Source organism: Streptomyces sp. NPDC021012, assembly GCF_044333355.1.
In the GTDB taxonomy this organism is placed as follows: domain Bacteria; phylum Actinomycetota; class Actinomycetes; order Streptomycetales; family Streptomycetaceae; genus Streptomyces.
Map to the genome: position 1 here is coordinate 1 of NZ_JBIRQU010000014.1, position 57,671 is coordinate 57,671.

At 72.2% G+C, this 57,671-nt stretch carries 42 protein-coding genes and 1 pseudogene (1 of these 43 running past the window's edge); 19 read left to right on the forward strand and 24 right to left on the reverse strand.

The genetic code is table 11. The features are described from left to right. The first annotated feature begins 117 nt into the window (after positions 1–117). Positions 118–927 (forward strand): inositol monophosphatase family protein, encoded by an 810-nt coding sequence (locus ACH4TP_RS33055; protein ID WP_389226479.1) that lies wholly within the window; start codon positions 118–120, stop codon positions 925–927. Between the two features lie 81 nt (positions 928–1,008). Here ACH4TP_RS33055 and ACH4TP_RS33060 read toward each other — a convergent pair whose 3' ends face one another. After that, complete coding sequence (locus tag ACH4TP_RS33060) at positions 1,009–1,182, reverse strand: hypothetical protein (protein WP_167352214.1); 174 nt, start codon at positions 1,180–1,182, stop codon at positions 1,009–1,011. Between the two features lie 375 nt (positions 1,183–1,557). Between ACH4TP_RS33060 and ACH4TP_RS33065 the strand changes: the two genes are divergently transcribed. The 4 genes from ACH4TP_RS33065 to ACH4TP_RS33080 all read left to right on the forward strand — a co-directional run bounded on the left by ACH4TP_RS33065 (position 1,558) and on the right by ACH4TP_RS33080 (position 5,208). Continuing rightward, positions 1,558–2,211 (forward strand): response regulator transcription factor, encoded by a 654-nt coding sequence (locus tag ACH4TP_RS33065; protein WP_086831096.1) that lies wholly within the window; start codon positions 1,558–1,560, stop codon positions 2,209–2,211. 4 nt (positions 2,212–2,215) lie between these two features. After that, positions 2,216–3,454 (forward strand): sensor histidine kinase, encoded by a 1,239-nt coding sequence (locus ACH4TP_RS33070; protein ID WP_389226482.1) that lies wholly within the window; start codon positions 2,216–2,218, stop codon positions 3,452–3,454. Positions 3,455–3,849: 395 nt separating this feature from the next. Beyond that, on the forward strand, positions 3,850–4,146 hold the full coding sequence (locus ACH4TP_RS33075; RefSeq protein WP_003955561.1) for a DUF4193 domain-containing protein: 297 nt from the start codon (positions 3,850–3,852) through the stop codon (positions 4,144–4,146). A gap of 12 nt (positions 4,147–4,158) precedes the next feature. Continuing rightward, the gene (locus tag ACH4TP_RS33080) at positions 4,159–5,208 is read left to right on the forward strand and encodes a hypothetical protein (protein ID WP_398440033.1); all 1,050 of its coding nucleotides are present in this window, start codon (positions 4,159–4,161) and stop codon (positions 5,206–5,208) included. A gap of 113 nt (positions 5,209–5,321) precedes the next feature. On the opposite strand, the gene ACH4TP_RS33085 is transcribed toward ACH4TP_RS33080, so the two are convergent. Continuing rightward, complete coding sequence (locus tag ACH4TP_RS33085; protein WP_389226488.1) at positions 5,322–5,813, reverse strand: DUF3093 domain-containing protein; 492 nt, start codon at positions 5,811–5,813, stop codon at positions 5,322–5,324. A 58-nt stretch (positions 5,814–5,871) separates the two neighbouring features. Between ACH4TP_RS33085 and ACH4TP_RS33090 the strand changes: the two genes are divergently transcribed. The 8 genes from ACH4TP_RS33090 to ACH4TP_RS33125 all read left to right on the forward strand — a co-directional run bounded on the left by ACH4TP_RS33090 (position 5,872) and on the right by ACH4TP_RS33125 (position 13,408). Next, positions 5,872–6,456, forward strand: a complete 585-nt coding sequence (locus tag ACH4TP_RS33090) for a PaaI family thioesterase (protein WP_389226491.1) — start codon at positions 5,872–5,874, stop codon at positions 6,454–6,456. Continuing rightward, complete coding sequence (gene dut, locus ACH4TP_RS33095) at positions 6,456–6,968, forward strand: dUTP diphosphatase (RefSeq protein ID WP_225800499.1); 513 nt, start codon at positions 6,456–6,458, stop codon at positions 6,966–6,968. Before ACH4TP_RS33090 ends, dut begins: the two co-directional genes overlap by 1 nt. Before the next feature lies 1 nt (position 6,969). Then, positions 6,970–7,728 (forward strand): DUF3710 domain-containing protein, encoded by a 759-nt coding sequence (locus ACH4TP_RS33100; RefSeq protein ID WP_389226494.1) that lies wholly within the window; start codon positions 6,970–6,972, stop codon positions 7,726–7,728. Between the two features lie 235 nt (positions 7,729–7,963). After that, on the forward strand, positions 7,964–8,692 hold the full coding sequence (locus ACH4TP_RS33105) for an ABC transporter ATP-binding protein (protein ID WP_398185960.1): 729 nt from the start codon (positions 7,964–7,966) through the stop codon (positions 8,690–8,692). A 202-nt stretch (positions 8,693–8,894) separates the two neighbouring features. Beyond that, positions 8,895–11,441, forward strand: coding sequence for an ATP-binding protein (locus ACH4TP_RS33110; RefSeq protein ID WP_398440034.1), 2,547 nt, complete (start codon positions 8,895–8,897; stop codon positions 11,439–11,441). A 60-nt stretch (positions 11,442–11,501) separates the two neighbouring features. Further along, positions 11,502–12,188 carry a response regulator gene (locus ACH4TP_RS33115; protein ID WP_398440035.1) on the forward strand — a complete coding sequence of 229 codons (687 nt, stop codon included), beginning with the start codon at positions 11,502–11,504 and terminating at the stop codon, positions 12,186–12,188. 68 nt (positions 12,189–12,256) lie between these two features. Next, complete coding sequence (locus ACH4TP_RS33120; RefSeq protein WP_389226503.1) at positions 12,257–12,655, forward strand: OB-fold nucleic acid binding domain-containing protein; 399 nt, start codon at positions 12,257–12,259, stop codon at positions 12,653–12,655. A gap of 3 nt (positions 12,656–12,658) precedes the next feature. Further along, a complete protein-coding gene (locus ACH4TP_RS33125; RefSeq protein ID WP_389226506.1) occupies positions 12,659–13,408 on the forward strand; it encodes a DUF3159 domain-containing protein in 750 nt (249 codons plus the stop codon). 69 nt (positions 13,409–13,477) lie between these two features. Here ACH4TP_RS33125 and ACH4TP_RS33130 read toward each other — a convergent pair whose 3' ends face one another. Together ACH4TP_RS33130 and ACH4TP_RS33135 are read right to left on the reverse strand one after the other, a co-directional pair. Further along, entirely contained in the window at positions 13,478–14,155 is a 678-nt protein-coding gene (locus tag ACH4TP_RS33130; RefSeq protein WP_086823739.1) for a TrkA family potassium uptake protein, read from the reverse strand. Further along, complete coding sequence (locus ACH4TP_RS33135; protein WP_389226509.1) at positions 14,155–14,823, reverse strand: potassium channel family protein; 669 nt, start codon at positions 14,821–14,823, stop codon at positions 14,155–14,157. The genes ACH4TP_RS33130 and ACH4TP_RS33135 overlap by 1 nt, the downstream gene beginning before the upstream one ends. 234 nt (positions 14,824–15,057) lie before the next feature. On the opposite strand from ACH4TP_RS33135, the gene ACH4TP_RS33140 reads away from it, so the two are divergent. Beyond that, positions 15,058–17,109 (forward strand): APC family permease, encoded by a 2,052-nt coding sequence (locus tag ACH4TP_RS33140; protein ID WP_398440036.1) that lies wholly within the window; start codon positions 15,058–15,060, stop codon positions 17,107–17,109. Positions 17,110–17,199: 90 nt separating this feature from the next. Next, positions 17,200–18,528 carry a class I SAM-dependent RNA methyltransferase gene (locus ACH4TP_RS33145; RefSeq protein WP_398185948.1) on the forward strand — a complete coding sequence of 443 codons (1,329 nt, stop codon included), beginning with the start codon at positions 17,200–17,202 and terminating at the stop codon, positions 18,526–18,528. 174 nt (positions 18,529–18,702) lie between these two features. On the opposite strand, the gene ACH4TP_RS33150 is transcribed toward ACH4TP_RS33145, so the two are convergent. Further along, positions 18,703–19,155, reverse strand: coding sequence for a hypothetical protein (locus tag ACH4TP_RS33150; RefSeq protein ID WP_389226602.1), 453 nt, complete (start codon positions 19,153–19,155; stop codon positions 18,703–18,705). A 24-nt stretch (positions 19,156–19,179) separates the two neighbouring features. Then, a complete protein-coding gene (locus ACH4TP_RS33155) occupies positions 19,180–20,823 on the reverse strand; it encodes a restriction endonuclease fold toxin-2 domain-containing protein (RefSeq protein ID WP_398440037.1) in 1,644 nt (547 codons plus the stop codon). Between the two features lie 185 nt (positions 20,824–21,008). Here ACH4TP_RS33155 and ACH4TP_RS33160 point away from each other — a divergent pair. Beyond that, positions 21,009–21,724, forward strand: a pseudogene (locus ACH4TP_RS33160) (transposase). Positions 21,725–21,760: 36 nt separating this feature from the next. Here the strand turns inward: ACH4TP_RS33160 and ACH4TP_RS33165 are convergent. The 3 genes from ACH4TP_RS33165 to ACH4TP_RS33175 all read right to left on the reverse strand — a co-directional run bounded on the left by ACH4TP_RS33165 (position 21,761) and on the right by ACH4TP_RS33175 (position 27,622). Continuing rightward, positions 21,761–22,531, reverse strand: a complete 771-nt coding sequence (locus ACH4TP_RS33165) for a hypothetical protein (protein ID WP_398440038.1) — start codon at positions 22,529–22,531, stop codon at positions 21,761–21,763. Positions 22,532–22,536: 5 nt separating this feature from the next. Further along, positions 22,537–23,025, reverse strand: a complete 489-nt coding sequence (locus ACH4TP_RS33170) for a SigE family RNA polymerase sigma factor (RefSeq protein WP_398186002.1) — start codon at positions 23,023–23,025, stop codon at positions 22,537–22,539. A gap of 169 nt (positions 23,026–23,194) precedes the next feature. Continuing rightward, complete coding sequence (locus ACH4TP_RS33175; protein WP_398440039.1) at positions 23,195–27,622, reverse strand: DNRLRE domain-containing protein; 4,428 nt, start codon at positions 27,620–27,622, stop codon at positions 23,195–23,197. Between the two features lie 1,007 nt (positions 27,623–28,629). On the opposite strand from ACH4TP_RS33175, the gene ACH4TP_RS33180 reads away from it, so the two are divergent. Then, positions 28,630–30,537 carry an ATP-binding protein gene (locus ACH4TP_RS33180; protein WP_398440040.1) on the forward strand — a complete coding sequence of 636 codons (1,908 nt, stop codon included), beginning with the start codon at positions 28,630–28,632 and terminating at the stop codon, positions 30,535–30,537. 7 nt (positions 30,538–30,544) lie between these two features. On the opposite strand, the gene ACH4TP_RS33185 is transcribed toward ACH4TP_RS33180, so the two are convergent. The 15 genes from ACH4TP_RS33185 to ACH4TP_RS33255 form a co-directional block, all read right to left on the reverse strand. Further along, positions 30,545–32,227 (reverse strand): hypothetical protein, encoded by a 1,683-nt coding sequence (locus ACH4TP_RS33185; protein WP_398440041.1) that lies wholly within the window; start codon positions 32,225–32,227, stop codon positions 30,545–30,547. Between the two features lie 165 nt (positions 32,228–32,392). Next, positions 32,393–33,520, reverse strand: coding sequence for a threonine aldolase family protein (locus tag ACH4TP_RS33190; protein ID WP_398440042.1), 1,128 nt, complete (start codon positions 33,518–33,520; stop codon positions 32,393–32,395). Next, positions 33,513–34,565 (reverse strand): 2-oxoacid:ferredoxin oxidoreductase subunit beta, encoded by a 1,053-nt coding sequence (locus tag ACH4TP_RS33195; protein ID WP_398440043.1) that lies wholly within the window; start codon positions 34,563–34,565, stop codon positions 33,513–33,515. Before ACH4TP_RS33195 ends, ACH4TP_RS33190 begins: the two co-directional genes overlap by 8 nt. Continuing rightward, positions 34,558–36,450, reverse strand: coding sequence for a 2-oxoacid:acceptor oxidoreductase subunit alpha (locus tag ACH4TP_RS33200; protein ID WP_398440044.1), 1,893 nt, complete (start codon positions 36,448–36,450; stop codon positions 34,558–34,560). Before ACH4TP_RS33200 ends, ACH4TP_RS33195 begins: the two co-directional genes overlap by 8 nt. A gap of 33 nt (positions 36,451–36,483) precedes the next feature. Further along, positions 36,484–37,233: a 4'-phosphopantetheinyl transferase family protein gene (locus tag ACH4TP_RS33205; RefSeq protein WP_398440045.1), complete on the reverse strand. Its 750-nt coding sequence runs from the start codon at positions 37,231–37,233 to the stop codon at positions 36,484–36,486. Beyond that, positions 37,226–39,949: a non-ribosomal peptide synthetase gene (locus ACH4TP_RS33210; protein ID WP_398440046.1), complete on the reverse strand. Its 2,724-nt coding sequence runs from the start codon at positions 39,947–39,949 to the stop codon at positions 37,226–37,228. Before ACH4TP_RS33210 ends, ACH4TP_RS33205 begins: the two co-directional genes overlap by 8 nt. Positions 39,950–40,016: 67 nt before the next feature. Next, positions 40,017–40,841: an SDR family oxidoreductase gene (locus tag ACH4TP_RS33215; protein WP_389226635.1), complete on the reverse strand. Its 825-nt coding sequence runs from the start codon at positions 40,839–40,841 to the stop codon at positions 40,017–40,019. Next, a complete protein-coding gene (locus ACH4TP_RS33220) occupies positions 40,832–41,599 on the reverse strand; it encodes a thioesterase II family protein (RefSeq protein WP_398185906.1) in 768 nt (255 codons plus the stop codon). Before ACH4TP_RS33220 ends, ACH4TP_RS33215 begins: the two co-directional genes overlap by 10 nt. A gap of 1 nt (position 41,600) precedes the next feature. Next, the gene (locus tag ACH4TP_RS33225; RefSeq protein WP_398185903.1) at positions 41,601–42,866 is read right to left on the reverse strand and encodes a cytochrome P450; all 1,266 of its coding nucleotides are present in this window, start codon (positions 42,864–42,866) and stop codon (positions 41,601–41,603) included. Further along, a complete protein-coding gene (locus ACH4TP_RS33230; protein ID WP_398440047.1) occupies positions 42,863–44,293 on the reverse strand; it encodes an MFS transporter in 1,431 nt (476 codons plus the stop codon). Before ACH4TP_RS33230 ends, ACH4TP_RS33225 begins: the two co-directional genes overlap by 4 nt. Then, the gene (locus ACH4TP_RS33235; RefSeq protein ID WP_398440048.1) at positions 44,290–48,366 is read right to left on the reverse strand and encodes a type I polyketide synthase; all 4,077 of its coding nucleotides are present in this window, start codon (positions 48,364–48,366) and stop codon (positions 44,290–44,292) included. Before ACH4TP_RS33235 ends, ACH4TP_RS33230 begins: the two co-directional genes overlap by 4 nt. Position 48,367: 1 nt before the next feature. Then, complete coding sequence (locus ACH4TP_RS33240) at positions 48,368–49,534, reverse strand: cytochrome P450 (RefSeq protein WP_398185894.1); 1,167 nt, start codon at positions 49,532–49,534, stop codon at positions 48,368–48,370. Beyond that, on the reverse strand, positions 49,531–52,977 hold the full coding sequence (locus ACH4TP_RS33245) for an amino acid adenylation domain-containing protein (protein WP_398440049.1): 3,447 nt from the start codon (positions 52,975–52,977) through the stop codon (positions 49,531–49,533). Before ACH4TP_RS33245 ends, ACH4TP_RS33240 begins: the two co-directional genes overlap by 4 nt. After that, the gene (locus ACH4TP_RS33250) at positions 52,974–54,671 is read right to left on the reverse strand and encodes a condensation domain-containing protein (protein ID WP_398185888.1); all 1,698 of its coding nucleotides are present in this window, start codon (positions 54,669–54,671) and stop codon (positions 52,974–52,976) included. Before ACH4TP_RS33250 ends, ACH4TP_RS33245 begins: the two co-directional genes overlap by 4 nt. Positions 54,672–54,730: 59 nt before the next feature. Then, positions 54,731–54,928: a hypothetical protein gene (locus tag ACH4TP_RS33255; protein WP_398440050.1), complete on the reverse strand. Its 198-nt coding sequence runs from the start codon at positions 54,926–54,928 to the stop codon at positions 54,731–54,733. 170 nt (positions 54,929–55,098) lie between these two features. Between ACH4TP_RS33255 and ACH4TP_RS33260 the strand changes: the two genes are divergently transcribed. Both ACH4TP_RS33260 and ACH4TP_RS33265 read left to right on the forward strand, forming a co-directional pair. Beyond that, the gene (locus tag ACH4TP_RS33260) at positions 55,099–56,070 is read left to right on the forward strand and encodes a LuxR C-terminal-related transcriptional regulator (RefSeq protein ID WP_389226662.1); all 972 of its coding nucleotides are present in this window, start codon (positions 55,099–55,101) and stop codon (positions 56,068–56,070) included. A gap of 342 nt (positions 56,071–56,412) precedes the next feature. Continuing rightward, positions 56,413–57,671, forward strand: the 5' portion of a protein-coding gene (locus tag ACH4TP_RS33265) for a cytochrome P450 (protein WP_389226665.1). The gene runs 58 nt beyond the window's last position; 1,259 of the gene's 1,317 nt are visible here — the first part of the coding sequence; it begins with the start codon at positions 56,413–56,415; its stop codon lies off the right edge, out of view.

A 57,671-nucleotide genomic window follows, 5' to 3' on the forward strand; every position in this document is an offset into this window, starting at 1 on the left:
TGCGCGCTCGGCGCCCTCGGCCCCTCCCACGACCTCTGCCCGATCGGCTGCTGCCCGGCCAGGGCGGAGCGGCCCGCCGCCGCCGGCGCCGACAGTCCGTACGCGTAAGGAGTCAGCGTGACCGACGTTCCCGACCCCCTGCTCACCGAACTGCTCGACCTCGCCCTGGAGGCCGCACGGCGGGCCGGAGCGCTGCTGCGCGACGGCCGACCCGACGACCTGGCCGTGGCGAAGACCAAGACGAGCCCCATCGACGTCGTCACCGAGATGGACATCGCCGCCGAGAAGCTGATCACCGGCTTCCTCTCCGAGCACCGCCCGCACGACGGCTTCCTCGGCGAAGAGGGCGCCTCCAGCCCCGGCACCAGCGGGATCCGCTGGGTGATCGACCCGCTCGACGGCACCGTGAACTACCTGTACGGCCTGCCCACCTGGGCGGTCTCGATCGCCGCCGAACGGGACGGCGAGGCCGTCGTCGGCGTCGTCGAGGCCCCGATGCGCGGCGAGACGTACCGGGCGGTCCTCGGCGGCGGCGCGTTCCTGGGGGAGCGGCGCCTCGCCGTCCGCCCCTCGCCCGCGCTCGACCAGGCCCTCCTCGGCACCGGCTTCGGGTACGTCCAGGCCCGCCGCGCCCACCAGGCCGACGTGGCCCAGCGGGTCATCCCGCGCGTCCGCGACATCCGCCGCGGAGGCTCGGCCGCCATCGACCTCTGCGACGTCGCCGCGGGCCGCCTCGACGCGTACTACGAGCGCGGCCTCAACCCCTGGGACCTCGCCGCGGGCGCGCTCGTCGCCCGCGAGGCGGGCGGCCTCACGGGCGGCCGCCCCGGCGAGCCGGCCTCCGGAGAACTGGTGCTCGCGGCCTCCCCGGGCCTCTTCGCCCCCCTCCAGGAGCTCCTGGAGGAGCTGGGGGCCTGGCACGACTAGCGGTCCGGGAGGCGGACGCACGAGGGCCCCGGAGCCGGGACGGCACCGGGGCCCACGCGCGCGTAGAGCGGGTGAAACGGGTCAGACGCCCGGCGCGGCCACCTCCACGCCGTGCTCGGCGGCCAGCCGGTGCAGGTCGTCCAGCTCCGCCTGCTCCATCTCCGCCAGGTAGTCGTCGCCCGTCTCACGGGCCCGCGTGAGGTCCGTCTGCGTGGTCCTGATGCGGTGCAGCAGTCCTGCGGTGAAAGCGTCCATCGTGCGCCCCCTCCTCGTGGGTCCGGTGGCACGGGGTGTGCCGAGGGTGGGTGGATCGGTGGGTGGATCACGCACTGCGAACTCTGGGGGACAGAGAGCGGTAGGTGGCGCGCCACATACAGGGCGTGATCACGGGGTGTGCAGACCTCCTCCCCAGCCCTTTCCTCAGAGAAACCTCAACTGGCCCGAGAATCCGGTGAATTCTTCGTTCCGGGGCGCGCGCCCCACCGCGCGCCCCCACCCGCGCCCGCCCCCGCACCGCCGTCTTACAGCCGGTTTACGCGCGTACGGGGCAGGATGGACACGCACAGTCAGTGCTCAGAATCCAGCCGGTCCCCACCCCGGACAGCGGCTCAACGGGAAGGATGTACCTCCGTGCGCGTACTCGTCGTCGAGGACGAGCAGCTGCTCGCCGATGCGGTGGCCACCGGACTGCGCCGGGAGGCCATGGCCGTCGACGTCGTGTACGACGGCGCCGCGGCCCTGGAGCGCGTCGAGGTCAACGACTACGACGTCGTCGTCCTCGACCGGGACCTCCCGCTCGTGCACGGCGACGACGTCTGCCGCAAGATCGTCGAGCTCGGCATGCCCACCCGCGTGCTGATGCTCACCGCCTCCGGCGACGTCAGCGACCGCGTCGAGGGCCTGGAGCTCGGGGCGGACGACTACCTCCCCAAGCCCTTCGCCTTCACCGAGCTCACCGCGCGCGTGCGTGCCCTCGGCCGCCGCACCACCGTCCCGCTCCCGCCCGTCCTGGAGCGCGCCGGGATCAAGCTCGACCCGAACCGCCGCGAGGTCTTCCGCGAGGGCAAGGAGGTCCAGCTCGCGCCGAAGGAGTTCGCCGTCCTGGAGGTCCTCATGCGCAGCGAGGGCGCCGTCGTCTCGGCCGAGCAGCTCCTGGAGAAGGCCTGGGACGAGAACACCGACCCGTTCACCAACGTCGTGCGCGTCACCGTCATGACCCTGCGCCGCAAGCTCGGCGAGCCGCCGGTCATCGTCACCGTCCCCGGCTCCGGCTACCGGATCTGACCCGATGGCCACGACCCCCGCGCCGCATCCGCAGGCGCCCCCGAAACCGACCTGGGACCCCAGGGATCCCGTCCGGCCGCTGCTGCGTCCGACCATCCGGATACGGCTCACGCTGCTGTACGGCGGCATGTTCCTGATCGCCGGCGTCCTGCTGCTGTCGATCATCTACCTCTTCACCGCCCAGGCCCTCAGCGACAGCACCTCCCAGCTGCCCTTCAAGGTCGTCAACGGCACGGTCCAGCCCACCACCTCCGGGTGCCGGCTGCCCGAGTCGCCCACCGGCGACCAGCTCAACGACGCCGTCACGCTGTGCCTGCGCCACCAGAGCGACATCGCCCTGCACGACCTCCTGCGCCGGTCCCTGTTCGCCCTGCTCGGCCTGAGCATCATCGCCTTCGCCTTCGGCTACGCCATGGCGGGACGGGTGCTCTCCCCGCTCGGCCGGATCACCCGGACCGCCCGCCAGGTGGCCGGTTCCGACCTGTCCCGGCGGATCGAGCTGGACGGCCCGGACGACGAGCTCAAGGAGCTCGCCGACACCTTCGACGAGATGCTGGACCGGCTGGAACGGGCCTTCACCGCCCAGCAGAGGTTCGTCGCGAACGCCTCGCACGAGCTGCGGACCCCGCTCGCGATCAACCGCACCCTCCTGGAGGTCCACCTCTCCGATCCCGGGGCACCGGTGGAGCTCCAACAGCTCGGCAAGACCCTGCTCGCCACCAACGAGCGCAGCGAACAGCTCGTCGAGGGCCTGCTGCTGCTCGCCCGGAGCGACAACCAGATCATCGAGCGCAAACCCGTCGACCTGGCCGAGGTCGCCGAGCGGGGCGTCGACCAGGTGCACGCCGAGGCCCTGGCCAAGGGCGTCGAGATCCGCGGCGAGCGCGCGCCCGCCGTCGTCCAGGGCAACGGCGTGCTCCTCGAACGGATCGCGCTGAACCTGCTCCAGAACGCCGTGCGGTACAACGTGCCGGAGGGAGGCTGGGTGGAGGTCACCACCGAGGTCAAGGACGGCCAGGCGGTCCTGGTCGTCTCGAACACGGGACCGGTGGTCCCCGCGTACGAGATCGACAACCTCTTCGAGCCGTTCAGAAGGCTCCGGCAGGAGCGGACCGGCAGCGACAAGGGGGTCGGTCTCGGCCTGTCGATCGTGCGGTCCGTGGCACGGGCCCACGGCGGCCGTATCATCGCGGAGCCGCGCGAGGGCGGCGGGCTCGTGATGCGCGTCACTCTGCCGATCTGACACACTGCGCGAGCCGACCGGTTCCGTTCGCTTTGCGCGGAATTCCGGGGCTCCGATCCTGGGATGCCCATGTGTGATCGATCACAGGATGGAGTGTTCGGAACCCCACTCTCCGTGACCGGGAAATCCCTCGGAAAACCAGGAAAAGTCCGGGTTTCCGGGGCCCGGAATGACGGGAAGTACACGGGGTGGCGCCCGTGAGGGCCACCTTGAGGACCGTGTACGGTCCGGTTCGCCACCCGAAGCCGATCACTCGCGAGAGTGCGCGACGGGTGTCGATTGAGTAACAGACCTTGATGTGAGGCAAAATCTCCGCCTCAGGTCGGGCACAAGTCCGACCTCTCACGCGTTACGTGCGCTGGAGACACCGCAACCACCCAGAGGGGGAGAGCGACATGGCAACGGATTACGACACCCCACGCAAGACCGACGACGACGTCGACTCGGACAGCCTTGAAGAACTGAAGGCCCGCCGGAACGACAAGTCGACCTCGACCGTCGACGTCGACGAGTTCGAGGCCGCCGAAGGCCTGGAGCTTCCCGGCGCCGACCTCTCGAACGAGGAGCTGGCCGTCCGGGTCCTGCCCAAGCAGGCCGACGAGTTCACCTGCATGAGCTGCTTCCTCGTGCACCACCGCAGCCAGCTGGCCCGGGAGAAGAACGGCCAGCCGATCTGCCGCGACTGCGACTGAGATCCCTCGGCCGTGGCAGGCGACACACCGTCCCGGAAGCGGCGTCTGCGGCTCCCCAGGAGCCCGGAGACGTACAAGGGCGGCTCAGGCCCGGCAGAGGGCGCCCAGGAGGCCCCTGAAGCCGAGCCCACCGCCTCGCCGCCCTCCCTCGGCGCACGTGACGACGAGCGAGGCCTCCCGGCCTCGCTCGAAGCGGCCTTCGAGGTCGCCGAGACGGACCCGGCGCACCTGCCGGTGCCGCAGGAGCGGAGCGACGCACCGGGCGGAGTACGGCAGCGCGGACGTTTCGGCGCCGCCCGGCGGCTCGCCGACCCCGCGCGGACCCAGCTCGACCGGATACGGATCGGCTCCGACCGGATCGACGTCGTCCGGCGCGGCGTCACGCAGGGCGTCCGGCAGGGCGTGAAGCTCGGCGGAGACGGCGCCAAGGCCGGCATCGGCTATCTGGCCGACCGGCTGATCGACCTCGCCCCGCGGATCCCCGTCCGCGACCTGGCGACCCTGCGCAGGCAGTTTCCCGGCCTCGGCCCCGAGGAGATCGCCGACAAACTCGTCGCCGGCGCGGCGAACGCGAGTTCGACCGTGGGCGCGGGCGTCGGTGCCGCCGCCATGCTGCCCGTGCCCCCGGCCCTGCCGGCGGAACTGGCGGCCGAGATCACCGGCGTCGCCGCCGTGGAGATCAAACTCATCGCCGAACTGCACGAGGTCTACGGGCTGCGGCCCCCCGGCCGGATCACCCAGCGCTCGGTGGCCTATCTGACCTCCTGGTCCGAGGAGCGGGGCATCGACCCCGCCAAGCCCACCACCGTCAACGCCGCACTCGGCGGTCAGCTCAAGCGCGAACTGCGCCAGCAGATCATGAAACGCATGGTGCGCAACCTGCCGAACCTCATGCCCTTCATGGTGGGCGCCGCCGTCGGCGCCGTCATGAACCGCCGCGACACCAAGAAACTCGCCGCGCACATCCGCAAGGACCTCCGCGGCCGCCAGATCCCCTGGGACGCCCTCCCGGAGCTGCCCCCGCTGGAGCAGCCCGAGAGCCCGAAGGGACTGGGCTTCTAGCTTCGCCAGCCCCGACGGGCCCCACAGCCCCGACGGGCCCCACAGTCCGGGCGGCCCCGACGGACCGGCCGGGCGGCCCCGACGGACCGGCCGGGGCCGGGCAGGCGCGCCGCTCAGGCGCGCTCCGCCTCCAGGGCCGCGACCAGGGCCTCCGGCTCGCGGCTGGACAGGTACACGTACGGCGTCGGGTCCGCCGGGTCCGTCACCACGACCCGTACCGCTCCCGGCACATAGCTGCGCATCAGCATGAAGGCGCGCGTGTCCGCCTTGTGGGTGCGCCACGCGCGCGCCTCCTCCGCGTCGAGCACCTCGGCCGCCCCGAGCGCCGTGACCGGGATCCGCGCGTCGCCCGCCACCAGCGAACCGGCCACCACGCGGATCCGGGCGGAGCCGTACGAGGAGACCACCACACCGGCGAGCACCGCCGCCGCGATCAGGCCGCCCAGCATCGGGACCGGACCCAGCGGGAACATGATCAGGGCGCCGGAGAGACCGAGCAGGCCCACGATCACCCACCACGAGCGGGGCGCCGTCAGCCGCTCGTCGAAGCGCGGCACGGCGGAGGACGCGGGGGAGGGGGTCGGGGACGGTACGGAAGGCTGCATGCGTCCAAGCTTGGCACGGCGCGACCCGCGCCCATCCGCGCGGGTAAGGTCTGCGGCTGTGACTGCAACATCTGCCGCCCTCACCCCGCCGGCCGACGCCATAGCGCCGGTACGCCACCCCGACGCGCCGGCCCCCGGCGAGCTGCTCGGCGCTCACTACGAGCACTGTTTCGGGTGCGGCGGCGGACAGCCCCACGGCCTCCACCTGGAAGCACGCGCGGGCGAGGGCGTGACCGTCACCGCCGAGTTCACGGTGACCCCCGACCACCAGGGCGCCCCCGGCCTCGCGCACGGCGGCGTGCTCGCCACCGCGCTCGACGAGACCATCGGCTCCCTGAACTGGCTGCTGCGGGTCATCGCCGTGACCGGCCGCCTGGAGACCGAATACGTCCGGCCCGTCCCGGTCGGCACCGTGCTCCACCTGACCGCCGAGGTCACCGCCGTGCACGGCCGCAAGATCTACTCGACCGCCGTCGGCCGGATCGGCGGGCCCGAGGGCCCCGTCGCCGTCCGTGCCGACGCCCTCTTCGTCGAGGTCAAGGTCGACCACTTCATCGACAACGGCCGCCCGGAGGAGATCCGGGCCGCCATGTCCGACCCCGACCAGGTCCGGCGCGCCCGCGCCTTCGAGGTGAACCCCTGATGCGCAACCCTGTCGACGTACTGATCCGCCGGGTCGACCCGGACGTGCCGATCCCGGCGTACGGGCACCCCGGCGACGCCGGGGCCGACCTGGTGACCACCGAGGCCGCCGTGCTGGCCCCCGGGGAGCGCGCCGTGCTGCCCACCGGGGTCTCCATCGCCCTGCCGGACGGGTACGCGGCCTTCGTGCACCCGCGCTCCGGTCTCGCCGCCCGCTGCGGAGTGGCGCTCGTGAATGCCCCGGGGACGGTGGATGCCGGGTACCGTGGAGAGATCAAGGTGATCGTGGTCAATCTCGACCCGCGCGAGGACGTGCGGTTCGAACGATTCGACCGGATTGCCCAACTCGTCGTCCAGCAGGTCGAGAAGGTGCGCTTCCACGAGGTGGCGGAGCTTCCCGGTTCGGCGCGGGCCGAGGGGGGCTTCGGGTCCACCGGCGGTCACGCCGCCGTGGACGGCACAACGGGTGGGAATCGATACGCTTCGGTCGTATCCGACCGGGAAGGACAGTGACGTGTTCGGACGTCGCAAGAAGAGCGGTGCCGCCGAGGACGCGGCGAGCGAGGCCGAGCAGGTCGTCGACGCGGTGGAGGGCGAGGACGCGGCCGCGCCGCGCCGCGTGAACCTTCCTCCGGCGCCCCGGCCCGACGGCCCCTGGGACATCTCCGAGGTCGCCAAGCCCGACGAGGGCCGCGTGGACCTCGGCGGGATCTTCGTGCCCGGAGTCGAGGGCATGGAGCTGCGCGTGGAGGTGGCGGGCGACGCGATCGTCGCGGCCACCGTCGTCCTGCGCGACAGCGCCGTACAGCTGCAGGCCTTCGCCGCCCCCAAGAACGAGGGCATCTGGGGCGAGGTCCGCGACGAGATCGCCACCGGCATCGTCCAGCAGGGCGGTGCCATCGACGAGGTCGAGGGCCCGCTCGGCTGGGAGCTGCGGGCCCAGGTCCCGGTCCAGCTGCCGGACGGCAACCGCGGTGTGCAGCTGGTCCGCTTCGTGGGCGTCGACGGACCCCGCTGGTTCCTGCGCGGAGTGATCTCCGGGCAGGGCGCGGTCCAGCCCGAGGCCGCAGGCCTCCTGGAGCAGATTGTCCGGGACACCGTGGTCGTCCGCGGCGAGGGCCCGATGGCCCCGCGCGACCCGATCGTCCTCAAGCTGCCGAACGACGCGCAGATGGTGCCGGACGGCGTGCAGCAGGAGGAGCAGGAGAGCTCCCGCTTCTCGGGCGGCATGGGCCAGCTCCAGCGCGGACCGGAGATCTCCGAGATCCGCTGAACCCCGGCCGGGCCGCTCCGGCGGCCCGGCGTGATCGAGACACGGCCGGTGGGCCGTTCCCCGTACTTCGCGTACGGGGAACGGCCCACCGGCCGTTTTCCACAGGCGGCTGCGTTCTCCGGGCCGTCCTTTTCTCCGGGCGGCCGTTTTCCACAGGCTCGGGCCCCGGCTCTGGCCCCGGGCCCCGGCCGCGCACCATACTGGCTGCGCAGATGATCGAGGAGGGGGAGCACGCGTGAGTGAGAGCAGCAGCAGGTCCGCCACGGCCGTCGTCGAGGACCCGGCCGGACCGCCGATGGTCCGGGTGGAGGACCTGCGCCGGTCGTACGGCACGGGCGAGGCGGCCGTCCACGCCCTGCGCGGCGTCTCCTTCGACATCCCGCGCGGCGAGCTCGTCGCCCTCAAGGGCCGCTCGGGATCCGGCAAGACGACCCTGCTCAACCTCGTGGGCGGCCTCGACAGCGCCGACGGGGGCCGGATCGTCATCGACGGCACCGACCTCTCCACGCTCGGTGAGAACGGGCTCCTGGAGCTGCGCCGCGACCGGATCGGCTTCATCTTCCAGTCCTTCGGGCTGCTCCCGATCCTCTCCGCCGCCGAGAACGTGGGGGTGCCGCTGCGGCTGCGCAAGACGGACCCCAAGGAGCGCGAGGAGCGGGTCGCCCTGATGCTCGGGCTCGTGGGCCTGGCCGACCACGCGAACCAGCGGCCCGGCGAGCTCTCCGGCGGTCAGCAGCAGCGCGTCGCCATCGCCCGTGCCCTCGCCAACAAGCCGGCGCTGCTGATAGCCGACGAGCCCACGGGCCAGCTGGACGCGGAGACCGGGCTCGCCGTCATGCAGCTGCTGCGCGCGGTGGTGCGCAGCGAGGGCTGCACGGCCCTCGTCGCCACCCACGACCCCCAGCTCCTCGGCCTGGCGGACCGGGTCCTGGAGCTGAGGGACGGCGAGATCATCGAGGGCTGAACCCGCGGTCGGGTCGAGGACTGAACCCGCGGTCGGATCGAGCACCGAGCCGACGGTCGGATCGAGCACTGTGCCGGTGGTCGGATCGAGCACTGTGCCGGTGGTCGGGGAGGTCGTGGGGTACATCAGGATCACGTCAATACCGGCCCCCGGCCTCTCCCTGTGTACGGAATGTCCGATTGGCTGGAGATATGGTCGTGCCATGGGACGCGGCAAGCTTCGGATCTACCTCGGCGCTGCGCCGGGCGTCGGCAAGACCTACGCGATGCTCGCCGAGGCCCACCGCCGGGTGGAGCGCGGTACGGACTGCGTGGTGGCCTTCGTGGAGACCCACGGACGGCCGCGTACGGAGGTGATGCTGCGCGGCCTGGAGAAGGTCCCGCGCCGCATCCTGGAGCACCGGGGGGCCGCCTTCCCCGAGATGGACGTCGATGCCGTCCTCGCCCGCCGTCCCGCGGTCGCCCTCGTCGACGAGCTCGCCCACACGAACGTGCCGGGTTCCCGGAACCCCAAGCGGTGGCAGGACGTCGCCGAACTCCTCGCGGCCGGCATCGACGTCGTGTCCACCCTCAACATCCAGCACCTGGAGTCCCTCGGCGACGTCGTCGAGGCGATCACCGGCATGCGGCAGCGGGAGACCGTCCCCGACGAGGTGGTGCGCCGGGCGGACCAGATAGAGCTGGTCGACATGTCCCCGGAGGCGTTGCGGCGCCGGATGGCCCACGGCAACGTCTACACCTCGGACAAGGTCGACGCGGCCCTCTCCAACTACTTCCGCCCGGGCAACCTCACGGCCCTGCGCGAGCTGGCCCTGCTGTGGACCGCCGACCGGGTCGACGAGTACCTCCGGCAGTACCGGGGCGAGCACAACATCCGCTCCACCTGGCAGGCCCGGGAGCGCATCGTCGTCGGCCTGACCGGCGGTCCCGAGGGCCGCACCCTCATACGGCGCGCCACCCGGCTCGCGGAGAAGGGCGCCGGCGGCGAGGTCCTCGCCGTCTACATCGCCCGCAGCGACGGGCTCACCGCCGCCTCCCCGAAGGAGCTGGCCGTCCAGCGCACCCTCGTCGAGGACCTCGGCGGCACGTTCCACCACGTCATCGGCGACGACATCCCCTCCGCGCTCCTGGAGTTCGCCCGCGGGGTCAACGCCACCCAGATCGTCCTCGGCTCCAGCCGCCGCCGTTCCTGGCAGTACGTCCTCGGACCCGGCGTCGGCCAGACCGTGGCCCGGGACTCCGGGCCCGACCTCGACGTCCACATCGTCACCCACGGCGAGGTCGCCAAAGGACGGGGGCTGCCGGTCTCGCGCGGCGCCCGCCTCGGCCGCTCCCGGATCATCGGCGGCTGGCTCGTCGGCGTCGCGGGCCCGGTCGCCCTGGCCCTGCTCCTCACGCACGTCGACGCCGACCTCGGCCTCGCCAACGACATGCTGCTCTTCCTCGCCCTGACGGTCGGCGCGGCGCTCCTCGGCGGCTTCCTGCCGGCGCTCGCCTCGGCGGCCGTCGGCTCCCTCCTCCTCAACTGGTTCTTCACCCCGCCCCTCCACCGGCTGACCATCGCCGACCCCCTGAACATCGTCGCCATTGCCGTCTTCTTCGGCGTCGCGATGTCGGTCGCCTCCGTGGTGGACCTGGCCGCCCGGCGCACCCACCAGGCCGCCCGGCTGCGCGCCGAGTCCGAGGTGCTCTCCTACCTCGCCGGCAGCGTGCTGCGCGGCGAGACGAGCCTGGAAGCCCTCCTCGAACGGGTCCGCGAGACCTTCTCCATGGAGTCCGTGGCCCTGCTCGAACGGACCGACGAGGTCGAGCCCTGGACCCGGGCCGCCAGCGTCGGCCCCCACCCGGCGGCCCGCCCCGAGGACGCGGACGTGGACATGCCGGTCGGCGACCACCTGGCCCTCGCCCTGTCGGGCCGGGTGCTGCCCGCCGAGGACCGGCGGGTGCTCGGCGCCTTCGCCGCCCAGGCCGCCGTCGTCCTCGACCGCCAGCGGCTCGTCGGCGAGGCGGAGGAGGCCCGGAAACTGGCCGAGGGCAACAAGATCCGCACCTCCCTGCTCGCCGCCGTCAGCCACGACCTGCGGACCCCGCTCGCGAGCATCAAGGCCTCCGTCTCCTCCCTCCGCTCCGACGACGTCGAATGGTCCGAGGAGGACCGGGCCGAGCTCCTGGAGGGCATCGAGGCCGGCGCCGACCGCCTCGACCACCTCGTGGGCAACCTCCTCGACATGTCCCGCCTCCAGACCGGCACCGTCACCCCGCTGATCCGTCCCGTCGACCTCGACGAGGTCGTCCCGATGGCCCTCGGGGGAGTGCCGGACGGCAGCGCCGAGCTCGACATCCCCGAGACGCTGCCCATGGTCGAGGTCGACAAGGGGCTCCTGGAGCGGGCCGTCGCCAACATCGTGGAGAACGCCGTGAAGTACAGCCCCGAGGGCGAGCCCGTCGCCGTCGCCGCCAGCGCCCTGGGGGACCGGGTCGAGCTGCGCGTCGTCGACCGCGGCCCCGGCGTCCCCGAGGAGGCCAGGGACGGCATCTTCGAGCCCTTCCAGCGCTTCGGCGACGCCCCGCGCGGCGCCGGCGTCGGCCTCGGCCTCGCGGTCGCCCGCGGCTTCGTCGAGGCCATGGGCGGGACCCTCGGCGCCGAGGACACCCCCGGCGGCGGCCTCACCATGGTGCTCACCCTGCGGGCCGCGCCGGGCGGGCCGCAGCCCCCGGCCGCCGAGCTCCCGGCCCACGCCGTGACCTGACCGCCGCGCCCGTACCCGTATCCGCACCACCCGACACGACGAAGAAAGCAGGCCCCCTCCATGACCCGGGTCCTCGTGGTCGACGACGAGCCTCAGATCGTCCGCGCCCTGGTGATCAACCTGAAGGCGCGGAAGTACGAGGTGGACGCCGCGCCCGACGGCGCCACCGCCCTCCGGCTCGCCGCCGAACGCCACCCCGACGTCGTCGTCCTCGACCTCGGACTGCCCGACATGGACGGCGTCGAGGTCATCAAGGGCCTGCGCGGCTGGACGCGGGTGCCGATCTTGGTCCTCTCCGCCCGGCAGACCTCCGACGAGAAGGTCGAGGCGCTCGACGCGGGCGCCGACGACTACGTCACCAAGCCCTTCGGCATGGACGAGCTGCTCGCCCGGCTGCGGGCCGCCGTGCGCCGCGCCGAGCCGGTCGGCGGCGCCGAGGACGGCGTCGTCGTGGTCGAGACCGAGGGCTTCACCGTCGACCTGGCCGCGAAGAAGGTGCACCGCGACGGGCGCGACGTCCGGCTCACCCCCACCGAGTGGCACCTCCTGGAGGTCCTCGTCCGCAACAGCGGCCGGCTCGTCAGCCAGAAGCAGCTGCTCCAGGAGGTCTGGGGACCCTCGTACGGCACGGAGACCAACTACCTCCGGGTGTACATGGCGCAGCTCCGCCGCAAGCTGGAGACCGACCCCTCCCACCCCCGCCATTTCGTCACCGAACCGGGCATGGGCTACCGCTTCGAACGCTGAAGCGGGAGCCGTACGGAAGGGTGGTCCGGGCCCCTTCGGGTGACAGCGCCGGCCGGTACGCTTTCTGTATGAGTGCTGCACCGCGTACAGAGAAGCCGGCCGGAAGGTTCCGCCGGATGCTCGACCGACTCTCGTCCTCACCGGAGGACCTGGAGTCGGAGGAGCTCCAGGAGGACGCCGAGGCCTCGGGGTGCACGCGTATCTCCGACTGCTCCGACCGCGAGATAGTCAAGGTGACTGGTACCTTGCGCACGGTCACGCTGCGTCCCCGGGCCGGTGTGCCCGCGCTGGAGGCCGAACTCTTCGACGGCACGGCACCGCTCGACGTCGTGTGGCTCGGCCGGCGCTCCATCGTGGGCATCGAACCGGGCCGCAAGCTGATCGCCTCCGGCCGCATCTCCATGAGCCACGGCCGGCGGGTCCTCTTCAACCCCAAATACGAGCTCCGACCGCTCGGACAGGAGTAGCCGGTGACGTCCCTCGACAAGCCGACCGCGGACCGCTCGACCCCCGACCAGGACGCCCAGGCGGACAAGGCGGTGACCGAGGCCGCGCTCTTCGAGGCCTTCGGCGGCCTGCGGGGCATGATCGAGACGGTCCTGCCCGGCCTGCTGTTCGTCACGATCTTCACGATCAACAAGGACCTGCACGTCTCCGCGATCGCCGCGCTCGCGGTCTCGCTGGTCCTGGTGGCCGTCCGGCTGATCCGCCGGGACACCGTCAAGCACGCCTTCAGCGGCGTCTTCGGCGTCGGCTTCGGCGTGGTCTTCGCGATGATGACGGGCAACGCCAAGGACTTCTACCTGCCGGGCATGCTGTACACCCTGGGCCTCGCCCTGGCGTACATCATCACCGCGCTCGCCGGAGTGCCCCTGATCGGCCTGATCCTCGGCCCGGTCTTCAAGGAGAACCTCTCCTGGCGCACCCGCAACCCCGGCCGCAAGAAGGCGTACACGAAGGCCAGCTGGGCCTGGGGCCTGATCCTGCTCGCGAAGGTCGCGATCCTCTTCCCGCTGTACTGGTGGGCCGACCCGACCAAGTTCGGCTGGGTCTCGGTCGCCCTGAAGATCCCGCCGTTCCTGCTCGCGGTCTACCTCACCTGGGTGTTCCTCGCGAAGGCCCCGGCGCCGATCGACGTCTTCGCCGAGATGGAGGCCGAGGAGCTCGCCGAGAAGGAGCGCAAGGCGGCCGCGGCGGCGCAGCGCCACCCGGAGGCCTGAGAAGCGGTACGCGGAAGGGCCCGGACCTGTTCGTCAGGTCCGGGCCCTTCCGCGTACGTACTCCGGAGGTCAGGACTCGGGGGTCTCCCGGCGGACCTGGAGGAGGTCCTCCAGCTGCTCCTCGCGGGCCTGCGCGGCCACGAACAGCAGCTCGTCGCCGGCCTCCAGGGTCTCCTCGGGGCCCGGCGTCAGCACCCGCGAACCGCGGATGATCGTCACCAGCGAGGTGTCCTGCGGCCAGGCCACGTCCCCGACGGCGGTGCCGGCGACCGCCGACTCCGGCGGGAGCGTCAGCTCGACCAGGTTCGCGTCGCCGTGGCTGAAGCGCAGCAGCCGGACCAGGTCGCCGACGCTCACCGCCTCCTCGACCAGGGCCGACATCAGGCGCGGCGTCGAGACGGCCACGTCCACGCCCCAGGCCTCGTTGAACAGCCACTCGTTCTTCGGGTTGTTCACCCGGGCGACCACGCGCGGCACGCCGTACTCGGTCTTGGCGAGCAGCGAGACGACCAGGTTCACCTTGTCGTCACCGGTCGCCGCGATCACGACGTTGCAGCGCTGGAGCGCCGCCTCGTCCAGCGAGGTGATCTCGCAGGCGTCGGCGAGCAGCCACTCCGCCTGCGGCACCCGCTCCACCGAGATGGCGGTCGGCGCCTTGTCGACCAGCAGGACCTCGTGGCCGTTCTCCAGGAGCTCGCCCGCGATGGACCGGCCCACCGCACCCGCGCCCGCAATAGCGACACGCATCAGTGACCGCCCTCCTCGGGACCCTCGGCGAAGGCCGCCTCGACCTTCGCGATCTCGTCCGTACGCATCATCACGTGCACCAGGTCACCTTCCTGGAGCACCGTCTGCGAGGTCGGCAGAATCGCTTCGCCCAGCCGGGTGAGGAAGGCGACACGGACACCGGTCTCCTCCTGGAGACGGCTCACCTTGTGACCGATCCACGCCGCGGAGGTGTGCACCTCGGCGAGCTGGACGCCACCGCTCGGGTCGCGCCACAGCGGCTCGGCGCCCGAGGGCAGCAGCCGGCGGAGCATCTGGTCGGCGGTCCAGCGGACCGTCGCGACCGTCGGGATCCCGAGGCGCTGGTAGACCTCGGCGCGCCGCGGGTCGTAGATCCGCGCCGCCACGTTCTCGATGCCGAACATCTCGCGCGCGACCCGCGCCGCGATGATGTTGGAGTTGTCGCCGCTGCTCACCGCGGCGAAGGCACCGGCCTCCTCGATCCCGGCCTCACGCAGCGTGTCCTGGTCGAAACCCACACCCGTGACCCGGCGGCCGCCGAAACCGGAGCCCAGACGACGGAAAGCCGTCGGGTCCTGGTCCACGACCGCGACGGTGTGCCCCTGCTGTTCGAGGGTCTGCGCGAGAGCGGCTCCCACTCGCCCGCAGCCCATGATGACGATGTGCACGTCCCCTTACCCCGCACTCCTGATCGTCTTGCTGACCTGCGAATACACGCTGCTCACAACTTTCCTCGCCCGATCGGCCCGGGCCGTGGCGGGCGACACCCCGACGGGTCGCCCGGTCCGAGCTTAAGCGGCAACGCTGGCGGGGACCGCACCGGAGGTGGTAGTCAGGGAGATTCGGTGCGGATCGGGGGTGCCGGTGCGCGTGGCTCTTTTCGAACGCTTACGATCCTCTCCGTGTCCAAACTGACCGACGTGCCCAAACGGATCCTGATCGGGCGGGCCCTGCGCAGCGACAAGCTGGGAGAGACCCTCCTCCCGAAGCGGATCGCCCTCCCCGTCTTCGCCTCCGACCCGCTGTCCTCGGTGGCGTACGCACCCGGCGAGGTGCTGCTCGTCCTCTCCGTCGCCGGACTGTCGGCCTACCACTTCAGCCCGTGGATCGCTCTCGCGGTCGTCGTCCTGATGTTCACGGTGGTCGCCTCGTACCGGCAGAACGTGCACGCGTACCCGAGCGGCGGCGGCGACTACGAGGTCGCCACCACCAACCTCGGGCCGAAGGCCGGACTCACCGTCGCGAGCGCCCTGCTCGTCGACTACGTCCTGACCGTCGCCGTGTCGATCGCCTCGGGCATCGAGAACCTCGGCTCGGCCGTCCCGTTCGTCGTCGAGCACAAGGTGCCCTCGGCAATCGCGGTCATCATCCTCCTCACCCTCATGAACCTCCGGGGCGTGAAGGAGTCGGGCAGCCTCTTCGCCATCCCGACGTACGTCTTCGTCGCGGGCGTCTTCATCATGATCGCCTGGGGTGCCTGGCGCGGCCTCGTCCTCGGCGACACCATGCAGGCCCCCACCGCCGACTTCGAGATCAAGGCCGAGCACCAGGGCCTCGCCGGGTTCGCCCTGGTCTTCCTGCTGCTGCGCGCCTTCTCCTCCGGCTGTGCCGCCCTCACCGGCGTCGAGGCCATCTCCAACGGCGTCCCCGCCTTCCGCAAGCCGAAGTCGAAGAACGCCGCCACCACGCTCGCCCTCATGGGCGGCCTGGCCGTCACCATGTTCTGCGGCATCATCTTCCTGGCCACGGCCACCGACGTCCGGATGGCCGAGAAGCCCGCCGAACAGCTGCTGCACAACGGCGTCCCGGTCGGCGAGGGCTACGTCCAGGACCCGGTGATCTCCCAGGTCGCGGCCGCGGTCTTCGGCGACGGAACGTTCTTCTTCGTCGTCCTCGCCGCCGCCACCGCGCTCGTCCTCTTCCTGGCCGCCAACACCGCGTACAACGGCTTCCCGCTCCTCGGCTCGATCCTCGCCCAGGACCGCTACCTGCCGCGCCAGCTGCACACCCGCGGCGACCGCCTCGCGTTCTCCAACGGCATCGTGCTCCTCGCCGGCGCCGCCGCCCTCCTCGTCTGGATCTACGGCGCCGACTCCACCCGGCTGATCCAGCTCTACATCGTCGGCGTCTTCGTCTCCTTCACGCTCAGCCAGATCGGCATGGTCCGGCACTGGAACCGGCACCTGAAGGAGGAGCGCGACCAGGCCAAGCGCCGCCACATGTTCCGCTCCCGCGCGATCAACGCCTTCGGCGCCTTCTTCACCGGCCTCGTCCTCGTCGTCGTCCTCGCCACCAAGTTCACCCACGGCGCCTGGGTCGCCCTGCTCGGCATGGTGATCTTCTACGTGACGATGACCGCGATCCGCCGCCACTACGACTCCGTGGCCGCCGAGATCGCCGCGGCCGAGGAACGCCCCGACGAGTACGTCCGGCCCTCCCGGGTCCGCTCGCTCGTCCTCGTCTCCAAGCTCCACAAGCCCACCCTGCGGGCCCTCGCGTACGCCAAGCTCATGCACCCCGGCGACCTCGAAGCGCTCACCGTCAACGTCGACCCGGTCGAGACGAAGGCGCTCAAGGAGGAGTGGGAGCGGCGCGGCATCAACGTCCCGCTCAAGATCCTCGACTCGCCGTACCGCGAGATCACCCGCCCGGTCATCGAGTACGTCAAGAACCTGCGGCAGGAGAGCCCGCGCGACGCCGTCTCGGTCTACATCCCCGAGTACGTCGTCGGCCACTGGTACGAGCACCTGCTCCACAACCAGAGCGCCCTGCGCCTCAAGGGCCGGCTCCTCTTCACCCCCGGCGTCATGGTCACCTCGGTCCCGTACCAGCTCCAGTCCTCCGAGGCCGCGAAGAAGCGGGCCAGGAAGCGCCAGGAGTGGAACGCTCCGGGCTCCGTCCGCCGCGGCCCGGTGGAGAAGCGCCAGAAGGAACCAGCCGCGAAGAACAACTAGACTGGTGGGCTGCCGTCCGAACGGCAGCCCACTTCCGCTTGTACCAGCCCTTGTACTTCCCTTTGCACTTCCCTTTGGAGACTCCCCACCATGCAGAACACCCCTGTTACGTCGCTGGTCGGGGCGGAGTACGAGGTAGAGGTCGGCCCGGTCGCCCACGGCGGGCACTGCATCGCCCGTACGGAGGCCGGCCGGGTCCTCTTCGTCCGCCACGCGCTGCCCGGCGAGCGGGTCCGGGTGCGGGTCACCGAGGGCGAGGAGACCTCCCGCTTCCTGCGCGCCGACGCGATCGAGATCCTGGACGCCTCCAAGGACCGCGTGGAAGCCCCCTGCCCCTTCGCCGGCCCCGGCAAGTGCGGCGGCTGCGACTGGCAGCACGCCAAGCCCGGCGCCCAGCGCCGCCTCAAGGGCGAGGTCATCGCCGAGCAGCTCCTGCGCCTGGCCGGGCTCACCCCGGAGGAGGCGGGCTGGGACGGCACGGTCATGCCGGCCGAGGGCGACAAGCTGCCTGCGGGCGAGGTCCCGCAGTGGCGCACCCGCGTCCAGTACGCCGTCGACGCCGAGGGCCACGCGGGCCTGCGCAAGCACCGCTCGCACGAGGTCGAGGTCATCGACCACTGCATGATCGCGGCCGAGGGCGTCTCGGAACTGGGCATCGAGAAGCGCGACTGGAAGGGCATGGCCGCCATCGAGGCCATCGCCGCCTCCGGCTCGAACGACCGCCAGGTCATCCTCACCCCCCGCCCCGGCGCCCGCCTCCCCCTGGTAGAGCTGGACAAGCCCGTCTCCGTCATGCGCGTCGACGAGAAGGACGGCGGGGTCCACCGCGTCCACGGCCGCGCCTTCGTCCGCGAGCGCGCCGACGACCGCACCTACCGCGTCGGCAGCGGCGGCTTCTGGCAGGTCCACCCGAAGGCCGCGCAGACCCTCATGCTCGCCGTCATGCAGGGCCTCACCCCCCGCAAGGGCGAGACCGCCCTCGACCTCTACTGCGGCGTCGGCCTCTTCGCGGGCGCCCTCGCCGACCGCGTCGGCGACCAGGGCGCGGTCCTCGGCATCGAGTCCGGCAAGCGCGCCGTCGAGGACGCCCGCCACAACCTGGCCGGCTTCCCCCGCGTCCGCATCGAACAGGGCAAGGTCGAATCCGTCCTCCCCCGCACCGGCATCACCGAGGTCGACCTCATCGTCCTCGACCCGCCCCGCGCCGGCGCCGGCAAGCAGACCGTCCACCACCTCGCCGGCCTCGGCGCCCGCCGCATCGCCTACGTCGCCTGCGACCCGGCAGCCCTCGCCCGCGACCTCGCCTACTTCGCCGAACGCGGCTACCGCGTCCGCACGCTGCGGGCGTTCGACCTGTTCCCGATGACGCACCACGTGGAGTGCGTGGCGATTCTGGAGCCGGTGAAGAAGGACGCCTGACCTGGGGTTTTGCGGGTGCGCGGTAGGTGCCGTGTGGGCGTTACGGGCGATGTCTTGACGCTGAGATGACGCTCGTGACGCCCATTTGACGCTCGTTCTGATGGGGCGTCGGAAACGAGGGGTCGGCCAGGCCCGACGAACACCGTGCACTGCCCTACCCTCCGGTGGAGTGAGTCAGGCCCCTTCCACGACCGAGAGGTGGTGGCGGAGTTCGTCGGCCACCCGCGCCATGTCGCCGTCGGCGGGGAGGCGCCAGTCCGTCTCGATGCCCCGTTCCACGGCCGTCTCGCTGCTGAAGCGGACGAGGTCGGGGGCGGGCAGATAGGTGTCGCGCAGCCAGAGCAGGAAGGGGGCTGCCTCGCCTGCTGTGGTGTCGGCCAGCATGACGCAGTCCCGCCCGTGGACGGTGGCGGTGCCGTCGTACTCGGTGCCTTCGCCGGTGCCCGCCCAGAAGGAGAGGTACGGCTCGCCCTGGTGCGTGCGGTCCTGGCGGACCTTGTAGCGGACCTCGGGGAACGATTCCCGCAGGGCTTCGCCGAGGCCGGCCAGTTCGAGACCCCAGGCGTGCGGTTCCCGCTCCGGGGCGTAGAACAAGAAGGTGGTCCGGTCGTCGTCATCGTGCGTCATGGGATGCATCCTTCCTGGGGTGGGTCACTTCACGTACCGGGCGGTTCCGGGAAGCTGCTGGAGGGCCATGAGTGTCTGCCAGTACGCCGCGGCTTCCTTGTCGTTGGTGACGATCTCCAGACCCCGGATCTGCTGGTGCTCGTTCATCGCCTGCCGGTACTTCTCCAGCTCGCTCTCGTCCCTGCCGATCAGGATGTCCTTCCGGTTCCACTTCTTCGTGCCGTCCGGTTTGTACTCGTCCTCGATCTCGAAGGTGGACGGGCGGCGCCAGGTGTTCTTCCTGCAGTCGTCGTCGGCATCCTGCACGTACTTGGCGTCGACCATCATTCCGTCCGCCGGACGCATGCCGTCCGCGCCGATGGCGGGCTTCTCGTAGTCCTTGGGCAAGGGGATGACGCGCTCGGGGTAGCCGGCGATCCGCAATTGGTAGACGTTCTCAGGGGTCGTGGGATCCGACTTGCCACCGAAGTGGGCCGGCTTCAGGGTGTTCACCCAGGCGACGAACTCCTTGCGTTCCTCCGGAGTCAGCAGCCGGGGTGGCGGGACGGCGGCCGGGGGGATCGGGTCGCGCCACGGGATACCGGGATCGGGGTCCCTGTAGACCGCGGGGACGATTCCTGGTATTCCTCCGCTGTACGACGCGAGGACCAGCGGTACCGGGGCAGGTACCGGAACCGGCACCGGGATGAGCGGAGGCAGGAACGGCAGCCCAGGCGCACTCGGCCCCCCTCCGCCCGCGGGAAGCCTGACGCGCTTCTCGGCCGAGTCCAGGGCATGTCCCGCCTCTCCCAGTCGGCGGATCCACGGGTCGTCCAGAACGGCGTCGAGGAGGCCCCCGTCGAAGCCGTTGCCTCCGAACAGAGGGCTGTCCCACGGCAAGTCCACCGCGAAGAGATCCAGCTTGTGCTGCTGGATCGCCTTCTCGGCCGCCTCGACGTGCTCGGCGTAGCGGTCGCACGCCTTGGCGATCTCGTTGCAGGCGGCCACGAGATTGGCGACGAGCGGTTCGTCCTCCTGGACCTGGGAGGGCGGGCAAGTGAGCCCGACGGACGTCTTGAAGTAGGCCCGGAAGGCATCGGCGGCCTCCCCGGAGTGCGCCTTGTCGGCCGTCATGGCAGATGCCTGGGCGTCCTCCAGGAAGCGCAGCATCAGCTTGCCGCCGCGCCGCCAGCAATCGGCGACCGCACGGATCTTCTCCGGCGATCCGCGGAAGCGGTCGGTGCCGCCCGGTGCGTACTGCTCGTACCAGGCTGTCTCCCCGACCACTTCCGGAAGCTCGCGGCCCAGACCGAGGTAGTTCTCCGGGCAACCCTCCCCGGGGTCACCCATGCCGGAGACCAGGTCGGGCTGCTTGCCGAGCAGCGAGGCGACGATCGCGCTCTCCTGCGCCATGAACTCCCGCGCATTGCGCATGAGCCCCCGACTGGCCTCTCCGAGTACGTAGGAGCTGGCCCCGATCTTGTCCAGCGCGACCCCGGCAGCGGCTCGGTAAACCTTCGCGAACGCGCGTCCGGCCTCATCGTCCCCGGCCATCCCGCGCTGCCCGTCCAGTTCGTGATACAGCGCGATGGCAGTGTCCCGAACCCCGCGCATCGTGTCGGTCAGGCCCATCGCGCCCTTGATCATTCCTTCGGCGATGAACCTGAGGTGTGGTGCCAGACCGCTCATTGCGTCCCCCTCCCGAACCCCGCATTGCGGGCGCGAACAGTGGACCGTGCGACGACAGTTCTATCGCACATCAACGACAACGAACTCCGACGAGCGAGGCACCGCACCGATTCTCGGCCTCGGAGGGGACCGAACACGACCGTCCAGTCAAACGGGCCGTAGAACCGTGCCGCTGGGCGAGGCTCATTGAGCGTGAGCTCCCGTCCGACGCCCGATGGGCCCTGATCGAGCCGACCCTGACGGCATGGCGGAAAGCCCGGCTCGATCGCCGCCCCACCGGACAGCCGGCGAAAGTCGAACTCCGCGACGTGTTCAACGCGATCCTCTACGTGAACCGCACCGGAATCCCCTGGAAATACGTCCCGCACGACTTCCCGAGCCACGGCACCGTCTACGCCTACTACGCGGTCTGGCGCGACGAGGGAATCACGTGCCCCTGACCAGCCGGGGAACGGACGCCGCGAAGAAGACCGTAGGCCGCAAGCGGGGCATCCTCACCGACACCATCGGCCTGATCCTCGCAGTGGCCGTCGCCGCCGCGAGCCTCTCCGAGAACGCCCTGGGGATACGCCTCCTCGACCAGGTCAAGAAGACCTGCCGGAGCATCTCGAAGAGCTGGGTCGGCACCGGCTTCGAGAAGGCCGCCGTCGAGCGCGGCGCGCAACTCGGAATCGACGTCGAAGTCGGCCACAGAAACCCCGGAGTTCGCGGCTTTCACGTCGTGAAAAGGCGATTGGTAGTGGAGCGGGGTATCGGATGGATCATGATGCGCCGCCGACTCGCCCACGACGACGAGACCCTCACCGCCAGCTCCGAAGCCATGATCTGCGTCGCCTCGATCGACAACCTCGCCAAAAGCGTAACGGACGAGATCACACCATCCTGGCGAGGAACCCACTAGGGCATAGGCGGCAATGTGCCTACTTCAAGCGCCCTCTCAGTTGTCTGCCCCAGCCACGTGTCGGGCGATGCGTTCCACCTCCTCCAGGGAGATCGATCGGATACCAGTGACGGCTGCGCGCCGATAGGAATTACTGGCAGGGATCTCGGCCAGTCCGCCGGAGTACGGCGCGGAGGCGAGGCCTCCCGGACCCCAGCAGCCCGCCGCACTGCTGATGAGCCGGTCACCGACCACGGGGGCGATCCGCGTGAAGGGGCCGGGAAGCTCCTCCCGGGCGAGCGGGGTGGGGTTCAGGAAGGCCATGAGGGATCCGTCGGTCGCCCAGAGCGATCCCGAGGGCTGCCCTGCGATGGGGCCGGCGCTGGTCGTGTCGGTGGGAATCCAGACGAGAGCCCCTTCAGCGACAGAGGGGCCGAAGAAGGTGCGGACACCGGAGAGGCGCATCTCGTACATCCTCTCGCCGGTGCGCGCCATGGTGTGGTTCCGTCCCGTGAGGGTGCCCTTGGCCACGACGAACGAGCCGCCGGTCTCCCGGGCGTAGGAGAAGGTCTCTTCCCACGGCTTGTCCGCGCACGCGTTCACTCCGAGGGCGACGGCCGGCGGTTCCTGTGCGTCGTGGAAGCCGGGAACGCCCCGGGTGAGAGAGAGGCCCGCCGCGACGACCGCCAGTGCGCCGACGGCGACTGCGGCCCTCCGGCGGAGCTGTCGGGTCCGCTTCCGCCGCACGGCCGCCAGTACCCGCTCCGGTTCGGGGGCGGAGGCGGCCGCCAGGGACGCGAGGATGTCCTTCTCGTCGAGTGGATGCACGCTCGTCAGCTCCTGTCGGTTGTGGGCGCGAGCCGCATGGCGGCGCGGGCCTGGGAGAGGTGCGACCGGACCGTGGCCGGCGTACAGCCGATGAGATCGGCGATCTGCCGGTCGTCCATGTCGTACAGGTAGTGCAGGCAGACTGCCGCTCTTTGGCGCGGGGGCAGCGCTGCGAGGAGCCGCGCCACCTGGTCCCGGCGGACCAGGTCGTCACCGCCGTCCGGCACGGGACGGTCGAGGACGGCCGCTTCCCGGACGGGTTCGGTGCGGCGCCGCGCTGCCTTCCGGCGGTCCGACAGATAGGTGTTGACCACGATCTTGCGGACGTAGGCCAGCGGGTGCTCGGCCCGTGAGATCCGCCGCCAGCGCGACACCACCACGACCAGCGCGTCCGAGAGTATGTCCTCGGCCAGATGCGGGTCTCCGGTCATTGCCCCGGTGAAGCGGCCGAGCTCCGGCAGGTGCGCGCTGAGGAACTCCTCAAGCGTCTCGATGGGATGCCTCCTTGTTCGCGCCGCCCACGACGGCGTTTCATTCTCTAGACGTCATGCGAGGGGCACTTTGTGCAGTGCGAAAGAGCGTGGTCCCCGGCCGCCTGTTCAGGCGGCCGGGGACCACGCTTCGGACGTCCGGTCGGTCAGCGGTCACATGGACGTGGGCCGGTCACCACGTGACCAGCGAGGCGCCGGAGATCGACCTCACGACGGTGCGCATCGAGCTGAAGAGCACGCCCTTGCCGCAGGCTCCCATGGTCAGGGCCGAAGGACCGCAACTGCGGACGGGCTTGTCACCGCCCTGGATCATGCCCGCCGCGTACACCTTGCCGTCGCCGGCCAGTGTGAGCACAGGGCCGCCACTGTCTCCCTGCATCGTGGCGATCTGGTTCGACGACATCTGGGTTCCGTGGATGGTGTCGAAGGCCCCCATCCCTGTCTTGTCGTCGAACCGGACCCTCATCTTGTCGACTTTGATGTTGCAGTGGACACCGGTGTTGCCGCCGCTGGTGCACACCTTGTCGCCGATGCCCAGGTCGTCGTAACCGACGACGCGCTTGTTGTACCCTGCCCGGTTGTTCCAGGCTCCGTCGAACATCAGAGCCGATCCCTTGGCGGACAGGACGCGTGATCCACCACCGGCGTTGCGTACACCCCTGCCGTATGTGGCCCTTCCGTCAAACGCTTGGTAGTCCTGAGCCGTGCAGTGGCGCGCGGTGGTGACGTAGGCCTTTCCGGAGATCTTGATGGAGAAGCCCGTCGAGCAGATGGAGCCTTGCCTGGGGCTGAACATCAGCCCGCCCGCGTTGAACGGAGAGAAGTCGTTGGAGCGGGTGGCGGCGGTGGTCTCCGCCTGGGTATCCGTAATGATCTTGACCGGCACGCCGTTGATCTCGCCCGGAGAGATCGGCGCCGTGCCGGTACTGGTTCCGGGCTCGCTCACGGCGAGGTTGGCCGCCGTGTTGGTGTAGGTGCCGTGCACTTCGATGCCGTCGAAGTCGGCCGTGACTCCGGCGATGTAGGCGATCTGGAAGCCCGCCCACGTGCCCGCCTCGGCCTGTGCGAGCGTGGCGTCCGTCGCACCGTCCAACTGGGCCGTGTCGTGGTTCCGCTGTTCGACGGTCAGGGTGATGCCGCGGGCGGCCGCCTCCTGTGCGATCTGCGTCCGCTGCGCGGAGTCGCCGTGCCAGAGCAGGACGACCGACAGGGCATCGGCGTCGTGGACCGTTCCCACGAACCCGTTCGCCTCGACGTCCGGCAGTTCGTTGATCCACGCCCTGAAGTCGTCCAGGGTGCGCTGACGGTCGAGGCGGCCGGCTCCTTCGTCCCGGATGAAGTCGTCCAGCGGCGCGTCGGCTTCCGGCGGTACGACGGCCGTCCGGTCGAGCGTGACGGTCGTGGGCCGGGATCCGGGCAGCGCACCGGTACCCGCGAACTCGGCGGCGATCTCGAGCGGGCCGTCCTGCACGCCGGCCGCGATGTTCCACGTCAGCTTGTCGGACACCCCCTCGAACATGCTCTGCGGCCATGTCACCGCCGCGCCGTCGCTGCCGACGACGTCGGAGGCGGGGACGGTGGTCCAGGTGCCCGTACTGCCGGTGCGATAGCGGAAGGTGACCGCGGTGGCATCGGACGGAGCCACCGCGGCGAGCTCGACGGCGCCACGGACGACCTGGGCATCGCTGAGCGAGATGATCTCCGCGGTACCCACGAAGAAACGCCAGGACCGTTCGGCGGAGACGTTGCCGGCGCCGTCGACGGACGAGACGTACAGGGTGTGCGCGCCTTCGCCCACCGGGGTGTAGGCGAGGGTGATCGGGCTGCCGTCCGTGCCGAGCGTCCCCTCCTCGTCGCCCTCGTTCCCGATCTCGTCGTCGATGCGGTACCGCACCAGCGAGACGTCGGAGCCGCCCGGAGCGAGGGTGAAGGTTCCCGCGATGTCCGGGCCGGCCGCCCACGCGTCCCGGGGGAAGTCGGCCGAGGACACCTCGGGGGCCGTGGGCGCGGTGGTGTCGACGGTGAAGCGGAAGTGCGTGGTGGCGCCCCAGTTCCCGGCGGTGTCCACCGCGCGCAGGTGGAGGTACCACGTGCCGTCGCCCTTGGTGACGCCGTAGCTCGTGCCGGTGGTGTCGACGGTGGTGTCGGGCGTCGTGTCGGCGGCGCCGTCCACGGTCAGGCTGTACCCGGCCGTGTCCGCCGCCGGAGCGGTCCAGTTCGCGGTGAAGGATCCGTTCGCGTAGGCGTGGCCCTGGTCGGCGTGGCTGGACGAGGTGATCGTCGGGGTCGGCGACAGGCTCGTGTCGACCGCGAACTTGAAGTGGGCCGCCGATGTTCCCCAGTTGCCTGCCTTGTCACGCGTACGGACGTGCAGGTACCAGGTCCCGTTGCCGGCGACGGTGGCACCGTACGTCGTCGTGGTGACGTACGTGCTCGTGGTGGCCGGTACGGTGGCCGCCGCCTGGTCCACCACAACGGCGTATCCGGCCGCGCCGGAGGCGTCGGACGGAGCGGTCCAGGTGAACGACGCGGTCTTCGACGGGTAGACGGACGTCTCCAGCGGGTGCGTGCCGGAAGCGACCGCCAGGGGGACGCCCGGAGCGGTGGTGTCCACGTGGACCGCGAAGTGCGTCGCCGCCGACCACAGGCCGGCATTGTCCCTGGCCCGTGCGTGGACGTACCAGGTGCCGTCGGCGAGGCCCGCCGTGGAGACGGCGGTGCCCTTCTGGGTGACCGTGGTCGCCGGCGAGGTCGTCGCGGAGCGGTCGATGAGCACCGCGTAGCCCTCGATGCCGCTGGTGTCGCCGGCGGTGACGGATCCGGTGAAGTCCTTGGAGGCGTACCAGGTGGACTGTGACGGGTGGCTGCCGCTCGTCACCGTCGGCGCCGCGGGGGCCGCGGTGTCGACGACGACCGTGCGGAAGGCGCTCCACGGGCTGTTGTCCGTGCCGTCGCCCGAACGGGTCCGCCACTTGTACGTGCCGGCGGGCAGCGCGGTCGGCGGGGACCAGCTTCCGGCCGTGCCGTTGGGAATCCAGCCGGTGTTGCCGGACTGGAGTGGCGCCGTCCCGTTCTCGGCCCAGATCTGGACGTCACCGACGACCTTGCCCGAGGCGTCTCCGCCGTCGGCATCGGTGATCTGCACCGAAAGGGCCGGGGTGGTGTCGCTCGTCGCGGCGCCGGCCGCCGGTGAGAGCAGGGTGGGTACGGGCGGCGGCGTGTTGTAGATGACCGTCAGATGCGGCTCGGTGGCCGAGTCCGCGTCGGCGGTGTAGTTGGCCGAACGGAAACGCCGCCACGTCAGCGAATCGTTTTCGTCGCTCCCGCGCACCTGGAAGCCGTAGTTCGCGGCACCGTCGGCCCACGCCTGCACGATCGCGTCCGTGTCGAACTCCATGGTGCCGGCCGGGCAGGAGGAGTCGTGGCCCAGAGCGGCCTTGTTCGTGATCGCCCCGGTGGTGGTGGTGGCCGGCTGGGCACCCCAGGTGACGGCGGACGGGTCCCAGTCGGCCGTGATCCGCCGGACCTGCACTCCCGAACCGCCGGTGGAGCAGGTGGAGGAGTAGTACGAGTAGAGGGTGAGGTTCGTGTCCATGATGTGCTTGCCCGCGAACCGGGACACGTCGAACTTCAGGTACGAGCGGGCGACGGTGGTGCCGGCGTCGTACGTTCCGGCTTTGAGCTCGGTGGAACCGCGCTGGGAGTCCGGGTAGTTGGTCGCCACCCAGGTGTCGGTCGAGGCGGCCAGGGTGGAGATGGGGTCCAGAGTCAGCGGGTAGGTCACATCCGGCGAGGCGAGGAACTCGGGGTCGGGTGCGAGCACCAGAACCGTACTGCCGTCCGCGGCCGCCTCCAGGCGGGTCTCGATCTCGGCCCGGTGCGCGGGGTCGCCGGAAGCGGGGTCGATGCTCGAATCCCACATCATCGGCGCGGAAGCTTCCGCGATCACATCACCGGAGGCGCTTTCCAGGAGCAGATGCCGATTCTCCGCCTGCGACAGCTTCAGCCCTGTCAAGGACAGCGGAAAGCGGTACTCCAGCTTCCTGTCGGGACGCTCGGTGAGCACGACCGACTGCTCGAAGCCCTGCGGCAGCGCCTGTACTGTCATCAACTGGCCGGGACCGAGCGCGTAGGTCGCCGTGTCCCCGTTGATCTCAGGGGCAGGAAGGGCTTGCCCCCACTTCAGCCCGAACAGGTGCTTCCCGTCCTTCACCGAGGCAAGCACGCCGGCCCCGCCGTCGGATATCTGAACCTGTGCCGGCGTCGCCACCGGCGTGAGGTTCGCGCCGGTGTCCACCAGATCGGTGTTGACGTCCTCCCACTGCCCATCGGCGTTCTTGATCCGCACCGGACCGGTGTACGCCTCGACGGTGGTGCTCCCGTCGGGATTCACGAAGACCGACGTGTCCTCGGACCGCTCCTCGAGGACCTCGATGCGGCGCTGCTGCAATCGGGCCAGCAGTCGGGCGGCGTTCTCGTCCGCTGCCTCCGCAGGCCCCGTCGGATCCAACTCCGGCACGGTGGCCTCGGCGCTGGAACCGGCCAGACCCACGGCGTCCGCGTCGGCGGCCCAACCCGGCGCCATCAACGCCTGTGCCACCAGGCTCGCCGTAAGCGCGAGGACGATGCGACCTGTGTACCGATCATTCTGTCGCCACCTGCCCGCCCCCTGCGCACCGGGTAGTGCTCTGCTTCTCTTCGGTTGCACAATCCCCCCACTAAACTCTTACAGCTGTCGAAATCAGATGGATACTGACACGTGGTCAAGCCCATACGAGGCACGCGACAAGCCACCACGGACGGGGCGCTCGGGCCAGGTCTCGATCAGAGCGGCAGTCGTCACGATCTGCGGTAGTCAGACAGACCGGCGCGCTCTGCACACGTCGGAGGCGCGCTGGGTTCGTCGAGTCACGCATGGGGCTCCAGCAACTCCTGTGATACGTGATCGAGACGCTTCGTGCCCGTACGCAGTACGTCAAGTCCCACTCTTCGACAGCCTCGACGTATCACCCAGAGCTCCTTCGGCCTGCCTGCCGCGTTCCTCAGCCTCGCGGTGTAAACGGAGGGGAGCCTGCAGAGGACCAGGGACGGATCTTGTCCGATGACGCATTACGTGGAGTGCGTCGCCATCCTGGAGCCGGTGAAGTAGCGGGTCACATCGGACGGCACAGGGCCTGTGTGTCGTGACGATGGTTGGTCGAGGGGGCGTGGCTTGGTGCTGCGCCCCTTTGTCGTACCGGTTTGTTCGCGGTTGATCGGTGCCACATGTATCCGGTGGCGTGGGGGAGTTACTGGGGTGTGGGCGTTTCCGGGATCTGGAGGCGTGGCGATACAGTCCGGCAGGAGTTGGGCTGGGGAGCAGGGGGAGGGGCCGACGTGTTGGAGGTTGTGGCGCTCGGGGCGCTGACCACGTTTTTGCTGGGGGTGGGGAACGGGGCCGCGGGGGAGATCGGGAAGAACCTGACGTTGTCGGTGGGGGCGCTGGTGAGGCGGACGTTGGGGCGGGAGACGCCGTTGCCGGAGGGGGCGGAGGAGCGGCGGGCGTTGGCGGGGCGTGTGCATGCGCGGCTGGGGGGTGATCCGCGGAGGGCCGGGGAGTGGGCGCTGATGCTGGAGGGGGTGGCGGGCGGGGCTGTCGAAGCGTCCCGGGGCACGATGCCCCCGGCGCCGTGGGCGTTCACCAATCAGGAGAAGGTGCTCAAGCAGCTGGTGCGGGAGGCCGACCGTCCCTGGGAGGGGCGGCCGCGGGTGGTCCTGTTGTCGGGGCCCGCGGGCAGTGGGTCCACGTCGGTGGCGCTGCGGTTGGCGGCGGAGACGCGTGACCGGTTCCCCGACGGGCAGTACTACGTCGATCTGCGTGCCGGGTCCGGGGAGAGCGGGCCGGATTCGGCAGGTGTCCTGCTGCGGCTGCTGCGCGAGATGGACGTGGATCCCGAGCTGGTTCCGGCCACCGAGGAGGGCCGCGAGCGGCTGTACCGGCAGCTCACCGCGGAGCGGAGGGCGCTCGTGGTGATCGACCACACGACCTCTCTGGCGCAGGTCCGCGCTCTCGTACCGTCGACGCCCGACGTCCTGCTGGTGGTGGTCGTGTCCGGACCGCCGCTGCTGCTGGAGGCCGAGCGCGTCGCCGTACCGCCGCTGTCCGACCGGCATGCGAAGCAGCTCGTGCGGAAGGTGGCCGGTCCGGAGTACGCCGCCCGGGTCAAGGCACAGTTGCCCGGCGTGCTCGAACGCTGCCGGGGCAACGCCTTCGCCCTCCACGCGGAGGCACGGCTGCTGCTCCGGGATGAGGGCGAGTCCCCGTCCGAGGACCGGAGCGGGGCATGGCCGGAACATCCCGTGCGGACCGCCGGGCACCTCGCGTCGCTCCGGCTCGGCCCGGAGGCGCTGCGCCTGTGCCGGCTCACCGCGCTCGGCGGTTGGCCCTCCGTCAGTGCCACGATCGCGGCGGCCGCCGCCGACGTCCAGGAGGCGACGGCCGCCCGGCTGCTCGACGAGGCGGTGGACGTCGGACTGCTGGACGCGCTGCCCGACCTGCGGTACCGCTTCCGGCCCGAGATCAGGAGGCAGCTGGCCGAGACCGCCACCGCCGAGTACGGGGTCGGGAAGTGCGCGGATGCCGTGGACCGGGTCCTCGACGCGCTGCTCGCCCGGGTGCTGCCCGCGTCCCGCGCGGCCCTGCCGGAGAGCTGGCGGACCGAGGTCCCGGAGGAGTACCGGGCTGCTTCCGGATCCGTCCCCGACGGCATCGCGGTCCTGGCCGCGGAGGTCGCCAACGTGGCCCGGGCGGTCCTCGTGGCCGAGGAGCACGGGCGGACCGACACCGCCCTGTGGCTGGCCCGCTCCCTGTGGCCGCTGCAGTTGAAGGCGGGGCACTGGGACGAGGTGCTCCCCGCCCTCCGGGACGCGGCGCGGTGCGCCGAGGAGAGCCGCGCGGAAGAGCGGATGGCGGCGGCGCTCCACTTCCAGCTGGCCCACTGCCTGGGGGAGACGGGACGGTGGGAGCGGGCGAACCGGGCCGCCCGGGCGGCCGTCACGTACGAACGGGCCGCCGGCCATCTGCGGGGCGAGGCGTCGGCCGTGGAGCTGCTGGGCCTGCTGAGCCTCAACCGCTGGGAGTACGAGGAGGCGTACGAGAGGTTCGCCGAGGCCGAGTCCGTCTACCGGAGGATCGGACCCGGCGAGGAAGGCGTGGCCGATCTCCCGCGGGCCCTCGCCCTGATCAAGCGCCATCAAGGACGGGCCCTGCGCGGCATGGACCGGCTGGACGAGTCCCGCCGCTGCCTGAACCGCGCCGTGGACTTCTTCGCGGGACGCACCGGAGCACCACCGGAGGCGTACAACCAGGCCCGTGCCCTCACGGATCTGGCGGAGACCCTCCACGAGGCCGGCGACGACACGGCGGCCCTGGCCGGGATCGCCCAGGCCGAGGCACTGCTGCCTTCCTCCGCCGCCCCGCACCGTGCCTACCTCGCCGGTCTGCGGCGGCGGTGCGAGGCAGGAACCGCCCGGTAGCGGCGGCTCAGCCACCCGCCTCCACGCGGAACGGGTGGACGCCGCCGGCGCCGTGCAGCCGGAGTACGAGTCCGCGCTCCGGGACCGCGCCGCCGTACGCCAGCCAGACGTGGAAGGCGGAGGCGTACGCGGCCGGGTCCGCGTCCGCCTCGGCGCCGGTGTCGGTGTCGGTGTCGGCGGACAGGTGGAACGTGCCGTGCCGCCCCCGGCTGCGTACGAGGCAGGTGTCCGGTCCCGTCACGTACACGGCCGTCGAGCAGTGGGGGTGCAGGCGCAGCACCTCGGCGGTCCACGCGCCGGGGCCGCCCAGCCGGGGATCGTCCGCCGACCCGTCGCGCAGGATCACGTCCGCCACGTCGAGGTCGCCCGGATGCCGGGTCTCCTCGTGCACGGCGAGGTGCGCGTCACCGGCCGCCCCGGCGGGATGCCCGGTGGACCGTTCGACGACGATGTCCCTCTCCTCCACACGGGTCCGTACGTGCAGCGGGGACGTCACCCTCCCCGGGTGGTACGGAGGGAGCGGGAGCGGCTCCAGGGACGCGGGCCCGGATGGTTCGGGAAGGTCCATCAGCGCGTAGAAGTGGCGGCGCAGCAGCTCGGCCGATCGCCCCGGCTCCGAGGTGACGAACCCGGCGAGGGAGGGGTCCGGACGAGGGGCGCTGATCCCGCGCTCCACCTGGGGAAGCAGCGGAGCGCGGGGATCGAGCCGGGGCGCACGACGGACGAACTCCGCGAGCGGTGCCTCGGGATCGAGCACGCCCGCCCCGTCGGCGGCCAGGAGCACGGGCGTGCCCAGGGCGGCGGCGTAGTAGGAGACCGCGCCGAAGTCCCCGAGGACGAGGTCGGCGGCGAGCAGGGCCTGCCGCCACTCGTGGACCGGGTCGATCAGCGTCAGCCCGTCGCGCCGGGCCCGGTCCAGCCACGCCCGGATCTGGCCCGGGCCGTGCCCGTACCAGATGTTGGGGTGGAGGATGGCGGCCAGACGGTAGTCATCGGTCGGCAGTTCCGCGGCGAGCCTCGGCAGCAGGGCGGGCAGCACGTCCTGCCCGCCCCCGCTGCCGAAGAACCCCTCGGGGTTCCAGGTCGAGTTCAGGACGACGAGCCGCTGCCCCCGGCGTACCCCCAACGCGCGGCGGAACCTGTCCCGGTACGGACGCGCCGCGAGCATGCGGTCGAAGCAGGGGTCCCCGGCGAGTACGGCCGAGGGGACCGCCTCCGCGCAGACCCGCGCCAGGCGTTCCAGCTGCTCGGGGTGGGAGAGGACGAGCCCGTCGACGAACGGCTCTCCACCGGACAGGAGCCATTCAGGCGACAGTCCGAACGTCGGCCCGGCTTCCGGCTTCCGGCTTCCGGCTTCCGGCTTCCGGCTTCCGGCTTCCGGCTTCCGGCTTCCGGCTTCCGGCTTCCGGAGTCTTTTAGTGTATCCAACCCCGTGGGAAAGTACGGTCAAACTGCCCTGAATCAGGTCGAGTTCGCCACCGAAACTCGCCGAGACGGCCAGATCCACCGGAGTCGAAAGCGCCTGCCTCCAGGGCAGTTCGGGCAGCTGCAGCTCGTGGAAGAGCTCGCGGATGCCGGCCTGGAACGCGGAGGAGCCCGTCGAGGTGACCAGCAACTGGACTCGGAGGTCGTCGTGGAACAGCGGCACCAGGTCCAGCAGACGGCCGGCCGAGGTGACGTTGTGGACCACCAGCAGGACTCGCCGCTGAGTCGTTCGGCTCGTCCACTGGTCGGACCCCTCCCCGACCGGTACGCGAATCGCCGGGGGTTCTGGCCCCACTCGTGACCTCCTGGACGAGCCCGATGCCGTTGCGTGAACACCCTATGTCGAAGAGCGGGACGGGTGACGCGGATGTCAGTCCCGCACGCAGTGGTGGAGCGATCGGTCGCGAGGGCGCGGAAGGCGTTTGGTCGTCGGTTCGGTGACGCAGAACCGGCGGATCGAGGCCAGGAGTCGGTCGATGTCGGCGGTGGAGTGGGAGAACGAGGTCACGAAGCGTACGACGCCCGGCTCCCAGCGGTCGTGGTAGAAGGTGTACCCCTCCGAGAGGAGTTCCTTGATGACCGGCGGGGCGAGCGTGCAGAAGACCAGGTTCATTCCCGGCTCGCCGCCGAGTTCGACGCCCGGCGTCCTCCTCAGGCCGTCCCAGAGCCGGGATGCCAGGGTGTTCGCCTGGCGGGCGTTGCGCAGCCACAGGTCGTCGGACAGGTAGGCGGCGAGCTGGGCGGCGTGGAAGCGGGCCTTCGCGGGGAGTTGGCCGGCGCGCTTGACGCGGGCGGCGAGCTCGGCGGAGGCGGGGGCGTGGAAGGAGACGATCGCGTCGGCGGTCATCGTGCCGTTCTTCGTGGTGCCGAACGACAGCACGTCGATTCCGGCCTTCCAGCTCATCTCGGCCGGACTGGCCCCGAGACGGCTCAGGGCGTTGGCGAACCGGGCCCCGTCCATGTGCACGCCGAGACCGGCGGACTTGGCATGCAGGCTCAGCGTGCGGATCTCCTCCAGCGTGTAGACGCCGCCGGACTCCGTGCCCTGACTGATGCTCAGCACCGAGGGCCTCACGCTGTGCACGTCACCGGCGCGGCGCCGCAGCTCGTGTTGCAGGGCATCGGGGTCTATCTTGCCGCCGGCGCCGGGAACGGTGACGACCTTGGAACCGCCCGTGAAGAACTCGGCGGCCCCGCATTCGTCGTTGTCGATGTGGCCGTCGGGGTGGCACAGAACGCTTCCCCACGGCCGCGAAAGAGACGACAGCGCGAGGCCGTTGGCAGCCGTACCGGAAGAGACCAGGAAGACGTCGACATCCCGCTCGAACACCTCCGCGAGCCGGTGACGGACGGCCTCGCTCCAGGGGTCCGCACCGTACGGAGCGGAGTGCCCCGCCGAGGCCGCCGCCACCGCTTCCAGTACTTCCGGGGACGCGCCGAACGTGTTGTCACTCAGGAAGTTCCGGCCAACCAGGTCGGTGGCATCCATGTCACTCATCCCGCGTCCAGGTGTCGTTGCCCATGAGGAGTTCACTCAGATCGCCCTTGCCGTAGCGCTCTACCGCCGTCTCCAGTTGTTCGGCCATGAGGGTGTCGTAGACGGGCCGGTCGATGGAGCGGAAGACGCCGATGGGCGTCTGGTGCAGGGTGTCCGGGTCGGCCAGCCGGGACAGCGCGAACGCCGTGGTGGGGGTGGTGGCGTGGGCGTCGTGGACGAGGACCTGTGCCTCGTTGTCCGGGGTGACTTCGACGACCTTCAGGTCGCCGGTGGCGGGGTCGCGGACGACGCCCTTGCCGTGGTCGGTGCCGAAGCGGATGGGCTGTCCGTGTTCGAGGCGGATGACGGCTTCGGTGGCCTGGTCCTTGTCCTTGAGGGCTTCGAAGGCGCCGTCGTTGAAGATGTTGCAGTTCTGGTAGATCTCCACGAGCGCGGTGCCGTTGTGCTGGGAGGCCTGGCGCAGCACCTCGGTGAGGTGTTTGCGGTCGGAGTCGACGGTGCGGGCCACGAACGACGCCTCGGCTCCCAGGGCGAGGGAGACGGGGTTGAAGGGGGCGTCGAGGGAGCCCATCGGCGTCGACTTGGTGATCTTGCCGAGCTCGCTGGTCGGGGAGTACTGGCCCTTGGTGAGGCCGTAGATCCGGTTGTTGAAGAGCAGGATCTTGAGGTTGACGTTGCGGCGCAGGGCGTGGATGAGGTGGTTGCCGCCGATGGACAGGGCGTCGCCGTCGCCGGTGACGACCCAGACGGACAGGTCGCGGCGGGAGGTCGCGAGGCCGGTGGCGATGGCGGGGGCGCGGCCGTGGATGGAGTGCATCCCGTAGGTGTTCATGTAGTACGGGAAGCGGGAGGAACAGCCGATGCCGGAGACGAAGACGATGTTCTCCTTCGCCAGGCCGAGTTCGGGCATGAAGCCCTGCACGGCGGCGAGGACGGCGTAGTCACCGCAGCCGGGGCACCAGCGGACCTCCTGGTCGGACTTGAAGTCCTTCATCGACTGGGCGGCCTCGGCCTTGGGCACCAGGTGCAGCAGCGATTCACTCATTGATGGCCTCCTGGAGGGCGGCCGCGAGCTGTTCGGCCTTGAACGGCATGCCGTTGACCTGGGTGTGGCTGCGGGCGTCGACGAGGTACTTCGCGCGGATGAGGGTGGCGAGCTGGCCGAGGTTCATCTCCGGGATGACGACCTTGTCGTAGCGCTTGAGGATCTCGCCGAGGTTGGTGGGGAAGGGGTTGAGGTGGCGCAGGTGGGTCTGGGCGATGTGGCCGCCCTCGCGCCGGATACGGCGCACGGCCGCGGTGATCGGGCCGTAGGTGGAGCCCCAGCCCAGCACCAGGGTGCTCGCGCCGTCCGGGTCGTCGACCTCCACATCCGGGACCTGGATGCCGTCGATCTTGGCCTGGCGGGTGCGGACCATGAACTCGTGGTTGGCCGGGTCGTAGCTGATGTTGCCGGTGCCGTCCTGTTTCTCGATGCCGCCGATGCGGTGTTCCAGGCCGGGGGTGCCGGGCACCGCCCACGGGCGGGCCAGGGTCTCGGGGTCGCGCTGGTAGGGCCAGAACACCTCGGTGCCGTCCGCGAGGGTGTGGTTCGGGCCGGTCGCGAACGGCGTGGTGAGGTCCGGCAGGTCCTCGACCTCGGGGATCCGCCAGGGCTCGGAGCCGTTGGCCAGGTAGCCGTCGGACAGCAGGAACACCGGGGTGCGGTACGTCAGCGCGATCCGGGCGGCCTCCAGCGCGGCGTCGAAGCAGTCCGCCGGCGTCTTGGGGGCCACGACCGGCACCGGCGCCTCGCCGTTGCGGCCGTACATCGCCTGCAGCAGGTCGGCCTGCTCGGTCTTCGTCGGCAGGCCGGTGGAGGGGCCGCCGCGCTGGATGTCGACGATCAGCAGCGGCAGCTCCAGCGAGACGGCGAGCCCGATGGTCTCGCTCTTGAGCGCGACACCGGGGCCGCTCGTGGTGGTGACGGCGAGGGAGCCGCCGAAGGCGGCCCCCAGGGCGGCGCCGATGCCGGCGATCTCGTCCTCGGCCTGGAAGGTGCGCACGCCGAAGTTCTTGTGCCTGGACAGCTCGTGCAGGATGTCCGAGGCCGGCGTGATCGGGTACGAGCCCAGGTACAGCGGCAGGTCGGCCTGCCGGGAGGCGGCGATCAGGCCGTAGGACAGGGCGAGGTTGCCGGAGATGTTGCGGTAGGTGCCGGTGGGGAAGGCGCGGGTGGCGGGGGCGACCTCGTAGGAGACGGCGAAGTCCTCGGTGGTCTCGCCGAAGTTCCAGCCGGCACGGAAGGCGACGATGTTCGCCTCGGCGATCTGGGGCTTCTTGGCGAACTTCTGTCGCAGGAAGGCCTCGGTGGCCTCGGTGGGCCGGTGGTACATCCAGGACAGCAGGCCGAGGGCGAACATGTTCTTGGAGCGCTCGGCCTCCTTCCTCGACAGGCCGAAGTCCTTGAGGGCTTCCAGGGTGAGGGTGGTCAGCGGTACGGGGTGGACCCGGTAGCCGTCGAGCGACCCGTCCTCCAACGGAGACGTCGCGTAGCCGACTTTGGCCATGGCGCGTTTGGCGAATTCGTCGGTGTTGACGATGATCTCGCCGCCGCGGGGGACGTCGGCGATGTTGGCCTTCAATGCGGCGGGGTTCATGGCGACCAGGACGTTGGGGGCGTCGCCGGGGGTCAGGATGTCGTGGTCGGCGAAGTGGAGCTGGAAGGAGGAGACGCCCGGCAGGGTTCCGGCGGGGGCGCGGATCTCGGCGGGGAAGTTCGGCAGCGTGGAGAGGTCGTTCCCGAAGGACGCCGTCTCGGAGGTGAAGCGGTCACCCGTGAGCTGCATGCCGTCACCGGAGTCACCCGCGAAACGAATGATCACCCGGTCGAGTCTGTGGATCTCTTTGCGGATCTCTTTGCCGTGGATCTCTTTGCCGAGGACCGGCATCGGGAAATCTCCTTGTGGGGGAGGCGGAGGGGGTCAGCTCGCCGTGGCGAGGACGACGGCGGCCGCGAACGAGGGGGTGGGGGCGGTCAGGTCGTGGAAGGTGAAGTCCCGGATCGCGGCGGGGACTTCGGACACGCCGACGTACGGGTCGGTGACGCCGTACGCGAGTCCCGCCCCCGTCGCCTTCAGGTAGGCCTCCTTGCGCGTCCACACCCGGGCCAGGGCCTGGGGGCGGTCAGCGTCCGGCAGGGCGCGCAGGGCGTGCTGCTCGCGCGGGTGCAGGGAGGGCAGGAGTTCTTCGGCGATGTCCGGCCGGGGGACGCCTTCGACGTCGGCGCCGACCGTGACTCCCGATACGGCGATCAGGGCGAGCCCGCCGCTGTGCGAGAGGGAGAAGTGGGGGCCGCCGCCGGCCAGGGCGGGCCGGCCGTGGGGTTCGCCGCAGCAGGGGCAGTCCTCGCGGACGAGGTCCACCGATTCGGGTGCGAGTCCGGTGTAGCCGCTCAGGACGAGGCGGAGGCCGATGTGCGCGGCCCGGTAGCGGTGGCGGTCGCCGGGGCGGCGGAGGCGGGCGGAACGCTCGCGTTCCGCCGTGCTCAGCGGTGCTTGCTCGGCCACCACCGGGTGGCCGCCCACGATCTCCCGGTCGGTGTCCAGCCACCACAGGGCCACGTCCTCGCCCCGCAGGGGCGGGCCCGGCTCCGGGGGCGTGTCGTCGAGGGCGCGGTAGTGGTGCTGGAAGGGGGCACACGCGGGCGAGGGGGCGTACGCGAGCTCAGGCATCGTCGCCGGTCCCGGCGAGCTCGCGGATGGTGGGCGTGCGGAACAGGTCCCGCAGCGGTACGGCCGGCAGTCCGCGGTTGCGCAGTGCGGCGCTGATCCGGACCGCGAGGAGGGAGTTGCCGCCGAGCTCGAAGAAGTCGTCGTCGAGTCCGACCGGCGTGCCCAGTACGGTCGACCAGATCTCCTGGAGGACCGCGGCGGTTCCCTGCTCCCCGGTGGAGGCCGGTGCGGTGGCGGGGGCGGTTCGGGCGGGTTCCGGCAGGCGGGTGGCGTCGAGCTTGCCGTTGGTGGTCAGCGGCAGGGAGTCGAGCGCGGTGACGGTCGCGGGGAGCATGTAGCCGGGCAGGACGGTCGCGGCCCGCTTGCGCACTCCGACGGTGTCCAGGTCGGCCGGGACGACGTAGGCGTCGAGGCGGGCGGTGGCGGGGTCGGCCGGGTCCTCGCGGCGTACGACCACGGCGGCCGCGCGGACGTCCGGGTCCTCCAGGAGGACGGAACGGATCTCGTCGAGCTCGATGCGGAAGCCGCGGATCTTCACCTGGCTGTCGATGCGTCCCAGGTGTTCGAGGGTGCCGTCGGGGCGCAGTCGGCCGAGGTCGCCGCTGTGGTACTGGCGGGTGTCCGGGGCTGCCGCGAACGGGTCGGCAGCGAACGGGTCGGGTGTGAACCGGGCGGCGGTGAGCTCGGGTTGGCCGAGGTAGCCGAGGGCGACGCCCGCGCCGCCGACGCGGATCTCTCCGGTGACGCCGGGCGGGACGAGCCGGCCGCGCGCGTCCGCCACGTACAGGTGCCAGCCGGGCAGCGCCGGGCCGACGGACTTCGAGCCGGCGAGGGCCAGTTCCCGGGTCAGGGTCTGCGCGGTGACGTGCACGGTGGTCTCGGTGATGCCGAACATGTTGACCATGCGGCACTCGTCCTCGGGGTGCCGGTCGAACCAGCGCAGCAACATGCGGGCGTCCAGCGGCTCGCCGCCGAAGACGACCAGCCGGACGGCGAGGCGGGCGTGGTCCGTCTCCAGGAGCTGGGAGAAGGCGGAGGGCGTCTGGCTGAGGACGGTGACCCGCTCGCGCTCAAGGAGATCGCCGAACTCCCCGGGTTCGCGGGAGACGAGGTACGGCACGACCACGAGCCGTCCGCCGGTCAGCAGGCAGCCCCAGATCTCCCAGACGGAGAAGTCGAACGCGCCGGAGTGGAAGAAGGACCACACGTCGGCCGGGCCGAGACCGTACTCGTCGCGGGTCGCGTCGATGAGCGCGACGACGTTGCGGTGCGGCACGACGACGCCCTTGGGGCGGCCGGTGGAGCCCGAGGTGTAGATGACGTACGCCGGGTCGTCGGGGCCCGCGGCGCCCGCCGGTTCGGCGGTGCCTGGCGCGTCGCCCGAGGCGAGCAGGGCGTCGGGGGTGACGGGGGTGCCCGCCTCGGCGGGGTACTCCGCGAGCCGGGTGATCACCAGGTCGAGGCCGGCGTCCCGCGCCGTGTGGGCGAGCCGGTCGGCCGGGTAGGCCGGGTCCGTGGGCACGTACGCCGCACCCGTCTTGAGCACGCCGAGCATGGCCACGACGAGTTCGGTGGTCCGCTCCAGGCAGATGCCGACCCGGTCGCCCGGGGTCACCCCGTGCGCCACCAGGCCCCGGGCCAGCCGGTCGGCCCGCCGGTCGAGCTCGCGGTAGGTGAGGGAGGTCGTCCCGTCGCCGACCGCCGGAGCGTCCGGGCGGGCGGCGGCCACCCGCGCGAAGGCGTCGACGAGCCGCTCCGGTACGCCGGTCAGGGCGCCGTCCGGCCGCCCGAGGGCCGCCACCCGCTCGCGCTCGGCGGCGTCGAGGAGCTCGACGTCGTCGGCGGTGATCTCCGGGGTCTCGGCGAACTGGCGCAGGACGTGCGCCAGGTGCCGCAGCAGCCCCTCGACGATCTCGGGGGAGAGGTGGCTGCGGCGGTAGGCGGCCCAGAGCCTGCTGCCGGCCCGCTCCCCGCCCTCCGCCGCGCGCGGGAGCACGGCGAGGGTCAGCGGGAACGGCGGCGCCAGGCAGGGCAGGTACTCCTCCGCGTACGCCTCCGGGGCCGGGGTCGCGGGCTCGATCAGGCCCGCGGTCACCGGGCGCTCCGACGGCACCGGTACGGCGGCACGCAGCGCGGCGAGCGGGACGTCGCCGGGGATCGCGTGGGCGAGGGCGCCGCGCCGGTCGCTGGCGACGGTGACGTCACCGGTGGCGCCGTGTCCCTCGTAGCGGTGCAGGGTCAGGGCGAGGGCGGCGAGCAGCACGGCCGGGTCCGCCGTGCCCGGCAGGTCCTCGGGCAGGTCGTGGCAGCGGGTCTCCCAGGTGGTGGCGGAGCGGGTCCCGCCGCCCCAGTCCGGGGCCGGGGCCGCGGCGGGGGCGCGTACGGACGAGCCGGACAGGGGGCCGGGGGCCGCCCCCGTGACCAGCGCGCCCGCCAGGGCGTCGAGACCGGCCCGGTCGAGCACCGCGCGGTCGGCGACCAGGACCAGGTCCGCGCGACCGTCCCGGTAGCGCAGCAGGACGCAGCGCACGGCGGCCGTCGGCCGGTTCAGTTCGGCGTCCCGGCGGCGGCGGGCCTCCGGCTCGTCCGAGCCGGCCGCGAGCTCCTCCACCCACAGCCGCCACGGGCCCGCCGCGCCCAGCCGGGCGGTCAGCTCGGCGTCGCTCACCGAACCGCTCAGCCGGACCCGTACGGCATGGCACTGCTCACCCTCCATGGGGCGTCCTCCTTCTCTCTCACACACGTCACAACTGCCGGCCTCGTCCCGCCGGTCCCGCGCCGCCTCAGCGCGCGGTGAACCCGCCGTCGACGGTCAGCACGGATCCGGTCACCTGCCGGGCGTCGTCCGAGAGCAGGTAGACCACGGCGGCGGCCACGTCCTCGGGCTCGATCAGGGCGTTCATGGGCTGCGCCTCGGTGAACGTCTGCTCGTGCTCGCCCACCTGCACCTCCAGGGCGCGGGCGATCTCGGCGAGCATCCGGCCCTCGGCGGTGGCGTCGTCCCGCACGGAGCCGGGGCACACGGCGTTGACCCGCACCTTGGTGGGCGCGTAGTCGAGGGCCGCGGCCTTCGTCAGTCCGATCAGGCCGTGCTTGGCGGCGACGTAGCCGGCGAAGTGCCGGTAGCCGACCAGTCCGGCCGTGGAGGACACGTTGACGATCGAGCCGGAGCGGCGGGCGCTCATCGCCCCGGCGACCGCGCGGACGACCCGGTAGGCGCCCGACAGGTCGACGTCGATCATCAGCGCCCACTCGTCCTCGCGGATCTCGTGCACCGGCCGGCCCGAAGGGGCCGCGATCCCCGCGTTGTTGACGACGCCGTCGATCCTGCCGAACCGGTCCTCGGCGAGGGCCACGGCGGCCTCCACCGAGGACGGGTCGCGGACGTCGCAGGCGGCGGTGAGCACGGCCGCGCCCTGCTTGCGGCACAGCGTGGCGGTGTGCTCCAGCTGGCCCCGGGTGCCCAGCGGGTACGGCACGCCGTCGAGGTCTTCGCACAGGTCCAGGAGCGCGAGGTCGGCGCCCTCGGCGGCGCAGGCGAGGGCGGTGGCCCGGCCGAGGCCCCGGGCCGCGCCGGTGATCAGGACGGTCTTCCCGGTCAGACGCACAGTTCCTCCGCCGCCCGGTCCAGGTCCTCGGCGAGGACGCGGAGCAGCTCCGGCGCCGACTCGGCCAGGTACATGTGGCCGCCGTCCAGCTCCACGGCCCGGAAGCCGGCGTCCGTGGTGCGGGCCCAGGCCTCGGCCTCCGCCTGGCTGACGAGGGTGTCGCTGCTGCCGCGCAGGCTGGTCACGGGGACCGGGAGGGGCCGGGCGTCGGCCGGCAGGTACGACTCGTGCATCTCGACGTCGGCGCGGAGCGTGGGCAGGATCAGCTCGCGCATCTCGGGGTCCTGGAGGGCCTCGTCGGTGTAGCCGGCGAACTCGCTGACGCGGGCCAGGAAGGCGTCGTCGTCGAGGCCGGTGGCGTGCCGGTTCCGGGGCTCGGCCGGGTGCGGGGAGCCGCTGGCGAAGAGCCGTACGAGCGTCACGCCCGGGGTCGCGGCGAGCCGGCGGGCCAGCTCGTACGCGAGGACCGCGCCGAGGCTGTGGCCGAACAGGGCGACGCGGTGCGGTCCCGGGGTGCCGCCGGGCGCGGTGTCGCCGGCCGGGGCGTCGTCGAGCGCCGCGAGCAGGTCGGTGAGCAGGCCGTCGGCGGCGACGGAGGCGTCCCGGTAGGGCTCCTCGTCGATGAGGCGCTCCCGGCCCGGCAGCTGGAGCGGCAGGACGTCGAGGCCGAGGGGTTCGGCGACGCGCTGCCAGGGCCGGTAGAAGGAGGCGCCGGCACCCGCGAAGGGCAGGCAGACGAGTGTGGTGCGGTCGGTCATGTCAGTTCCCCTCGGGGGCGTCGGCGGCGAGGCGGACGTCGTAGGTGACGGGCAGCTTCACGAGGCCGCGGCTGGTGGAGTTGTCGAAGAGCCACTCGATCTCCTCCTCGGGCACGGCCAGGCGCAGGCCCGGCAGGCGGCGCAGCAGGGTCGTGAAGGCGATCTGGCCCTCGACCCGGGAGAGCGGAGCGCCGACGCAGAAGTGCGGGCCCTGCCCGAAGGCGAGGTGGCGGTTGGCGGTGCGGGTGATGTCCAGCTCGTCGGGGTTCTCGAAGGCCTCGGGGTCCCGGTTGGCGGAGCCCATCAGCAGGTGGACGAAGCTCTCCTTGGGGATGGGGCAGCCGCCGAGCTCCATGTCCTCGGCGGCGACGCGGAGGGTGCCGCGGTAGACCGGGGACTCGAAGCGCAGGAACTCCTCGATGGCGGACTCGGCCAGCTCCGGCCGGCTGCGCAGGAGTTCGAGCTGGTCGGGGTGGGTGAGGAGGGCGTGGACGCCGTTGCCTATGAGGTTGGCGGTGGTCTTGTGACCGGCGATGATCAGCAGGACGAGGGTGGAGATCAGCTCGTCGTTGGTGAAGCGGCCCTCCTCGTCGGCGGCCCGCACCAGGATGCTGACCAGGTCCTCGCCGAGGTCCGCGCGCCGGTCGGCGAGCAGGTCGGTCAGGTAGCGCTCGATGTTCTCGCTGGCGTCCTTGAGCTTCTCGTTGGACTCGGCGTCGGGGTACGGGGCGCCGCTGAGCCAGTTGCCCCAGGTGTGCAGCTGCGGCCGGTCCTCGACCGGGACGCCGAGGAACTCGCAGATGACGCGCATCGGCAGCGAGAAGGCGAACTCCGTCAGGTTCACCTCGCCGTGCTCGGGGAAGGCGTCGATGAGCTCGTCGGTGATCTCCTGGATGCGCGGGCGCAGCACCTCCATCCGGCGCGGCACGAAGGCGCGGCTGACGAGCTTGCGCAGCCGGGTGTGCTCCGGCGGGTCGGCGGTCAGCATGTTGCGGACCAGGACCGGGCTGGAGTCCTTGACGAGGTCGCGGAACCAGGCGGGGGCGTTGTCGACCTTCTTGGACAGCCGGGGGTCGCTGAACGCCTTGAGGGCGGTCGCGTAGTCGGCGACGACGTAACCCTCGCCGCCCACCGGGTAGTTGATGGCGTGGACCGGGCAACCGGTGGCACGCAGCTTGGCGTTGCCCGTGTGGAGGTCGTTGCCCTCGGGGGCGGTGAAGAACTCGGGGGGAAGCTGCTCGGCGGTGCGGGGCAGTTCGGTGGTCATCGGGTCTCTCCTTCGTTGTCCGCGGACGCCTTGTCGGAGGGCTTGGTGTCGGAGGGCGTCGTGTCGGCGGACGCCTCGTCGGCGGGCCTCGTGTCGACGGACACGGTGTCCGCGTACGTCTCCGGGGGCGCGAGGTTGCGGATGCGCGGGCTGAGGGTGGGCAGGGCGGCCAGTCCCGAGACGACGGCCATGACGGTGAACACCCAGACCGGACCGGCCTGGTCGAAGATGGTGCCGATGGCGAACACGCCGACGGGGGCGGCGATCATCGACATGAACATCACGGCGCCGAGGACCCGGCCCTGCGCCTTGTCCGGGACCATCGCCGCGAGATAGGCGAGGAACAGGGCGCTGGTGATGGGCCCGCGCAGGAACACGCAGGCGACGATGATGCCGAGCGGGACGAGCCCGGAGACGTTGGCGAGCAGCACGGCGGCCACCGGGCCGATCCACGCGGCGGCCAGGAAGAGCTTGGCCGGCGCGACCCTCTTGATGACCGGGCCCGCGATGAGCGAGCCGACCAGACCGCCGACGCCGGCGATGGACAGCAGCATGCCGGTGAAGCTCGCGGAGGCGCCCCGGCTCTCGGCGGTGGCGATGAGCGCGAGGAAGACGCCGGAGTGGGTGAACGCCATGTTCGAGCCCATGATCCAGACGATCAGCAGCCGCAGGACCGGCTGGCGCGCCAGGATCCGGAAGCCCTCGGCCGTACCGCGCTTCTCGCCCGGGGCGAGCTGCTCCACCTTCATCGGCTTGCGGATGAACAGCAGCAGGACCGTGGAGACGAGGAAGCCGACGGCCGCGCTCAGGAACGGGAAGGCGCGCGCCACTCCGAAGAGGGTGCCGCCGACGGGCGGGCCGCCCATGGTCGCGGCGAAGTAGCGGATCTGGTTCTGGGCGGTCGCCTGGGTGAGCTGGGACGGCGGGACGAGCTGCTTGATCGCGGCGAGGCCGGTCGGGTTGGAGATGCCCAGACAGGCGGCCGAGCCCACGGCGACGGTGAAGATGAGGGCGGGGTGGGTCTGGTCGGCGAGGATCAGCGCGCCGAACAGGCCGAGCAGGACGACCCGGACCACGTTGCAGATGATCATCAGCAGTCGGCGGTCCATCCGGTCGGCGAGCGTGCCGCCGGGGATGGAGAGCAGGCTGGCGGTGATGAGCTGGGCCGATCCGACCGCGCCGGCGTAGAAGGCGGAGCCGGTGGACGACAGGATGAGCAGGGGGTACGCGACCTCCGCGGTCTCCTTCGCGAGCGCGGCGAACGCCTCGCTGGTCCACAGCGCCTGGAAGTCGAGGTTCTTCAGGAGCGGCTTCTCGGCCTGCTCGGCGGCCTCGGGCTTCTCCGCCTGTTCCGGCTCCTCCGCCCGCTCCTGTTCCTTCCGCTCCTCGTCCACCGCGCTGTCGGGCGGGGTCTGCGAGACCGTCATGAGTCCTTCCTCTCCTTGTGTTCCGCGGCCCGGGGGACCGTCTTGAGTGCCTCGTCGAGGCGCGCGGCCAGCTCGTCGACGTGCGGGGACCGCAGCATCGACCAGTGGTCTCCGGCGACCGGGACCACGCGCAGACCCGCCGGATACAGCCCCGCGAGGCGCCGGCCCAGCCGGGCGGCCGTGCCCGGGTCCGCCTCCGCCTTGAAGAGCACGGTGGGGCAGGTCACCGGGCCGGGCCGGTGGGCCAGCACGGCGGCCTGGCCGGCGAGGAACCGGCGGCGCGCCTCCGGGTCGGCCCGGAGCGCCCCGGCGACCGGTCCGACCCCGAGCAGGGTGTCGAGGCCCGCCCGTACCCCGCCGAGCAGGAAGTCCGGGGCCGCGGCCACGGGCAGCGGCCGGGTGTCGGGCACGTAGCCGTCGAGGCTGAACAGCAGGTCCACCGTCCGCCCCTGACGGATGAGCAGCCGCGCGGTCTCGTGCGCGACGACGGCGCCGAAGGACCAGCCGCCGAGGGTGTACGGACCTTCCGGCTGGGCGTCCAGCAGGGTCCGGGCGTGTGCGGCGGCCAGGGCGCGGATGCCGCCGCCGCGGGGCACGGACCGCTCCAGGGCCAGTACCGGGCGGTCGTCCGCGGGGGAGAGCCGCGCGGCCAGCTCCCGGTAGGGCAGGGCGTTGCCGAGGGCGTCCGAGAGGAGGAGGACGGGACGTCCGGTGCCCTCCCGCAGGACGGTCGTGCCGGGCGGCGGCGCGTCGTGGACGGGGCCGTCCCCGCCGGGCAGCCGCTGGTCGACGAGCTCGACGAGCCCGGCGAAGGTGCCCTTCAGGGAGAACTCGGTGACGGAGATCCTCACGCCCACGCGTTCGCGGACGGCGGTGGTGAGCGCGAGGGCGAGCAGCGACTCGCCGCCGAGCGTGAAGAAGTCGTCCCCGTCGGCCACGGAGGCGACGCCGAGGGTCTGGCACCAGGCCTCTTCGAGGACGGCCCGCCGGGGGCGGCGTCCGGCGTCCGGGCGGCCGGGGGCCGCCTCCGGGCGCCGGACGCCCTCCGGCGCCTTCGCCGGGGCCTTGCCCGGGAAGGGGTCCTCGCCCAGGAACGGGTGCGCGGGCAGCGAGCAGTGCGCGGGCCGGTCCTCGGGGTCGGCGTACCGCCCCTCCAGGACCGTCTCCAGGGCGCGGTCCACGCCGAGTTCCCACAGGGCGCCGATCGCGTCGAGGAGCCCGGTCTCGGCGTCGGCCCGCCCGCCGGGGGCGAGCCGCACGGTCCGGTGGCCGGGGTCCCAGCCGGGCGCGGTCCGCAGCGAGCCGGTCATCGAGCCGCCGGGGCCCAGTTCGAGGTAGGTGGCGCAGCCGGCGGCCAGCAGGGTGGCGGTGCCGGAGTCGAGCCGGACCGGCTCGCGCAGGTGCGCGGCCCAGTAGCCCGGTTCGGTCGCGGCCTCGGGATCGGCCCAGTCGCCGGTGGTGTTGGAGATGTACGGCAGCCGTGGCGGGCGGGCGGGCATCGACGACAGATGGTCCCGCACCGCCTCGGCTGCCGAGTTCATGGCCGGCGAGTGGAAGGCCCGCCGGGTGTGGACGGGGGTGACGCGCAGTCCGTCCAGCGCGTCCCCCGCGAGGAGGGAGTCCATGGCGGTCTCGGGGCCCGAGAGCACCGCCGAGCCGTTGCCGCGCACCGCGACGGTGACGGCCGCGTCCGCGGGCAGCCGGGCCTCGACCTCGGCCGGGTCGGCCTCGACCAGGGCCATCCGGCCGGGGGAGGCGTCGCGCATCGCGACGGCCCGCAGGTGGACCAGGCCGACGGCGTCCGGGAGGCTCCACGTCCCGGCGAGAGCCGCGGCGGCGTACTCACCGATGCTGTTGCCGAGCATGGCGTGCGGGGTGACGCCCCACGCGGCCAGCTGGCGCCCGAAGGCCAGGCCCAGGGCGAAGAGGCCGAGCTGCTGGTGGACGGTGTCGGCGTACCAGTCGTCGGCGTCCGGACCGGCGGACGCCGGGACGACCACCGGGTCGAGGTCCACGCCGCACCGCTCGTACGCGAGCGCGCGGATCTCGTCGAAGGCGGCGCGGAACTCCGGCAGCAGGCGGTACGCGGCCTCGCCCGCGGCGCTCTTGAGCGTGCCCTGCCCCGGGAAGAGGAAGGCCACCTTGCCCAGCCGCCGCGGTTCGCCGAGCAGCCCGGCGGCAGCGGCGGCGCTCGCCGCGCGCAGCGCCTCGGCGGCCCGGGCCGCGTCGCCCGCGACCACGGCCTGGCGGTGCCGGTGGACCCGGCGCCCCGCCAACGTCCGTGCGACAGCGCCGAGTTCAGGAACTCCGCCCTCTGTCCCGTACGCGGGCGCGTCGAGGTCCGGCGCCCCGGCCCCGGTCCCGGTCTCGTGCGCGGGCGTATCGAGGTCCGGCGCCCCGGCCCCGGTCTCGTGCGCGGGCGCGTCGAGGTCCGGCGCCCCGGCCCCGGTCCCGGTCTCGTGCGCGGGCGTATCGAGGTCCGACGCCCCGGCCCCGGTCTCGTGCGCGGGCGTATCGAGGTCCGGTGCTCCGGCCCCGGTTCCGTGCGCGTCGAGATCCGCTGCCTCGGCTCCGTGTCCCGTCGCCCCCGCGGGTGCGTCGAGGTCCGGGGCGGAGGCCGCGTTCTCCCGTGCCTTCACCGCCGCGGCGAGGTGATCCGCCAGCGCCCCGCCCAGGCCCGCCAGGGCCCGGGTGTTCTGCGCCGACAGGGTCAGCAGCTCCGGCCTGGAGGTCCGGGGGGCGGCGGGGCGGCGGGCGGGCGGTGCCTCGGTCAGGACCGCGTGGGCGTTGGTGCCGCCCACGCCGAAGGAGCTGACCGCGCCGGCCCGCAGCTCCTGCCCGGCGCCGAGCTCCCACGGCTCGAAGCGCTCCGTCACCCGGAAGGGGGAACGCTCCAGTTCGAGGAGCGGGTTGGGGGCCGTGTAGTGGGCGGTCGGGTAGATCTCGCGGTGCTCCAGCATGAGCGCCGTCTTGATCAGGCCCGTGACGCCGGCGGCCGCGCCGGTGTGCCCGACGTGGCCCTTGACGGCGCCGAGCGCGCACCAGCCGGTCTCCCCGCTCGCCGCTCCGAAGACCTCGGTGAGCGCCTGCACTTCGATGGGGTCGCCCAGCTGCGTGGCGGTGCCGTGCGCCTCCACGTGCCCGATGGCGGTGGGGGCGAGACCCGCGGCGTCCAGGGCCGCGCGGATGACCTCGCTCTGGCCGGCGGCGGAGGGCGCGGTGAAGGCCATCTTGTCCGCGCCGTCGTTGTTGACCGCCGTACCCGCGATGACGGCGGCGATCCGGTCGCCGTCGCGCACGGCGTCGGCGAGCCGCTTGAGCACGACCACGCCCACGCCCTCGCTGGGCACCGTGCCCCCGGAGCGGACGTCGAACGGGCGGCAGTGCCCGTCCTGCGCGAGGATCCCGCCGGGTTCGAAGAGGTAGCCCCACTCGCCGTCCGGCATCACGGTGACGCCGCCCGCGAGGGCCGCGTCGCACTCGCCGCCCACCAGCGCCCGCACCGCGAGGTGGACGGCGGTGAGCGAGGTGGAGCAGGCGGTCTGCACGGTGAGGGCGGGCCCGCGCAGGTTGAGCTTGTAGGCCACGCGGGTGGCGACGAAGTCCTTCTCCCGCCCGATGTGCCGGGCCAGTTCGCTCAGTCCGTCGTCCTCACGGCCCGGCCCCGAGCGGTCGGCGCCCGCGTAGACGCCGATCCGGCCCGGGAACCGCACGGGGTCGAGACCTGCGTCGTCGACGGCCGTGGCCGCGCACTCCAGGAAGACCCGCTGCTGCGGGTCCATCGCCGCCGCCTCCGCCCGGCTGTACCGGAAGAAGGACCAGTCGAAGCGGCGGGAGTCCTCGATGACGCCCATGGCCGGTACGAAGTTCTCCCGGCCCGCGTAGGCGGGATCCACCCCGTACCGGAGCAGCTCCTCGCGGCCGGGCCGGCTGATGCCGTCCCGGCCGGCCCGCAGCAGCGCCCGGAAGGCGCGGACATCACGCGCGCCGGGCAGCCGGCAGGCCATGCCGACGACGGCGACGGCGCCGTCGTCGGGAGACGCCGGAGCGCTCCCGGCGAGAGTGAGGGACATATCAGGCTTCTCCGCCCAGGTCGACGTACAGGTGGTCGAGGCCGACGTAGCTGAGGTTGGGACCCCACACCGCGGCCTCCTCGGACAGCCGGGCGTGCGGGAACCGCGCGGCCAGCCGGCGCAGCAGCACGGCCGCCTCCAGCCGGGCCAGCGGGGCGCCCACGCAGTAGTGCGGTCCGTGACCGAAGACGAGGTTCCGGTCCCCGGCCGCCGGGGCGGCGGCACCGGTGACCGGACAGGCCGCGGGAGCCTCGGCGGCCTCGTCCAGCGGTCCCTGCCCGGTGAGGCTCACCAGGACCAGGTCCCCCTGGCGCAGCCGCGCCCCCGCGAACTCCTGGTCGTACGCGGCGACCCGGGCGAGGTGCCGCAGCGGCGGCCTGCTCACCAGGACCGACTCCACGAGGCCGGTCACCGCGCCCGGTTCGTCGCGGACGACGCTCTCCCACAGGGCCCGGTCGCCGAGCGCGGTCAGGACCAGGGAGCCGAGCAGCGAGGCGGTGGTCTCCAGGCCGCCGAACAGGCACATGGCCCAGGTGGCGGTGGTCCGCGCCCGGTCCTCCGGGGTGTCGGTGGGGAAGCCGTCCAGGGCACGGGCCCCGGCGAGCGCCTCGGACATCTCCACCATGACCCGGTGGGCGGCCTGCGCGTAGTCGCGGCGGTACATGGCGCCGATGAACAGCGACAGGGTCCGCGACCACTCGTGCAGCACGGCCGGGGCCACGTCGATCCCGACGACGTGGGCCATGACCTTGCCGGAGATGCCCTCGGCGACGGCCGGCACGAGGTCCTGCGGGGCGGCGCCGGCGGCGAGTCCGGTGAGGCACTCGTCCGTGATCTCCTCGACGCGCGGGGCGAGCGACCGTACGTACGAGGCGGAGAACATGCGCTGGACCGGGCGCCGCAGCGCCGTGTGCTCGGGGGCGTCGGCCTGGACGAACCACAGCCGCAGGAACTCGGTGAGCTCCCGGTACTCGGCGCGGGCCGCGTCCGTCATGTAGAGCTGGTAGGAGCGCTCGAAGGTCCCGGAGGCGAAGCCGGGGTGGTTGAGGACCTTCAGGGCCAGGGCCGGGTCGGCCACGACCCAGCAGTCCAGTCCGTCGTCCCACTCCGGGGCCCGCACGCCGTCCGCGAGGGACGGCGGCGGGACCGGTGCCGTGGCAGAGGTCATCGCTCCGCGGCCTTCTCGATGAGCGCGCTCAGCCCGGCGGGCGTGGGCGCGAGCAGGAAGTCCCGCAGCCGTACGGTCGCGCCCAGCTCCTGCTTGACCTTGCGCACGAGGCGTACGGCGCCGAGGGAGTTGCCGCCGATCACGAAGAAGTCGGTGTCCTCGGTGACGTCGGTGACGGGCTCGCCCTCGATGACGGCGGCGAACAGCGCGGCGATGCGCTCCAGGTCCACCCCGGCCGGAGCCGGAGCGGCCACGGGCTCCTCGACGGCCGGCGCGGGGGCGGCGGCGGACCGCTTGGCCGGCCCGGCCACGGCGACGAGCGCCCGCCGGTCCACCTTGCCGTTGGCGGTCACCGGCAGCCGGTCCACCACGGCCCACAGGTTCGGCACCATGTAGGACGGCAGCGTCTGGTGGAGCAGTTCGCGCAGCGCGACCGCGTCGACGGAAGCGCCGGGCGCGAGGACGACGGCGGCCACGAGGCGCTTGTCGGCGCCGTCGCCGTCGGTCACGACCACCACGGCGTCCTGCACCTCGGGGTGCCCGGTGAGCACGTCGCTGATGGCGCTCAGCTCGATCCGGTAGCCGCGCAGCTTGACCTGGTCGTCGGCGCGGCCGAGGAAGCGGAGGCGGCCGCTGGTGTCGACCCTGACCAGGTCGCCGGTGCGGTAGAGGCGCTCGGGCACGTCGGGGGAGAGGTGGCCGAACACCCGGTCCGTCTCCGCCTCGTCGCCGAGGTATCCGTCGGCCAGGCCGGCACCGCCGGTGTAGAGCTCGCCGACCGCGCCGGGCGGGAGCTGGCGGCGACGGGCGTCGAGGACGTGGACACGGGTGCCCGGCACGGGGCGGCCGATGGGCAGCGGCCCGTCCACGTCCTCGGCGCGCGCCACCGAGTGGGTGGTGGTGAAGGTGGTGTTCTCGGTGGGGCCGTACCCGTTGGTGACCACGATGCCGGGGTGCCGGGCGAGCAGGCGGGCGGTGTGCTCGTGGGGCACCACGTCGCCGCCGGTGAGCAGCTGGCGCAGGCCGCCGAGGGAGTCCGGCGCGAACTCCTCGACCAGTCGGAAGAGTCCGGCGGTCAGCCAGGCGACGGTGACCCCGCGCTCCTGGAGGAAGGCGCCCAGCTCGGTCGGCGAGGCGAGGCCGGCCGGGTGCACCTCCAGGACGGCGCCGGTGAGCAGGGCGCCCCACAGTTCGAGGGTGGAGGCGTCGAAGGACAGCGGGGAGAGCCGCAGCATCCGCTCGCCCGCGCCGAGGCGGACGTAACCGGCCTCGTGGACCAGGCGGATGACGGCCCGGTGCGGGACGCACACCCCCTTGGGCTGCCCGGTGGAGCCCGAGGTGAAGGCGACGTACGCCAGGCGCGCCGGGTCGGCGGGCGGGGTCGGCACGGCCTCGGCCGGGCCGGGCTCCCAGGTGGGCTCCCAGGTGGCGACGGCGGGCACGCCGAGGCCGGCGAAGCGTTCGGCGACCGGGCCGGTGACGGGGCCGGTGAGGGCGGCGGTGGGCCGGGCCTTGTCCAGGATCTTGGCGACGTGGCCGTCGGGCAGCGTCGGGTCGATGCCGACGTACGCGGCTCCCGCCCAGGCCACGCCGAGGACGGTGACGGCCTCGGCCACCGAGCGCTCCACGCCCACCAGGACCCGGTCGCCCGGCCGTACGCCGGCGGCGAGCAGCAGACGGGCCTGCTCGGCGGCGGCCTCGACCAGCCGGCCGTACGTCAGGGTGTGCTCGGCGTCGCGGACGGCGACGGCGTCGGGCGCCTGCGCGGCGACCTCGCGGAAGAGGGCGTCGAGCGAGGTGGCGGGGAAGTCCTGACCGCTCGCGTTGATCTCGTCGAGCAGCGCGCGGCCTTCGGCGGAGATGCCTCGGACGTCTTCGAGGCGGGCCTCGGGGGCGTCGGCGAGCTGTCCGACCGCGGCGCGGAAGTCGGCGACGAACGCCTCGGCCTCGGCCTGGTGCCAGACGCTCGTGGCGTACTCCAGGTGACCTGCGTACGAGGGGTCGGCGTGGCCGATGAGCATGGTCAGGTCGAACTGGGAGCCGCCGCCGTGGCCCTCCTCGACGCGGACGCGCAGCGGTCCGGCGGTCAGTTCGCGCGGCACGAGCTGGTCGTGCATCCCGAAGCAGACCTGGACGAGCGGGTGGCAGCCGAGGCTGCGCTCGACGCCGAGGCGGGCGACGAGCTCCTCGAAGGGCAGGTCGCCGGCGTCGATGGCGGCGGCGAGCGAGCGGTGGACCCCGCGCAGGAAGGCGGCGACGTCGAGGTCGTCGTCCACGTCGACGCGTACGGGCACGAGGTTGCCCGCGACGGCGATGAGGCGGCTCAGCTCGGAGCTGCCGCGGCCGAGCAGGGGCACGCCCACCAGGAGGCTGCGGGCTCCGGTGCGGCGGGCCAGCGTGAGGCCGAAGGCGCCGAGCAGGAAGGCGTACGGGGTGATGCCGAGGGCGCGGGCCCGGGCGGCGACCCGCTCGGTGACGCCGGGACCGAGGTCGAGGCCGAGGCGGTCGCCGGCGCCGTCCTGGACGGCCGGGCGCTGCCGGTCGGCGGGGAGTTCGAGGACGGACGGCACCCCGTCGAGGCGCTCGCGCCAGAGCGCGGTCTGCTCGTCCCAGGCGCCCCGGGCCCTGGCCTCCTCCTGGTGGCGGCGCAGGGCCGCGAGCGGGGTGCCGAGGTCGCGGGGGGCGGCCTGGTCGGCGGCGGTGGCGAGCTCGGTGTACGTCTCCAGGAGCTCCCGCAGCAGCTGGCCGACGGCGTGGCCGTCGAGGACCATGTGGTGCGCGGCGAGGACGAGGGCGCTGCGCTCGTCGGAGGCGTCGGCGGGGACCCAGTGGCCGAACCGGTAGGCGGGGGCGGCGGCCAGGTCGAAGGGCTCGCGGCCGAGTTCGGCGCCCTGGCGGCGGACCTCGCCCTCGAAGGCCTCGGCCGGGCCGGTGCAGACGTGCTCGACGAGCTCGGGGACGTGGGCGGGCAGGATCTCCTGGACCACGTCGTCGTCGCTCTCGCGGAAGACGGTCCGCAGTCCCTCGTGGCGGGCGACGGTGGCGGCGACGGCCTTGGCGAGCACGTCGCGGTCGAGCCGGCCGCCTTCGGTGAAGCAGCGGAAGACGAGGTTGTACGGGGAGCCGCCGGCGACCCGCTCGATCAGCCACATGCCGCGCTGGGCGGGGGTGAGCGGCTGGTCGGCCCGCTCCTCCCGGTCGCCGGCGGGGGCCTCGGAGGCGGTGGCGGCGACGGGCGTGGCGCCGTCGAGGACCTGGGCGAGCGGGGCGTCGCCGAGCAGCTCCATGAGCGCCACGCGCAGTCCGAGCTCCTCCTGGAGGACGGCGGCGAGCCGCATGGCGCGCAGGGAGTCGCCGCCGAGGGAGATGAAGCTCTCGTCGCCGAAGGCGTCGGGGCCGTCCGGGAGGTCCAGTATTCCGGCGGCCAGTGAGCGGGCCGTCATCGGGCGGCTCCGCCCTGGGTGCGGGCGGCGGCGAGGAGCGCGGCCCGGTCGCCGGCGGCGGCGGGGGCGGCGGCCGGCTCGGCCGCGGCGGCGATGAGGTCGGCCTGGCCGCTGACGGTGGGCGAGCGGAACAGGTCCATGGTGCGGACCTCGCGGCCGGAGACCTGGCCGAGGCGCTCGACGAGGAGGACGAGGAGCAGCGAGTCGCCGCCGGACTCGAAGAAGCTGATGTCGTCGGCGATGTCGTCGGTGTCCAGGACCTCGCGCCAGATGGAGCGGACGAGTTCGAGGCGCGCGGCCGGGTCGTCCAGGTCGACGGCCGGGGCGGTGGCGGTGGGGCGTACGGACTCTTCGAGCACGGGATTCTCCGGGAAGGTGGCGAGGTCCACGGCGCTGTGCCGCAGAGCGTTGAGGAAGTCCTGGACGTCGGCGGTGTCGAACACGTTGACCGGGTAGTCCAGGGACAGGGCGAGCCGTCGTCCGTCGGGCGTGTCCTCCAGGCGGACGAACACGGCCAGGTCGTACTTGACGAACATCGGGTCGAGCGGACGCAGCCTCCCGGTGGTGCCGGGGGCGAGGTCCACGGACCGGGGCGCCTCGTCGAGGTTGACCAGGACCGGCGACAGCGGCGGCCACAGGGCGTTCCGGTCGGGGTTGAGGGCGGCGGACACCGCGTCCAGGGGGACGTCGCTGTCGACGAACGCCTCCATGCCGCTGACGCGTACGTCGCCGAGCAGGTCGTGCCAGGTGTCCTCGGGTCCGACGGTGACCCGGAGCACGACGGTGGTCATGAACATCCCGATCACGTCGGCGGTGTCGGGATCGTCACGCCCCGGCCAGGCGAAGGCGATGAGGAAGTCGCGCTGGGGCCCGGTGCGGGCGAGGGTCGCCGCCAGGAGCGCGACGCCGACCATGAAGGGGGTGCAGCCCTCCTCGGCGGCCACCGCCATGACCCGCGCCGTGGTGTCCGGGTCGAGGGAGGCGGCGAGGGAGGATCCGAGCAGTGATTCCTCGGACCCGTCGAGGGGGGTGCGGGGGAAGGGCAGTCGAACCTCGGCGGGTGCGCCGCGCAGCCGGTCGACGACTTCGGCGACCTGCTCGGCGATCTCCTCCGGGGTGCGCTCGGCGACGACGGAGGCGGGGTGCGGCGGAGTGCTCAGCCGCGGCTCCACTCCGGCTGTGGCGGCCCGGTAGAGGGTGAGGACGTCTTCCAGGAGCATCCCGCGGGAGACCCCGTCGAAGATGATGTGGTGCACGTTGAGCACGAGCAGGGTGCGCTCGGCTCCCATGCGGATGATCTCGGCACGGGCGGGCGCGTCCCGGGCGAGGTCGAAGGGCGCGGAGCTCAGGGCCCGTACGAGGTTGTCGACCTCCTCCTCGCTCCAGCCCTCGGCCTCGGCGTCGAGGAAGCCGGGCTCGGCCGGCGGGCCGTCGGTGCGGTACTCGACCTGCCGGCGCCTGACGTCGAGCCGGAAGCGGGCCCGGAGCGAGGGGTGCCGGGAGAGCGACCGTCCGACCGCCGACATGAGGGCCCGGTGGTCCACGGGACCGGTGAACTCGACGACCGTGGGGACCAGTTGGGTGGGACGCAGCAGCTCGTCCCGGTCCAGGACCCACATGCCTTGCTGCACCCGGGTGGCCGGATACCAGACGTGATCGGACGGTGACGCACCGTGCGGTGCCGCGGGCAGCACGAAGGGGCCTCCGAAATCTGCGGAAGGGGCGGGCGGGCGGGGTGGGTGGGGGGAGAGACTCAGCCCCACTGGGAGTCGTCGGCGACGGCGAGCGTCACGGTGGCGACCGAGGCGGCGGCGGGCGGCGGGGTCGGGCCCCACTGGGAGTCGGCGGCCACGACGGTGGCCGGAGCGGCGGCGACGGCGGCCAGACCCGCGGTGGCCAGAATCGTCAGGGCGAACGCGGCCAGGTAGCGAACGGAAGCGCGCTGAAGCATCTTTCTACCTTGCTTTCTTACTTGGTCAGAGTTGGTCTGCATGGTTCAGAGCTGGGTGGTTCCCCGGCCGAAATCTTGCGTTGTCTTTGCGCCCCAGGTCTCGCGGATCGGAGAGGATGATCCTGCAATGCGAGAACCAGCAGGGTGGGGAAATGTGCACGAGACCGGACATGGAGAACGAAGGAGGCGCGGATCGGACCCCCGAGATCTGCGCGGACGGCCTTCAGTACTACGCGGACGCGCTGCAGGGCCGCCCCACGCCCGGTGAATGTCCGCGCTGCCTGCTCGACCTGGGACTCGTCCAGCGCGTTCCCGACGGGACACTGGCCCCGATCCCGCCGCGACTGGCGGCCGGCGCCCAGATGGAACACATGGAACGCGTCATCGAGGAGAAGAAGAACGCCCTCGCGGCCATGCGGACCGCCGTCGCCCAGGCGCAGGAGATCTACCTCGACAGCTACGGCAAGGGCGAGTCGCACCTGATCCGCGTGGTCCAGGGGGCCAACGCGATCAGCGCCACCCTCTCGGCGGCGGTGCACGCCTGCCAGGAGGAACTGCTGACGGCCCAGCCCGGCGGCGGCCGGCCCCAGGAGATGCTGGACAAGGCGCTCGCCAGCGACCTGGAGGCGATCGGGCGGGGCGTGTCGCAGCGGACGATCTACCAGCACACGGTCCGCTCCCACCAGCCCACGCTCACGTACGTCGAGCACATCGCGCAGGCGGGCGGCGAGGTGCGGACGTTGGACGAGGTCTTCGACCGGCTGATCATCTGCGACCGCAAGGTCGCCTTCATCCCGGATCCCAGCTCGGAGCGGAGCGAGACCGCGCTCGCCGTGGAGCACCCGGGCGTGGTCCGGTACCTGGTCGGCATCTTCGAGCACACCTGGCAGCGGGCGTCACCGCTGCGCAGCTTCCCCAGCACCCGGCTGCCCCCGCTGCTGACGGACGAGGTGCGCCGGGCGATCCTGCGGCACATGGTCAACGGCCACACGGACGAGGCCATCGCGGCCCGGCTCGGCATGAGCACCCGCAGCGTGGCCAACCACATGCGCTGGGCGGCGGAGCTGTTCGGCAGCCGCAGCCGGGCGCAGCTGGCGTACCTGATCGCCAAGAGCGGCTTCCTGGACGACGTACCGGAGTGACGGGCCGACGGCGTACCGGAGCGACGGGACGGCGTACCGGAGTGACGGGGTGACATGACGGACGGGGGAGACGCGGCTTCACCTTCCCCCGGGCGTCATGTACGTTGTGCCCACAGCACCATCCCCGCACGGCCGTCTCCCGGCCGTCGCACCGCGCAGACCGGTTGGTTCCCCGTCGCGCCACGCTGGGCCCCGCCCCGGGTCGTGATCCCGGTGGTCCGTGCCCCGTCCCTTCTCCCGTGCACCCCGCCCCGTGCCCTTCCGTACGGTGCGGCCCGCACGTCATGGCGCGTTCCCACCGCCCGCCCAGGCGAAAGCCGCCCGGCGAAAGGAAGACGGGTCTTGACCGTCTACGCCACATCCGCCCCTGACGTACCGCCGCTCACGCCCCCGCCCGGCTGCCCGATGCACGCCGCGGCGACCGGCCCGGCCGACGCCTTCGACCTGGTCGACCCGCGCCTCTACAGCGACGGGGACCCGCATCCGCTCTGGCGCCACATGCGCTCGCTCGACACGCTGACCCGTCACGAGGTCGACGAGGACCGCTGGTTCTGGAACGTCGTCCGCTTCGACGACTCCGACCGCGTGCTGCGCGACACCGCGACCTTCACCTCCGAACGCGGCACCATGCTCGACCTGTTGGGCCAGGACGACCCGGCCAGCGGCAAGCAGCTCGCGGCCACCGACCCGCCGCGCCACACCGAGATGCAGGGCCGCCTCAAGAAGGCCCTGGCCATCAAGTCGGTCGACAAGCAGCGCGAGATGATCCGCGACCTGGTCGTGCCGCTCATCGAACCGCTCGGCGACGGCGGCACGTTCGACTTCGCCCAGGCCATGCTCGCGATGCCGATGTCGGTCACCGGCACGATGATGGGCCTGCCCACCGCGGACTGGGCCTGGCTCAACCGGCTCACCACCGTGTGCATCGCCGCCGACGACCCCGAGTACCAGGACCCGGGCGGCCGCGAGGCCACCCTGAAGGCCGCCCACCGCGACCTGTTCGCCTACTTCCAGGACCTCGTCCGCTTCCGCCGCAACAACCTGGGCGACGACCTGCTCAGCGTGCTGATCTCCACCGAGTTCGAGGGCCGGCACATGGCGTCCGACGAGATCGTCGCCAACTGCTACAGCCTGCTGCTCGGCGCGAACGTCACCACCCCGCACGCGCCGAACTTCGTCATGGCCGAGTTCATCGAGTCGGGCGTGCTCCAGGACTGGGCCGCCCACCCCGAGCTCGACGCCACCGGCCTGGAGGAGTCGCTGCGCTGGGCCTCCCCGGTCAACCACTTCCTGCGGTACGCCACCCGCGACGTGGAGATCCGCAACACCCGGATCAGGGCCGGGGACGCGGTCGTGGTCTGGCTGGGCTCCGCCAACCGCGACGACCGGGTCTTCGCGCGCGGCAGCGAGTTCGACATCCGGCGCAAGCCGAACAAGCACCTCGCGTTCGGCATCGGACCGCACTACTGCATCGGCCACAGCGTCGCCCGGGTCAGCCTCAAGACCCTCTTCCACGAGCTGTTCACCCGCTTCGAGGACTTCCGGCCGGCCGGCCGCCCCGAGCGGCTGCGGTCCAGCTTCGTCTCCGGCTACAAGCACAT

Excerpts from the sequence above, each read along its gene's own strand:
- ACH4TP_RS33225 (WP_398185903.1), bottom strand. The coding sequence starts at position 42,866 with ATGACCACCGAACTGCCCCGCACCGCCGAGCAGCTTCCCCCCGAGTTC.
- ACH4TP_RS33070 (WP_389226482.1), top strand. The coding sequence starts at position 2,216 with ATGGCCACGACCCCCGCGCCGCATCCGCAGGCGCCCCCGAAACCGACC.
- ACH4TP_RS33060 (WP_167352214.1), bottom strand. The coding sequence starts at position 1,182 with ATGGACGCTTTCACCGCAGGACTGCTGCACCGCATCAGGACCACGCAG.
- ACH4TP_RS33190 (WP_398440042.1), bottom strand. The coding sequence starts at position 33,520 with ATGAGTGACATGGATGCCACCGACCTGGTTGGCCGGAACTTCCTGAGT.
- ACH4TP_RS33210 (WP_398440046.1), bottom strand. The coding sequence starts at position 39,949 with ATGGAGGGTGAGCAGTGCCATGCCGTACGGGTCCGGCTGAGCGGTTCG.
- ACH4TP_RS33235 (WP_398440048.1), bottom strand. The coding sequence starts at position 48,366 with ATGTCCCTCACTCTCGCCGGGAGCGCTCCGGCGTCTCCCGACGACGGC.
- ACH4TP_RS33205 (WP_398440045.1), bottom strand. The coding sequence starts at position 37,233 with ATGCCTGAGCTCGCGTACGCCCCCTCGCCCGCGTGTGCCCCCTTCCAG.
- ACH4TP_RS33240 (WP_398185894.1), bottom strand. The coding sequence starts at position 49,534 with ATGACCTCTGCCACGGCACCGGTCCCGCCGCCGTCCCTCGCGGACGGC.
- ACH4TP_RS33155 (WP_398440037.1), bottom strand. The coding sequence starts at position 20,823 with ATGAGCGGTCTGGCACCACACCTCAGGTTCATCGCCGAAGGAATGATC.
- ACH4TP_RS33180 (WP_398440040.1), top strand. The coding sequence starts at position 28,630 with ATGCTGGAGGGGGTGGCGGGCGGGGCTGTCGAAGCGTCCCGGGGCACG.
- ACH4TP_RS33115 (WP_398440035.1), top strand. The coding sequence starts at position 11,502 with ATGACCCGGGTCCTCGTGGTCGACGACGAGCCTCAGATCGTCCGCGCC.
- ACH4TP_RS33145 (WP_398185948.1), top strand. The coding sequence starts at position 17,200 with ATGCAGAACACCCCTGTTACGTCGCTGGTCGGGGCGGAGTACGAGGTA.
- ACH4TP_RS33130 (WP_086823739.1), bottom strand. The coding sequence starts at position 14,155 with ATGCGTGTCGCTATTGCGGGCGCGGGTGCGGTGGGCCGGTCCATCGCG.
- ACH4TP_RS33120 (WP_389226503.1), top strand. The coding sequence starts at position 12,257 with ATGAGTGCTGCACCGCGTACAGAGAAGCCGGCCGGAAGGTTCCGCCGG.
- ACH4TP_RS33245 (WP_398440049.1), bottom strand. The coding sequence starts at position 52,977 with ATGACGGCCCGCTCACTGGCCGCCGGAATACTGGACCTCCCGGACGGC.
- ACH4TP_RS33260 (WP_389226662.1), top strand. The coding sequence starts at position 55,099 with ATGGAGAACGAAGGAGGCGCGGATCGGACCCCCGAGATCTGCGCGGAC.
- dut (WP_225800499.1), top strand. The coding sequence starts at position 6,456 with ATGCGCAACCCTGTCGACGTACTGATCCGCCGGGTCGACCCGGACGTG.
- ACH4TP_RS33075 (WP_003955561.1), top strand. The coding sequence starts at position 3,850 with ATGGCAACGGATTACGACACCCCACGCAAGACCGACGACGACGTCGAC.
- ACH4TP_RS33195 (WP_398440043.1), bottom strand. The coding sequence starts at position 34,565 with ATGAGTGAATCGCTGCTGCACCTGGTGCCCAAGGCCGAGGCCGCCCAG.
- ACH4TP_RS33255 (WP_398440050.1), bottom strand. The coding sequence starts at position 54,928 with ATGCTTCAGCGCGCTTCCGTTCGCTACCTGGCCGCGTTCGCCCTGACG.
- ACH4TP_RS33085 (WP_389226488.1), bottom strand. The coding sequence starts at position 5,813 with ATGCAGCCTTCCGTACCGTCCCCGACCCCCTCCCCCGCGTCCTCCGCC.
- ACH4TP_RS33220 (WP_398185906.1), bottom strand. The coding sequence starts at position 41,599 with ATGACCGACCGCACCACACTCGTCTGCCTGCCCTTCGCGGGTGCCGGC.
- ACH4TP_RS33110 (WP_398440034.1), top strand. The coding sequence starts at position 8,895 with ATGGGACGCGGCAAGCTTCGGATCTACCTCGGCGCTGCGCCGGGCGTC.
- ACH4TP_RS33150 (WP_389226602.1), bottom strand. The coding sequence starts at position 19,155 with ATGACGCACGATGACGACGACCGGACCACCTTCTTGTTCTACGCCCCG.
- ACH4TP_RS33200 (WP_398440044.1), bottom strand. The coding sequence starts at position 36,450 with ATGCCGGTCCTCGGCAAAGAGATCCACGGCAAAGAGATCCGCAAAGAG.
- ACH4TP_RS33230 (WP_398440047.1), bottom strand. The coding sequence starts at position 44,293 with ATGACGGTCTCGCAGACCCCGCCCGACAGCGCGGTGGACGAGGAGCGG.